35 protein-coding genes and 1 pseudogene are annotated in these 41,185 nt (G+C 70.4%); 12 read left to right on the top strand and 24 right to left on the bottom strand.

What is annotated here, in order from left to right; all coding sequences use genetic code 11:
- Both ACFUPX_RS36870 and ACFUPX_RS36865 read right to left on the bottom strand, forming a co-directional pair.
- A partial coding sequence (locus tag ACFUPX_RS36870) for a serine hydrolase domain-containing protein (protein ID WP_383332737.1) occupies positions 1–1,161 on the bottom strand: 1,161 nt, incomplete at its 3' end.
- 154 nt (positions 1,162–1,315) lie between these two features.
- Positions 1,316–3,916 carry a M14 family zinc carboxypeptidase gene (locus ACFUPX_RS36865; protein ID WP_383332735.1) on the bottom strand — a complete coding sequence of 867 codons (2,601 nt, stop codon included), beginning with the start codon at positions 3,914–3,916 and terminating at the stop codon, positions 1,316–1,318.
- Between the two features lie 171 nt (positions 3,917–4,087).
- Between ACFUPX_RS36865 and ACFUPX_RS36860 the strand changes: the two genes are divergently transcribed.
- Positions 4,088–4,879 carry an EI24 domain-containing protein gene (locus ACFUPX_RS36860; protein ID WP_383332733.1) on the top strand — a complete coding sequence of 264 codons (792 nt, stop codon included), beginning with the start codon at positions 4,088–4,090 and terminating at the stop codon, positions 4,877–4,879.
- A 9-nt stretch (positions 4,880–4,888) separates the two neighbouring features.
- On the opposite strand, the gene ACFUPX_RS36855 is transcribed toward ACFUPX_RS36860, so the two are convergent.
- The 3 genes from ACFUPX_RS36855 to ACFUPX_RS36845 all read right to left on the bottom strand — a co-directional run bounded on the left by ACFUPX_RS36855 (position 4,889) and on the right by ACFUPX_RS36845 (position 8,203).
- Positions 4,889–6,166 carry a pyroglutamyl peptidase gene (locus ACFUPX_RS36855; protein WP_383332731.1) on the bottom strand — a complete coding sequence of 426 codons (1,278 nt, stop codon included), beginning with the start codon at positions 6,164–6,166 and terminating at the stop codon, positions 4,889–4,891.
- 66 nt (positions 6,167–6,232) lie between these two features.
- The gene (locus ACFUPX_RS36850) at positions 6,233–7,120 is read right to left on the bottom strand and encodes an aminoglycoside phosphotransferase family protein (RefSeq protein ID WP_383332729.1); all 888 of its coding nucleotides are present in this window, start codon (positions 7,118–7,120) and stop codon (positions 6,233–6,235) included.
- Between the two features lie 81 nt (positions 7,121–7,201).
- Entirely contained in the window at positions 7,202–8,203 is a 1,002-nt protein-coding gene (locus ACFUPX_RS36845) for a LysR family transcriptional regulator (protein ID WP_383332727.1), read from the bottom strand.
- A gap of 58 nt (positions 8,204–8,261) precedes the next feature.
- Here ACFUPX_RS36845 and ACFUPX_RS36840 point away from each other — a divergent pair, with 58 nt between their 5' ends.
- A complete protein-coding gene (locus ACFUPX_RS36840) occupies positions 8,262–9,086 on the top strand; it encodes an NAD(P)-dependent oxidoreductase (RefSeq protein WP_383332725.1) in 825 nt (274 codons plus the stop codon).
- 170 nt (positions 9,087–9,256) lie between these two features.
- On the opposite strand, the gene ACFUPX_RS36835 is transcribed toward ACFUPX_RS36840, so the two are convergent.
- Positions 9,257–9,892, bottom strand: coding sequence for a TetR/AcrR family transcriptional regulator (locus tag ACFUPX_RS36835; RefSeq protein ID WP_383332723.1), 636 nt, complete (start codon positions 9,890–9,892; stop codon positions 9,257–9,259).
- A gap of 172 nt (positions 9,893–10,064) precedes the next feature.
- Between ACFUPX_RS36835 and ACFUPX_RS36830 the strand changes: the two genes are divergently transcribed.
- Positions 10,065–12,518: a glycoside hydrolase family 3 protein gene (locus ACFUPX_RS36830; RefSeq protein ID WP_383332721.1), complete on the top strand. Its 2,454-nt coding sequence runs from the start codon at positions 10,065–10,067 to the stop codon at positions 12,516–12,518.
- A gap of 13 nt (positions 12,519–12,531) precedes the next feature.
- Here ACFUPX_RS36830 and ACFUPX_RS36825 read toward each other — a convergent pair whose 3' ends face one another.
- Together ACFUPX_RS36825 and ACFUPX_RS36820 are read right to left on the bottom strand one after the other, a co-directional pair.
- Positions 12,532–13,518 (bottom strand): aldose epimerase family protein, encoded by a 987-nt coding sequence (locus ACFUPX_RS36825; protein WP_383332720.1) that lies wholly within the window; start codon positions 13,516–13,518, stop codon positions 12,532–12,534.
- A gap of 31 nt (positions 13,519–13,549) precedes the next feature.
- A complete protein-coding gene (locus ACFUPX_RS36820) occupies positions 13,550–14,461 on the bottom strand; it encodes an SGNH/GDSL hydrolase family protein (protein ID WP_383332718.1) in 912 nt (303 codons plus the stop codon).
- A gap of 293 nt (positions 14,462–14,754) precedes the next feature.
- Here ACFUPX_RS36820 and ACFUPX_RS36815 point away from each other — a divergent pair, with 293 nt between their 5' ends.
- A complete protein-coding gene (locus tag ACFUPX_RS36815) occupies positions 14,755–15,249 on the top strand; it encodes a DUF3145 domain-containing protein (RefSeq protein WP_344521149.1) in 495 nt (164 codons plus the stop codon).
- A 102-nt stretch (positions 15,250–15,351) separates the two neighbouring features.
- Here ACFUPX_RS36815 and fabF read toward each other — a convergent pair whose 3' ends face one another.
- The 5 genes from fabF to fasR all read right to left on the bottom strand — a co-directional run bounded on the left by fabF (position 15,352) and on the right by fasR (position 20,257).
- Positions 15,352–16,614 (bottom strand): beta-ketoacyl-ACP synthase II, encoded by a 1,263-nt coding sequence (gene fabF / locus ACFUPX_RS36810; RefSeq protein ID WP_383332715.1) that lies wholly within the window; start codon positions 16,612–16,614, stop codon positions 15,352–15,354.
- A 71-nt stretch (positions 16,615–16,685) separates the two neighbouring features.
- The gene (locus tag ACFUPX_RS36805; RefSeq protein WP_160504853.1) at positions 16,686–16,934 is read right to left on the bottom strand and encodes an acyl carrier protein; all 249 of its coding nucleotides are present in this window, start codon (positions 16,932–16,934) and stop codon (positions 16,686–16,688) included.
- A gap of 97 nt (positions 16,935–17,031) precedes the next feature.
- Complete coding sequence (locus ACFUPX_RS36800) at positions 17,032–18,063, bottom strand: ketoacyl-ACP synthase III (protein ID WP_383332713.1); 1,032 nt, start codon at positions 18,061–18,063, stop codon at positions 17,032–17,034.
- A gap of 17 nt (positions 18,064–18,080) precedes the next feature.
- Positions 18,081–19,028, bottom strand: a complete 948-nt coding sequence (locus ACFUPX_RS36795; RefSeq protein WP_383332711.1) for an ACP S-malonyltransferase — start codon at positions 19,026–19,028, stop codon at positions 18,081–18,083.
- Positions 19,029–19,117: 89 nt separating this feature from the next.
- Positions 19,118–20,257: a fatty acid biosynthesis transcriptional regulator FasR gene (gene fasR / locus ACFUPX_RS36790; RefSeq protein WP_249593052.1), complete on the bottom strand. Its 1,140-nt coding sequence runs from the start codon at positions 20,255–20,257 to the stop codon at positions 19,118–19,120.
- Between the two features lie 185 nt (positions 20,258–20,442).
- On the opposite strand from fasR, the gene ACFUPX_RS36785 reads away from it, so the two are divergent.
- Positions 20,443–21,108, top strand: a complete 666-nt coding sequence (locus ACFUPX_RS36785; RefSeq protein WP_383332709.1) for a pirin family protein — start codon at positions 20,443–20,445, stop codon at positions 21,106–21,108.
- Positions 21,109–21,305: 197 nt separating this feature from the next.
- Here ACFUPX_RS36785 and ACFUPX_RS36780 read toward each other — a convergent pair whose 3' ends face one another.
- Both ACFUPX_RS36780 and ACFUPX_RS36775 read right to left on the bottom strand, forming a co-directional pair.
- Positions 21,306–22,121 carry a serine hydrolase domain-containing protein gene (locus tag ACFUPX_RS36780; RefSeq protein WP_383332707.1) on the bottom strand — a complete coding sequence of 272 codons (816 nt, stop codon included), beginning with the start codon at positions 22,119–22,121 and terminating at the stop codon, positions 21,306–21,308.
- 19 nt (positions 22,122–22,140) lie between these two features.
- The gene (locus ACFUPX_RS36775) at positions 22,141–22,629 is read right to left on the bottom strand and encodes a GNAT family N-acetyltransferase (RefSeq protein WP_383332705.1); all 489 of its coding nucleotides are present in this window, start codon (positions 22,627–22,629) and stop codon (positions 22,141–22,143) included.
- A gap of 276 nt (positions 22,630–22,905) precedes the next feature.
- Here ACFUPX_RS36775 and ACFUPX_RS36770 point away from each other — a divergent pair.
- Both ACFUPX_RS36770 and ACFUPX_RS36765 read left to right on the top strand, forming a co-directional pair.
- Positions 22,906–23,337 (top strand): annotated as a pseudogene (locus tag ACFUPX_RS36770) (MerR family transcriptional regulator); the annotation flags it as partial.
- A gap of 227 nt (positions 23,338–23,564) precedes the next feature.
- A complete protein-coding gene (locus tag ACFUPX_RS36765) occupies positions 23,565–24,506 on the top strand; it encodes an aldo/keto reductase (RefSeq protein ID WP_383332745.1) in 942 nt (313 codons plus the stop codon).
- A gap of 205 nt (positions 24,507–24,711) precedes the next feature.
- On the opposite strand, the gene ACFUPX_RS36760 is transcribed toward ACFUPX_RS36765, so the two are convergent.
- The 7 genes from ACFUPX_RS36760 to ACFUPX_RS36730 form a co-directional block, all read right to left on the bottom strand.
- A complete protein-coding gene (locus tag ACFUPX_RS36760) occupies positions 24,712–25,941 on the bottom strand; it encodes an acyltransferase (RefSeq protein ID WP_383332703.1) in 1,230 nt (409 codons plus the stop codon).
- Positions 25,938–27,179, bottom strand: coding sequence for an alpha/beta hydrolase (locus ACFUPX_RS36755; RefSeq protein WP_383332701.1), 1,242 nt, complete (start codon positions 27,177–27,179; stop codon positions 25,938–25,940). Before ACFUPX_RS36755 ends, ACFUPX_RS36760 begins: the two co-directional genes overlap by 4 nt.
- A 150-nt stretch (positions 27,180–27,329) precedes the next feature.
- On the bottom strand, positions 27,330–28,001 hold the full coding sequence (locus tag ACFUPX_RS36750) for a response regulator (RefSeq protein ID WP_383332699.1): 672 nt from the start codon (positions 27,999–28,001) through the stop codon (positions 27,330–27,332).
- Positions 27,998–29,362, bottom strand: a complete 1,365-nt coding sequence (locus ACFUPX_RS36745; protein WP_383332697.1) for a sensor histidine kinase — start codon at positions 29,360–29,362, stop codon at positions 27,998–28,000. The genes ACFUPX_RS36750 and ACFUPX_RS36745 overlap by 4 nt, the downstream gene beginning before the upstream one ends.
- Positions 29,363–29,558: 196 nt before the next feature.
- Complete coding sequence (locus tag ACFUPX_RS36740) at positions 29,559–30,431, bottom strand: DUF4429 domain-containing protein (RefSeq protein ID WP_383332695.1); 873 nt, start codon at positions 30,429–30,431, stop codon at positions 29,559–29,561.
- Between the two features lie 75 nt (positions 30,432–30,506).
- A complete protein-coding gene (locus ACFUPX_RS36735; protein ID WP_383332693.1) occupies positions 30,507–31,718 on the bottom strand; it encodes an alpha/beta hydrolase in 1,212 nt (403 codons plus the stop codon).
- Positions 31,719–31,962: 244 nt separating this feature from the next.
- Positions 31,963–32,580: a TetR family transcriptional regulator gene (locus tag ACFUPX_RS36730; RefSeq protein ID WP_383332743.1), complete on the bottom strand. Its 618-nt coding sequence runs from the start codon at positions 32,578–32,580 to the stop codon at positions 31,963–31,965.
- Between the two features lie 203 nt (positions 32,581–32,783).
- Between ACFUPX_RS36730 and ACFUPX_RS36725 the strand changes: the two genes are divergently transcribed.
- Complete coding sequence (locus tag ACFUPX_RS36725; protein WP_383332691.1) at positions 32,784–34,394, top strand: MFS transporter; 1,611 nt, start codon at positions 32,784–32,786, stop codon at positions 34,392–34,394.
- A 171-nt stretch (positions 34,395–34,565) separates the two neighbouring features.
- Positions 34,566–34,994 carry a peptidase inhibitor family I36 protein gene (locus tag ACFUPX_RS36720; protein ID WP_383332741.1) on the top strand — a complete coding sequence of 143 codons (429 nt, stop codon included), beginning with the start codon at positions 34,566–34,568 and terminating at the stop codon, positions 34,992–34,994.
- Here ACFUPX_RS36720 and ACFUPX_RS36715 read toward each other — a convergent pair.
- The gene (locus tag ACFUPX_RS36715) at positions 34,975–35,868 is read right to left on the bottom strand and encodes a potassium channel family protein (protein WP_383332739.1); all 894 of its coding nucleotides are present in this window, start codon (positions 35,866–35,868) and stop codon (positions 34,975–34,977) included. The two genes, ACFUPX_RS36720 and ACFUPX_RS36715, sit on opposite strands and share 20 nt — an antisense overlap.
- A 194-nt stretch (positions 35,869–36,062) precedes the next feature.
- Positions 36,063–38,795 carry a pyruvate dehydrogenase (acetyl-transferring), homodimeric type gene (gene aceE, locus ACFUPX_RS36710; RefSeq protein WP_383332689.1) on the bottom strand — a complete coding sequence of 911 codons (2,733 nt, stop codon included), beginning with the start codon at positions 38,793–38,795 and terminating at the stop codon, positions 36,063–36,065.
- 413 nt (positions 38,796–39,208) lie between these two features.
- On the opposite strand from aceE, the gene ACFUPX_RS36705 reads away from it, so the two are divergent.
- The 3 genes from ACFUPX_RS36705 to ACFUPX_RS36695 all read left to right on the top strand — a co-directional run bounded on the left by ACFUPX_RS36705 (position 39,209) and on the right by ACFUPX_RS36695 (position 41,043).
- Positions 39,209–39,646, top strand: coding sequence for a DUF3052 domain-containing protein (locus ACFUPX_RS36705; protein WP_383271784.1), 438 nt, complete (start codon positions 39,209–39,211; stop codon positions 39,644–39,646).
- A 188-nt stretch (positions 39,647–39,834) separates the two neighbouring features.
- Positions 39,835–40,302, top strand: coding sequence for a peroxiredoxin (locus tag ACFUPX_RS36700; protein WP_383332687.1), 468 nt, complete (start codon positions 39,835–39,837; stop codon positions 40,300–40,302).
- A gap of 165 nt (positions 40,303–40,467) precedes the next feature.
- Positions 40,468–41,043: a TerD family protein gene (locus ACFUPX_RS36695; protein ID WP_383332685.1), complete on the top strand. Its 576-nt coding sequence runs from the start codon at positions 40,468–40,470 to the stop codon at positions 41,041–41,043.
- Positions 41,044–41,185: the final 142 nt, after the last annotated feature.

Here is a 41,185-nt window from a genome sequence, read left to right as displayed (position 1 = left end):
GCCGGCGGTCGCGACCGTGGAGGTGTGGATCGCCTGCACGAGACGCTCGTTCTCGGCGGCCGGACCGCCCGGGAAGGCGAACCGCCGCCGCGTGTACCCGTAGGTGAGCCCGCTGCAGGGGTCGGCGAACGCCTGCGAGCCGCCCGCGCCGCTGTGCCCGATGGTCCCGGCGCCGAGGAACGGGTACTTGAACTCGGCAGTGCTCTGGAACCCGAGCCCGAACGACCTGTGCGCGCGCACCACCAGGTCGTGTCCGGTGGAGTGGATCTGCCCGAACGCGGCCACGGTGTCCGCCTTCAGGAGGGGCTCCCGGCCGTCGATCCCGGTGACCGCCGCCGCGTACATCCCGGCGAGACCGCGCGCGGAGGCGACACCACCGGCCGACGCGTTCCCCTTGGCCCGCACCCGGCGTGAGTTGGGGAACGCCTCCAGGTCGGTGGGGTGGGCGCCGTTGCGGTTGAAGGCGATGGACGGCAGGCTGCCCGGCTGCGGCGGCAGCGCGTCGAGGAAGGCCTGCTCGGTCGGGGAGGGGGCCATCGGCAGGACGGACCGGAACCGGGGCTCAAGGGCCTCGGGGAGCCCGAGGTGGAAGTCGAGCCCGTGCGGGGCGCGGACACGCTCCTCGTACACCTCCTGCAGCGTCTGCCCGGTGGCCCGGAAGACGACCTCGCCGGAGAGCGCGCCGATGGAGAGCGCGTGATAGCCGAAGGCGGTTCCGGGGCGCCAGAAGGGGCGCTGGGTCGCGAGGCGCTCGGCGATGGCGCGGTCATCGGCGATCTCCTCCGGCGTGAACCCGCCGTCGGCCCCGACGACGCCCACTCGGTGGGCGAGCAGCTCCCGGAGGGTGACACCCCCCTTCCCCTCGGCGGCGAACTCCGGCCAGTAGTGGGCCACTTCACGATCGAGCTCCAGGACGCCGTCCTGGACGAGCAGCGCGACGACGAGGTGGGCGGCGCCCTTGGTGGACGAGAACACCCCGAAGAGCGTCTCGCCACCGGTGTCCGGCCCCACCCACAGATCGACGACCTGCTTCCCTCGTACGTAGGCGGAGAGCTGCGCGGCATGATCGGGCTTCTCGGCGGCGAGCACGGAGGCGAACTCGTCCCTTACGGCTTCGTATCCGGCTGCGGTGGTGCCTTGGACTTTGATCTCGCGGGTCATGGGTGTTCGTTGCCTCTATTCCAGCCCGTCCGGCGTTTGAGGACATCTTGAAGGGGGTCCAGGGGGCGGAGCCCCATGGTTTCGGGAAGGGGCGGGATTGGGGAAGGCCCCGCAGGGACCGCCCGGCCCTCAGCCCCCACCCTCAGCCCCGGCCTCAGCCCACGCTCAGCAACGCCCGACCCACCTGCGGGAACACCCCCTTGGGGTGGTCCCGGAACAGCGGCTCGGTGCCGAACAGGACCACACGGGCCCCCGCAGCAGCCCCACTCACGACAGAAGCCTGCCCCGCCGCATCAGAGGGCCCACCGGCCCCCTCCACCGCACGCCAGTGCCCGGAGAGCAGCGGATTCCCAGCCCCATAGGACTGCTCGACCCGCACCCCACTCCCCAGCCCGGTGAACCACATGGGCGCATAGACGAAGGAATGCTCAGGCGCACCCCCGGCAACAGCCCCACGGGAGTTGACGACCCGCACCACACCATTGGCGTCCCCGTTCCCGGCAACCGCCGTCACGGAAAGCAACTTCGCGTCGGAATTCAACGCGGCCCCCTCCGCCCCACGCCCGACGAGCCCGCCCCCACCGGCAAGGAACGAGTCGAGCCCGGCCCGAGCCCCCGCGTTCAACTCCCCGTACGAAAGCCCCGCCGAAACGAACAACGCGTCCGCACCCGACTTCTTCCAGTCGAACCCGCCGTTGAGGACAGCGGTCGAAACCGGCACCACATCGAAGTTCATCTCCCGCAGAGCGAACAGCTCACCAGGAGTGACGGCAGCGGCCACCCGAGTGGCGCGCACGACAGCGCCCCCCTTCGCCTTCGTCGCGTCGAAGGCGACGTCGTACTTCCTCGCCGCGGCGACCGCCGCACCCCGCGCCGATGACGGCAGAATCACGCTCCCGTCATCGGCCCGCCGCACGGAAGTGCCGCGCGAGAGCAGCCAGTTGAGAGCAGCGACCTCCCGCGCGTCGTCCAGCCGCAGCCGAAGATCCCCGCGCGCAGCGACACGGCCGACACGCGAGGCGGAGTCCACCGCACGCGACCGCACACCGGACAGCGAGCCACCCTTCACCGGGTCCACCGTCGCGCCCCACAACCGCCCCAGGCTCCACCCCGAGATGTCGTACATGGTGGACACCTTGTCGCTGATGTCGCGCCCGTCGGCCAGCATCACATTGGCGATCCCGCGCTTGGGCTGACGCATGTCGACGACGTACGAACCCTCGGCGTACGAGGTGCCACCCAGCTTGAAGTCCTTGGTCGCGCGCCGCACTCGCACGTCGTTGTCGAGCAGATGCTCCACCAGCCGCGAGGCCGCCGCCGCCGAACGCTGGCCGCGCCCGCCCTTCTGCTCGCCGCGCGGAATCACGTACGCACGCGGGAAGTCGGTCGTGTAGACGTCCTCCGGACCGATCCCCGGCACCCCGGGCACGGTCTGCGACGAGACCGGCACCTGCGCCGCACCCGTCGCGCCACGCCGGAACGTCTCGATCTGGTCGGCGATCACCGAAGTCCGGTGCTCCTGCGTGTACGTGAGCGTGGCCGACATCGCCGCTCCCGCGATGTCCACGTTGATCGCGGACCGCCGCCGCAGCTCGGGCACGGGCAGCTCGTCGTACTCGTCGTTGTTGACCGTCATCGGGAACTCGATGGTGTGCGCCGCGACCGCGCCGTGGAACGGCATGTACTGCGGGGTGAAGATCGGCGGCCAGTCGTCCCAGCCCTCCTCCTGGTCACGGAAGGGGATGATCGCCGGCTCGACGCCGTCCTTCTCGGGGGTGTAGCCGAGGCCGTTGACCGCGGCTTCCATGCCGAGCGCGTTGGCGTAGGAGTTCTTGAGGAAGAGGTCGTACTCGTAGTTCTCGCCGTGCGGGGGAGTCGTCGGCTCGATCAGGGTGCCGTTGACGTACCCGTGCAGGTCGATCATGACCGCGGGCTGCTTGTCGATGGCGATCTGCCGCATCGCGCGGACCTCGGGCTGCGACGCGGTGATGAAGTCGCGGTTGAGGTCGAAGCCGTTGGCGTTCTCGCGGGTGCCCGCGACGCGGCCGTCGGGGTTGGCCGTGACGTTGAAGTACAGCCGGTTGTGCGCGAGCAGGTCCTTCGACTTTCCGTCCTTGGCCTTCGCGAGCTTCTCGATGAGCTTCAGGGCCGCGTCCGTGCCCTCCCACTCGTTGCCGTGGATGTTGTTGTTGATGAAGACAGGCGTCTTGTACGAGGACTTGACCGCCGGATCCTTCGCGGCGCTGCCCGGCGCGTTCTCGATGAGCTCGCGCATCCGCTCCTGACGGGCCGCCTCCTTGGCGGACTCGGGCGCGGTGACCGTGACCAGATAGAGCTGGTGCCCGCCCGCCGAACGGCCCGCGATCTCCACGCTGACGCGATCGCCGATGCCCTGGATGCCGTTCAGCTTCGGGGCTATGGAGTGATAGGGGGAAAGGCCCAGTTTTATCGACTTGTCGTCCGGATTCGCGGGCGGTGGCGTCAGCTTCTGCTCGCGCGGATAACCGCGGTTCTTGCCCTGGTCAGGGGCGAGGCCGGGACTCCCCGCAGCCCCCAGGGCCCGGTCGGCGGCGCTCTGCGGAGCCTTGGCGGCCCGTTCCGTACTGCTCAGGGGCGAGCCCTCGCGGAGGATGTCGCGACCGCCCGGAGTCGGGTCGGCGGTCGCGCTGCCGGGAGCGAGGGTGGTGAAGAGAAGGGCGCCCGCCGAGGCGAGGGTGGCGAGCAGAACCGGTCTGGATGGCCGGGACAACCCCATACATACCTCCTGGAGAGAAGCTGAAGTGGACCTGGAGAGGAACCTGAAGGGAAACCTGGAGAGAAGTCAGTACGCGTGGTCTACCGGTTCAACCCCCGCGCAACAAGAGGGCCTTCGGCCCCACGCGTCCCGTGGACCGCGGGGCCGCGACCGGCGGATAGGCTGGGGAGCATGCGCGATCTGGGACGAGGCTTCGGCTATTTGATGAAGGGCCAGCGCTGGGTCGCCCAGCACGGCAAGCAGTACGGAGTCGGCCTGCTGCCCGGCCTGATCACGCTGCTCCTCTACGCGGCCGCGCTCGTGGCGCTCGCGACCTGGGGCACGGACCTCGTCGGCTGGGCGACGCCCTTCGCGGACGACTGGTCGTCGCCGTGGATCGGCCTCTTCCGCGGCTTCCTCACCGCCCTGCTCTTCGCGCTCGCACTCCTGCTTTCCGTGGTCACCTTCACTGCCGTGACGCTCCTGGTGGGCCAGCCCTTCTACGAGTCGCTGTCGGAGAAGGTCGACATCTCCGTCGCCGGATTCGCCCCCGAGTCGGGCCTGCCGCTCTGGCGCGAACTGTGGATCTCCGCACGCGACAGCCTCCGCATCGTCCTGCGGGCCGCGATCTGGGGCATCCTCCTCTTCGCCCTCGGCTTCATCCCGGTCGTCGGCCAGACCGTGGTCCCGGTGGTCGGCTTCTGCGTGACGGGCTTCTTCCTGGTCGAGGAGCTGACGGCGGTGGCACTCCAGCGCCGGGGCGTCGAAGCCCGCGAGCGGCTCGCGCTGCTGCGCGGCCGCAGGCAGCTCGCGTGGGGCTTCGGCACCCCGCTCGCCGTGGCGTTCATCGTCCCGTTCGTCGCGGTGTTCCTGATGCCGGGAGCGGTCGCGGGCGCGACGCTGATGGCGCGGGAGCTGCTCGGGGAGGAGAGCGGGGAAGGAGCGGACGACCCGGCGTCGGCCGCTGCGGGCGGGCGTTCCTAGCAGCGCTGCTCAGGACCTGGGGGCGTCCATGGCGGCCGTCAGGATCTTCTTCACCTGCGCGATGATGTCCAGGCGGTTGCGCACGAACTCGGGGTCGGTGACCTGGCCCGTGGCCGGGTCCGTGTTCCCCGCCCCGAACTGCAGGATCGGCGTGTGCACATGGCCGCCGGGCAGGCGGTCGTGCAGCCCGAGCCGGTCGCGGAGCAGCGTCGCCCGGTAGGCGATCTCGTTCGACAGGTAGTTGCCGCCGCCGCCCTCGCGGGCCGTCGAACCGGCGGTGGGCCCGTCCGGCCGGACCACCGGCGCGCTCTGGCCTGCGGGGATCTCGGTCACCGAGGTGTTGTCGTACACGGGGAAGCGGCCGGTCCGCGCGCCCACGATCTCCTTGTACGGGAGAGTCGTGGACGTCCACTGCGGCTGCGAGCCCGGATCGGTGACGGGGACGGTCTGCGTGCGTGAGAGGTTCTCGTTGTCGGGGAAGCCGCCCCGCCAGGCCCCGTTGGTCCGCTCGATGTCGAAGCGGCCCGCGCGGCCCTGGCTGATGGTGGTGAAGAGGTCGACGCGCGGCAGGTGCGCGCGCAGGGTGCGCTCGACCGTCCCCTGGGCGAAGTCGTCCCAGCGGACGGGGAAGACGGCGGTCTCCACCCGGGCGGGCCCGTCGGCGGTCTGGATGACGGTGCCGTCCAGGGCGAGCGCGGTGGCGCCCGACGGGTTGCTGATGCGGACGTCACGGTCGAGCGTGAACGGGTCGAAGCCGGTGACGAGGATGCGCTTGAGGCGGTGGCCCGCGCGGTCCTTGGCCGGGTAGCGGATGGAGTCATGGCCGCGCGAGGAGTCCTCCAACGCCCGTATGAGGCGCCCTCGCCGGGCCTCGTCCACCCCGAAGCGGGCCGGCTCCCACTGCCGGAGCTCACGCGTCATGCCGAGCCGGGCCCAGTACAGCGGCCGGTCGTCGTCCCGGCTCAGGTCCTCGCCCTTGCCCGCCGCGGGACCCCGCCCCTGCGCCCGGTCCACGGCACGCCGCCACAGCGCTTCGCCCTGCCGCTCGACGATGCGCTTGGCCTCGCCGTACGAGTGGGCGCGGCCAAGGGCCCGCGCGAACTCCGGTGCCACGGCGTCGAACCCGCTGCGCCGCAGGATCTCCTGCGGCGCCGCCCGGTCCAGGCGCTGCTCCTCGGTGGTGGCGGCCGGGGCGGTGGCCGCCGACGCGGGCAGGGCGGTGAGGGAGAGCAGCAGGGTGACACCGAGCGCGGCGAGCCGGGGGGAGACGTTGGGCGAGAGTGACACGGGAGTCCTTCCGTGGCCGGTGGGGGTGGTCGCAGTATCCCGGCAGGAAGGCGCCTCCGAAAGGGCCTAGTGATCCACGGCGGCGTGATCCGCCAGAACCTCACCGATCACGTGGCGCGCGATCCTCGTGATCGTGGGGTTCCGCGTCCGGTAGTACGGCAGCTCGATGAGCGCGATCGAAAGCGCCCAGCCGCGTCCTCGCGCCCAGGTCGCGTCATCGACGCCCAGGGCGGCGCGGAAGCTCTTGCGCGCGTCCGCCGCCAGCAGGCTCCACGCGGTGATCAGGTCGACGGCGGGTTCGCCGTGCCCCATGCACCCGAAGTCGATGACCGCGCTGAGGCGCCCGTCGGCGGTGAGCAGATTCCCCGGCTGCAGATCGGCGTGGACCCAGACGGGCGGCCCGTCCCACCGGGGCGCGCGCAGGGCGGCCTCCCAGGCGGCGGTGGCGGCACCGGTGTCGATGACGCCGTGAAGTTGCGCGATGGCCTCGCGGGTTTCGGGGTCACGGGACGCGAGGGGCCCGCTGCGGTACGCGGCAGGGGCGTCGGCGGTGTCGATGCGCTGCAAAGCCAGGACGAACTCCGCCAGGTCGGCGGCGAACAGGCCGGGTTCGTCCACGGCGCCGACAACCGGATTCGCCCCCTCCAGCCACCGGTAGACGTACCAGGGCCAGGGGAACCCCTCGCCGGGCTCGCCCTCCCCCAGCGGCGCCGGAACGGCCAGCGGCAGCGAGGGCGCGAGCCGCGGCAGAAGAAGCATCTCGCGCCGTACGTCCTCGACACCCCCCTCGATACGCGGCAGCCGGACGGCCATGTCGTCGCCGAGGCGGTAGATGGCGTTGACGGTGCCGTTCGACTCGACGGGCTCGACGGCGAGGTCCGCCCAGCCGGGGAACTGCGCGGCGAGCAGCCGGCGTACGAGGGGCGTGTCGATGTCGGCTTCGTCGGCGTGCATCTTGGCAGGGGACATGCGGGCCTTCCGGGGCGGCGGGGAAGCGGGGGCCGACGTTGATCGAAGCGGGCCGGGAGCGGCGGGTCAACTCAATCGGGGGCCGGCGCGCGTGCCCCGGAGCGCCTCCAGGAACGGCTCCACCGCCGGGGGAGCCGACCTGCCCCGCGCGGTCGCCGCGTACACGGCACGGCGTGGGGCGTCCTCGTCGCGCACCGGAACCAGGGTGAGGTCCGGGCGGACGGACTCGGCGGCCAGCGCGGGCACGAGGGCGACCCCGAGCCCGGCGGCCACATAGCCCTGCTTGGCGGTCCACTCGGCGACGACATGGGCGACCCGCGGACGGAAGCCGTGCCGGTGCGCCTCCTCCAGGAGGGTCCCCTCGGCGTGCGCGCTGCCGGATATCCAGTCCTCGTAGGCGAGTTGGGGCAGGCGCACGGAGGCGTGGCCCGCCAGCGGGTGGGCGGGATGGAGCGCCACGTACAGCCCCTCGTCCAGGAGGTGATGCAGGTCGTACGCGGCCATGTCGCCGCTCAGCGCCCCGCCCGTCGAGGAGACGATCGCGAGGTCGAGGGCTCCGTCCCCGAGGCGGGCGAGCAGCCCGGGTGTCAGACCCTCCTCGCGGGTGAGCGTCACGCCGGGGTGCCGGAGGCGGAACGCCGCGATGGCCCGTGGCACCAGGGCCGCGTCGGCCGTCGCGAACGCCCCGAAGCGCAGGGTCCCGCCCGTCACGCCGCGCAGGGCGGCCAACTCACCCTGCATGGCGCGGAGTCGGGTCATCGTCTCCTCGGCGTGCGGCAGGAGCGTACGGCCGTGTGCGGTCAGGCGGACGCCCCGTGGCAGCCGGTCGAAGAGCGGTGCGCCACCGAGGGCGGCCTCGAGCGAGTTGATCTGACGCGAGACGGCGGACTGCGTCCAGCCGAGCCCCCGTGCGGCCACGGTGAAGGAGCCGTGCCGCGCGACCTCCAGGAAGACGCGGAGCCAGACGGTGGAGAGGTCGGGCGGTGGGGCCTGGGTGCGGGCGTCCTGGATCCGCGTGGCCTGGATCCGCGTGTCCTGGGCCATCCGTGCGGTATGCGAGGTGGGCATGGCAGGCATGCTAGACATTCGCTTGTCGCATCGTGTGGCCGGGCCTAGCGTCTGACGCATGCAGAAGATCGCGTTTCTTGGACTGGGGCACATGGGCGAGCCGATGGCCCGCCAACTCCTGTCGGCAGGGCACCCGTTGACCGTCTGGAACCGGACCGCCGAGAAGGCCGAGCCACTGGTGGAGGCCGGGGCCCGGCTCGCCGCCGACCCCGCGGATGCCGTGCGGGACGCCGACGTCGTCATCACCATGCTGGCGGGGCCCGAAGCGGTGCGCGCCGTCGCCGACGCCATCGTGCCGCGGCTGCGGCCGGGCGCCCACTGGGTGGAGATGTCGACCGTCGGGCCCGATGTCGTACGGGAGTTGGGGGCGAGGGTGCCTAAGAGCGTGACCCTCGTCGACGCGCCCGTCATGGGGAGCACGGACAAGGCCGCGTCGGGGCGGCTCGGCATCCTCGCGGGCGGTGACGCGGACGGGGTCGCACAGGTCCTCGCCCGCTTCGGCCCGGTGACCCGTACGGGCCCGCTCGGCTCGGGGGCCGCGCTGAAGCTCGTCGTCAACACCGCCGTCATCGGGGGCGTGGCCCTCGTGGCCGAGGCGATGAAGCTGGCGGACGCGCTGGGCCTCGACGAGGAGACGGCCAAGGGCGCGCTCGCCGGAGGCCCGCTCGGAGGCGCGGTGGGCCGGGCCTTCGCCACGGGAGTGCACTTCGGCAGCGACCTCGCGGTGAAGGACGTGGCGCTCGCGACGGAGGTCACCCAACTGCCCGCCATGGAAGCGGTATTGGCCCACTACAAGGCAGCCGCCGCCGATCCGGAGGTCGCCCACGAGGACATCGCCCGCGCGGTCGCCCACATCCGTTCCCGCAACACCCGGACACCGTGACCGCGACACAGGAGGAGCAGTACTCGACGACGGAGGCGCCCTGTTGTACCTCTCGGGGCAGATCGCCGAGGGCGAGGGCATCGCAGCCCAGAGCCGCGGAATCTTCGAGACGCTGTCCGCCCGATGCGCTCATCGAGATCGACGTCGTGGCGGCGGTCCCGGCCGCCTGATCACTCGCCGCTGCCGCTGCCCCCGTTGGTGTCGGCGCCGCCGTCCCCGAGCAGCCCCAGGAAATCCCTGAACGCCCCCACCATGTCCACCGAATCGGGGTCCAGGAGCCACTGGTACTGGAGCCCGTCCATCACGGCGACGAGCAGCGGGGCCGCCGCCTCCGGGGTGAGGCCGCCGGGGAGGCGGTCCCCGTACTCCACGCGCAGGACCGCCGCGAACTTCTCCCGCACCGATCCGTACCGCTCGGTGAAGTACTCCCGCGCCGGGTGCCCGTCCGTGACGCTCTCGCCGAGCAGCGCGGAGAAGGTCTGGATGATGCCGGGGCGCATGGTGTTGTACTCGACGAGCGAGCCGAGCAGGTCGAGGCGGATCTCCTTCGTCGGTACGGCGTCCCACTGGTCGCGGGCCTCAAGGACGGCGACCAGGAGCGCGTCCTTCGTGGGGAAGTAGTGCAGCAGCCCCTGCTGGGTCAGGCCGACCCGCTCGGCGACGGCGCCCAGGCTCGCGCCGCGGTAGCCGCGCTCGGCGATCACTTCCAGGGCGGCCCGCAGGATCTCCGCACGCCGCTCCTCACTTCGTGCCCTGGTCGTGGTCTTCGTCGTGGCCTTGGCCGTGGTCCTGGCCTTGGGCGCCATCGTGTCTGCCCTTCACGTTCTCGGTTCTGCTCGCGGGACGACCGTACGTCATGCCGCCATAAATATAACGTCCAGGTTACGAAAACTACCGACCTACAGGTAAGCGAGGCAGGATGGAGGGACCGTACGGAACGGGAACGTACGGAACGGACTTCAACGAGGAGGTACCGCCATGGCGGGAACCCAGGGCCCCGGAGCCACGCAGGCCGACCAGGCGCGCGAGACGGCCGTGGAGGCCGCGCTCGCCGCGCTGGATCTGGACGCCAAGGCCCGGCTGCTCGGCGGGCGTGACATGTGGTCGCTGCACCCGCTGCCCGAGATCGGCCTCGCGCCCCTCGTGATGTCGGACGGCCCGATCGGCGTGCGCGGCACCCGCTGGACCGCCGACGACCCCTCCATCGCCCTGCCGTCCCCGACCGCCCTCGCCGCCACCTGGGACCAGGACCTCGCCCGCCGCGCGGGCGCCCTCCTCGCCCAGGAGGCCCGCCGCAAGGGCGTCCACGTCCTCCTCGCGCCCACCGTCAACCTGCACCGCTCACCGCTGGGCGGCCGGCACTTCGAGGCGTACAGCGAGGACCCGTATCTGACCGGCGTCATCGGCACCGGCTACGTCCAGGGCGTGCAGTCCGGCGGCGTCGGCACCACCGTCAAGCACTTCGTCGCCAACGACGCCGAGACGGACCGGTTCACCGTCGACAACAAGGTGGGCGCCCGCGCCCTGCGCGAGCTCTACCTCGCCCCGTTCGAAGCGATCGTCGCCAACGCCCACCCCTGGGGCATCATGACCGCGTACAACCGGGTCAACGGCTCGACGATGACCGAACACCGCTACCTGGTGAACGAGGTCCTGCGCGGCGAGTGGGGCTTCGACGGCTGCAACGTCTCCGACTGGATGGCCGCCCGCTCCACCACCGGCACCATCGAGGGCGGCCTCGACGTCGCCATGCCGGGACCGCGGACCGTGTACGGCAAGGCGCTCGCCGATGCCGTGCGCGAAGGCCAGGTCAAGGAGTCGGTGGTCGACGACGCCGTGCGGGGCGTCCTGCGTCTGGCCGCCCGCGTCGGCATCCTCGACGGCGCGCGGCCCGTGGTCACCGACGTGCCCGCCGAGATCGACGGCGAGGCGCTCGCCCGCGAGGTCGCCCGCCGCGCCTTCGTCCTCGTGCGCAACGAGAACGACACCCTGCCGCTGCGCCCGCCCGCCTCCGTCGCCCTCATCGGCGCCGCCGCGCGCGACGCCCGCGTCCTGGGCGGCGGCTCCGCCACCGTCTTCCCGGCGCGCGTGATCTCCCCGCTGGACGGTCTGACGGCCGCGCTCGACGAGAACGCCCTGACGTACGCCGTCGGCGCCGACCCCAGCGACGAACTCGCCCCCGCCGACAAGGGGTTCGAGCTGCGCGCCGTCTGCCGAGACGCCGACGGCGAAGTCCTGGGCGTGGGCAACCTCCCCTCCGGCCAGGTCCAGTGGATCGGCGACGACCTGCCGGACGGCGTCACGCACGAGACGATGGCCTCCATCGAGGTCGTCGGCACCTTCACGCCGCGCGAGAGCGGCGAGCACTCCTTCGGCACCCGCGGCCTTGGAGCCTTCACGCTCTCCGTCGGCGGCGACGTCGTCTTCGACGGGTCCGAGGTGATGGGCGCCGGCTCCGACCCCTTCGAGGCGTTCTTCGGCTCACCGGTCGAGCGCGCCAAGGTGAACCTGACGGCGGGCGAGAGCGTCGAGGTCTCCCTGCTGCACCCGCTCGACAAGGCGTACGAGGCCCCGCTGCCCGGCGTCGTGTTCTCCTTCGTGCATCTCGGCCCGCGGCGCGACCCCGACGAGCTGATCGCGGAGGCCGTCGTGGCGGCGCGGGGCGCGGACACGGCGGTCGTGGTCGTCGCCACCACCGAGCGCGTCGAGTCCGAGGGCTTCGACCGCCAGGACCTGCGGCTCCCGGGCCGCCAGGACGAGCTGGTGCGGGCCGTGGCCGCGGTCAACCCCCGCACGGTCGTGGTCGTCAACTCCGGCTCCCCGGTGGAGCTTCCGTGGCGCGAGGACGTCGCGGCGGTGCTGGTCGGCTGGTTCCCGGGCCAGGAGGGCGGCGCCGCGCTCGCCGACGTGCTGCTCGGCGCGCAGGAGCCGGGCGGACGCCTGCCGACGACCTGGGGCGCCTTCGCCGACGCGCCGGTCACCCGGGTCACCCCGACCGAGGGCGAACTGGCTTACACCGAGGGCGTTTTCATCGGCTACCGCGCCTGGGAGAAGGCAGGCGCCACCCCTGCCTACGCCTTCGGCCACGGCCTCGGCTACACCGACTGGACGTACGAATCCCTCGTCGTGGAGGGCACGACGGCCACGGTCCGCGTACGCAACTCCGGTCCGCGCGCGGGCCGCGAGGTCGTCCAGGTCTACCTCGCCCCTGCCGCGAACGACGGCGACCGCCCGGCCCGCTGGCTCGCGGGCTTCGCGGGCGTGCAGGCCGCCCCCGGCGAGCGCGCGGAGGTGCGGATCGAACTCCCGCGCCGGGCCTTCGAGATCTGGGACGAGAGCGCCAACGCCTGGGCGCACCAAGGTGGTTCGTACGAGATCCAGGTGGGCCGCTCCCTGGCCGACCGCAGGCTGAGCGAGACGATCGCCGTGTGACGCCGGCCGGCCGCTAACGCACCGAGAAGCCGTACACCGTCTGTGACGCGTACACCCCACCCGGCCGCAGTACCGTGCCAGGGAACCGCGGCTGGTTGGGGGAGTCGGGGAAGTGCTGCGTCTCCAGGGCGATCCCGTCCCCGGGGCCGAAGGGCAGCGGCTCCTCGAAGTGGTCCGCCGTGTACAGCTGGAGGCCGGGCTCCGTCGTGGCGACGCTCAGCACCCGCCCGGACGCGGGATCGCTCAGCTCCGCCACCTCGACGGGCCGCGCGGTGAGCCCCTTGTCCAGCACGTAGTTGTGGTCGATCCCGGCGCCGACCTTCCGCGCGTCCCGGAAGTCGAAGCGCGTCCCCTCGACGTCCTCGTACGCCCCGGTGGGAATCTGCGTCCCGTCCGTCGGAGTGAGGCGTGCCGCGTCGATCCGCAGCTCGTGCCCGCCCGCGCTGCCGCTCCCGGCCCCCGCGAGGTTCCAGTACGTGTGGTTGGTGAGGTTCACGACCGTCGGGGCGTCGGTCGTCGCCTCGTACGCGATCCGCAGCGCGCCCGCCTCGTCCAGCGTGTAGGTCACCGTCACCGTGAGCCGCCCGGGATAGCCCTCCTCGCCGTCCGGGCTCACCCGCGAGAGCCGCACCCCGTGCCCGACCTCCGCCGCCTCCCACACGCGCTTGTCGAAACCGGCCGCACCGCCGTGCAGCGCGTTCGGCTCGTTGTTCCGCGCCAGGCGGTACGCCGTGCCGTCGAGCGTGAACCCGCCGCCCGCGATCCGGTTCGCGTACCGGCCCACCAGCGCCCCGAAGTACGGCCCGGGATGATCGAGGTAGCCCTGAAGGTCGTCGAAGCCGAGGGCCACCGGCCCGCGCCGGCCCGAGCGGTCCGGAACTTCCGCCGACTGGATGATCCCGCCGTACGTCAGGACGCGTACCCGCACCCCGCCCCTTTCCAGGGTCCAGCGATGGACGGGCGTGCCGTCGGGAAGCGTCCCGAAGAGTTCACTGCGCATGATCGCGACCCTACGCCGGACGGCAAGGGCCTCAGGCCTTGGGATCCTTCGCCTTCACCTGCCGGTAGGCCAGCTCCGCGAGCCGTGACTGGCCGTTCTTGCTGGGGTGGAACCAGTCCCAGTGGCTCAACTGGTCGCCGTCGAAGCGGTAGTCGAAGACCGCCCCGCCGTCGTACCGGCAGCGCAGGTTCTTCGCGCACACGTCCTTCAGCACGTCGTTGTACGCGACCACGCGGTTCTGCACGGTGGCCCGCCGCTGCGTGGCCGCCGCGTCCCGCGCGTCGGGGTCCGCCAGCATCGAGGCGCAGATGCCCAGCTTCCAGATCTGCTTGCCGAGCGCGTTGGTGCGCCCCTGGGACCAGAGCCGCTTCAGATCCGGCACGGAGGTCACGTACACCTGCGTCTTGGGAAGCTCGCTTCGCAGCGTGCGCATCGCCTTCTCGAAGTCGGCGCGGAACTCGGCGACCGGGGTCATGGAATCCGCCGAGGGGCGGCAGGCGTCGTTCGCGCCCGCCATCACCGTGATCAGCTCGGGTCGTTCGGCGGCGGCCTGCTCGACCTGGCCGGGCAGATCCGTCATGCGGGCGCCGGTCTTCGCGTAGTTCCAGCTGTGCGTGGCGGCCCGCTCCTCGCCGAGCAGGCGCGTCGCCAGGCTGCGCACCTCGGAGTCGGTGCCGGTCGCCCAGGACGCCTCGGGGCAGTCGGCGAGCACCGAGCAGGCGTCGAAGCCGCGGGTGATGGAGTCGCCGACGGCCGCCAGGGAGTCCGGATCCGTATTCCAGGTCGGGGTGGGCTTGGGGGACGGCTTGTCGTGCGCCGACGGTCCCTTGGGCGCTGGGGAGTCGCCGCCGGAGGCGTCGCACGCGGTGAGCGCGGTGGCGCCGAGAAGAGCCGCCGTCGCGATGGCGACGGCGGCGCGCGGACGATGCCTTCGGTTCTGCATCCCCAGGTCCCCTCTGTTGCCGTGGCCCGCCGTAGGCCGACCGCGCCGTTTCGGCGCCCCTGCGAGTGAATGGTGGGCGATTCCTGGCCTTGGGACCGACGGTACGTCACACTCCTTGTTCCGCCGCACGGTAGCCTCGCCACCCAGTGGCACCCTGCGCTTTCGGTTCCGCTAAATTACATCACGTCACATCTGTCCCGTTTTCGGGAGTTTCCCGATTTCGGGGCCGCAACGCTCGGCACGGGCGCGAGGCCGCTGGGGAAGGCGAACCTCGACCCACACTGGAGGTCCCGGTGACGACACGTGGAGTTCTGTACGTGCACTCCGCACCGCGCGCGCTGTGTCCGCACGTCGAATGGGCAGTCGCGGGCGTACTCGGCGCGCGCGTCAACCTCGACTGGATCAGACAGCCCGCGGCGCCCGGCAGCTGGAGATCGGAGTTCTCCTGGCGCGGGTCGGTGGGCACCGCGTCCAAACTCGCCTCCGCCCTGCGCGGCTGGCAGCTGCTGCGCTTCGAGGTCACGTCGGAGCCGTGTCCCACGGCCGAGGGCGAGCGCTACAGCGCCACACCCGAGCTCGGTATCTTCCACGCGGTCACCGGCATCCACGGCGACATCCTGATCCCGGAGGACCGCCTGCGGGCCGCCCTGGCCCGCTCTCAGCGCGGCGAGAGCAACCTGGAGGCCGAGCTGGCCAAGCTGCTCGGCAAGCCCTGGGACGACGAGCTGGAGCCTTTCCGGTACGCGGGCGAGGGCGCGCCGGTGCGGTGGCTGCACCAGGTCGTCTGACACCTCGGTCGTCCGACGCTCGGGCCGGATACGGCGAAGGGCCCCCACCCTGCGGTGGGGGCCCTTCGTCATGTACAGCCGAGTGCTCGGACGGTCCTGAACTCAGATGGTCCTGAACGCGAGCACCACGTTGTGGCCGCCGAAGCCGAACGAGTCGTTCAGCGCCGCGATCCTGCCCTCGGGCAGGGCGCGGGGCTCGTCGCGGATGACGTCCGCGTCGACCTCGGGGTCGAGGTTCTCGATGTTGATCGTCGGCGGGGCGATGCGGTTCTTCAGCGCGAGGACCGTGGCCACGGTCTCCACGCCGCCCGCGCCACCGAGCAGGTGACCGGTCATCGACTTCGTGCTGGAGATCGCCATGTGGTCGACGTCGTGGCCGAAGGCCTTGCGCAGCGCCTTGATCTCGGCGACATCGCCCTGCGGCGTCGAGGTCGCGTGCGCGTTCACGTACACGATCTCGGCGGGCTTGAGGTCCGTGCCGTCGATGAGGTTCTGCAGCGCCGCCGCGATGCCGTTGCCGGACGGCTCGGGCTGCGTGATGTGGTGGGCGTCGGCCGAGATGCCCTGGCCGACGGCCTCCGCGTAGATCTCCGCGCCGCGGGCCCTGGCGTGCTCCTCGGACTCGAGGACGATCACGCCGGCGCCCTCGCCGAGCACGAAGCCGTTGCGGTCGGCGTCGTAGGGGCGCGAGGCGCCCGCCGGGTCGTCGTTGTTCTTGGACATCGCCATCATGTTGCCGAACGCGACGATCGGCAGCGGGTGGATCGCCGCCTCCGTGCCACCCGCGACGACGACGTCGGCGCGGCCGGTGCGGATCATCTCGATGGCGTAGCCGATGGCCTCGGCGCCCGATGCGCACGCCGAAACGGGGGTGTGCACACCCGCGTGGGCGCCCAGCTCGATGCCGACGTTGGCCGCCGGGGAGTTGGGCATCAGCATCGGCACGGTGTGCGGGGAGACGCGGCGTACGCCCTTCTCCTTGAGCACGTCGTACTGGTCGAGCAGGGTGGTCACGCCGCCGATGCCGGAGGCGATGACCGCGCCGAGGCGGTCGGGGTCCACGGACGTGTCCTCGCCCGCCTTCGCGGTGTACCCCGCGTCGGCCCAGGCTTCCTTGGCCGCGATCAGCGCGAACTGCGCCGAGCGGTCCAGCTTGCGGGCCTGCGGACGAGGAATGACCTCGCCCGGCTCGACCGCGATCTGGCCCGCGATGCGGACCGGCAGCTCGGCCGCCCAGTCCTGTTCGAGAAGACTGACGCCGGAACGGCCCGCGAGCAGACCTTCCCAGGTCGAGGCTGCGTCGCCACCCAGCGGTGTGGTTGCGCCGATACCGGTGACGACCACGGTGCGATTGGTCGGGTTCACAGGAAAATTCTCCACGGTGTTGAGGGGATCAGCGGCGCCACCGCCGGGTGGCGACAGCAGAGCAGCCTTGATCAGGCCTGGTGCTTGAGGATGTAGCTGGTCGCGTCGCCGACCGTCTTGAGGTTCTTGACGTCGTCGTCCGGGATCTTGACGTCGAAGCGCTCTTCGGCGGCGACGACGACTTCGACCATGGACAGCGAGTCGACGTCCAGGTCGTCGGTGAAGGACTTGTCCAGCTGGACGTCCTCGACCGGGATGCCGGCGATCTCGTTCACGATCTCGGCGAGACCGGCGACGATCTCTTCCTGAGTGGCGGCCATGTTGGCGCTCCTTCTATGTGTCCAGAGGGTGTGGCGCCCGCCGCGGCAGCGGCAGGTTGGTTACAGCCGTACGGATCGGATGACCCGGACGTGATGCCTAGGGGAGGGTAACGACCGTGGCGGCGTACACGAGACCCGCCCCGAAGCCGATGACGAGCGCGGTGTCGCCGCTCTTCGCCTCGCCGGTCGCCAGAAGCCGCTCCATCGCGAGCGGAATCGAGGCTGCCGACGTGTTGCCGGTGGTGCGCACGTCACGGGCGACCGTGACGTGTTCCGGCAGTTTCAGAGTCTTCACCATCGAGTCGATGATCCGCTCGTTGGCCTGATGCGGAATGAAGACATCCAGGTCGTCCGCGGTGATCCCGGCCGCGTCCAGCGCCTGCTGGGCGACCTTCGCCATCTCGAACACGGCCCAGCGGAAGACCGCCTGGCCCTCCTGCGTGATCGCAGGGAACTTGATGTTGCCCTCGCGGTCGAGGGGCAGCTTCGAGACGTCGCCGACGTGGAGGTCGTTCCACGCCACGGTCTGCTTGATCGTCTCGGACTTGTCGCCCTCGCTGCCCCAGACCGTGGGACCGATCTCCGGCTCCTGCGACGGGCCGACGATCACGGCGCCCGCGCCGTCACCGAACAGGAAGGCCGTCGCGCGGTCCTCCAGGTCGGTGAGATCGCTCAGCCGCTCGACGCCGATGACCAGCACGTACTCCGCGCTGCCCTCGACGATCATGCCCTTGGCGAGCGTCAGGCCGTAGCCGAAGCCCGCGCAGCCCGCGGAGATGTCGAACGCGGCGGGCTTGCCCGCGCCGATCTTGTCCGCGATCTCGGTCGCGATGGCAGGGGTCTGCTTGAAGTGCGAGACGGTCGAGACGACGACCGCGCCGATCTGCTCCGGGGTGATGCCCGCGTCGGCGATCGCCTTGCCGGACGCCTCGACGGACATCGCGGCCACGGTCTCCTCGTCGGAGGCCCAGTGGCGGGTCGCGATGCCGGAGCGGGAGCGGATCCACTCGTCGGACGAGTCGATCGTCTCGAGGATCACCTCGTTGGGCACGACACGGGTCGGGCGGTAGCCGCCGACACCCATGATGCGCGCGTACGGGGCGCCCTTACTGGGCTTGATCTTCGACATGCTCTCCTGGCTCCTTCTCAGGCACCCGCCGCGTCGGCGGCGGGTGCGGTGTCGGCGATGAGCGCAGATGCGGCGTCGAGGTCGTCGGGCGTCTTCAGGGCAACCGTCCGCACGCCGGGCAGAGCGCGCTTGGCGAGACCGGTCAGCGTGCCGCCGGGGCACAGCTCGACCAGCGCCGTGGCGCCCAGATCCTTGAACGTGTCCATGCACAGGTCCCAGCGCACCGGGTTGGCCACCTGGCCGACCAGGCGGGCCACGACGTCCGAGCCGCTCGTCACGGCCTGGCCGTCGCGGTTCGAGACGTACGTCAGCTTCGGGTCGGCCGGGTCGAGGGCCTTGGCGGCCTCTTCGAGCGTGGCGACCGCGGGGGCCATGTGGTGCGTGTGGAACGCGCCCGCCACCTTCAACGGTACGACGCGGCGGACGCCCTCGGGCTTGTCCTCGACGAGGGCCGCGATCTGCTCCGCGGTGCCCGCGGCGACGATCTGGCCCGCGCCGTTCACGTTCGCCGGCGTCAGGCCGAGCTTCTCCAGGTGCGGGAGGGTGACCTCGGGGTCGCCGCCCAGCAGCGCCGCCATGCCGGTCTCCGTGATCGCCGCGGCGTCGGCCATGGCCAGACCCCGCGTGCGCACGAGACGGAGCGCCGCGTCGTCGCTGAGCACACCGGCGTACGCGGCGGCGGTGATCTCGCCGACGCTGTGCCCCGCTACCGCGCCGGGCTTGTTCGCGGCCAGGGCGTCACCGAGTGCCGCGGCGGCGAGCAGACCCGCGGCCACCAGGAGCGGCTGGGCCACCGCGGTGTCGCGGATCGCGTCCGCGTCGGCCTGCGTGCCGTAGTGGGCAAGGTCGAGCCCGATGGCGTCCGACCACGCGCCGAGGCGGTCGGCCGCGCCGGGGAGATCGAGCCAGGGAGTCAGGAAGCCGGGCGTCTGAGCGCCTTGGCCGGGAGCGACGAGTACGAGCACTCTCACACTCTCTCTTGTGGACGGTACGTGCCGCCCGTGGGGACAGGGACGAAGAACCGCTGGGGGAATTGTAGGGGCCCGACAAAATCCTACGGTTGGAGATCACCGTCGGCCAGACGCCCCAGGATCAGCGCGATCCGCAGCGTGAATGCGGATCGTACGTCCGACGGCGACCAGCCGGTGACGTCAGTCACACGTCGCAGCCGGTAGCGCACGGTGTTGGGGTGCACGAAGAGCATCCGGGCGGCGCCTTCGAGACTGCTGGCCTGTTCCAGATAGACGCTGAGCGTCTCCAGGAGTGCGGAGCCCGCTTCCTCCAGTGGTCTGTAGATCTCCTCCACCAACTGGTCGCGCGCGGCGGGATCGCTCGCGATCGCGCGCTCCGGCAGGAGATCGTCCGCCAGGACGGGGCGCGGGGCGTCCTGCCAGGCGGCGCACGCCTTCAGCCCGGCGGCCGCGGCCTGCGCGGACCGGGTGGCGGCGAGCAGGTCGGGGACGATGGGCCCGGCGACGACGGGTCCGGCCGCGTACGGGCCGATCAGGCCCTTGGCGACCTGGAGCGGATTGTCGCTGCCGCCCGCGATGACGACCAGGCGGTCGCCGAGCACACCGGTCAGGACCTGCAGCTTGGCGTGCCGCGCGGCGCGGCGGATGGCTTCGACGGTGAGCTCGCTGTCGCCGTCGGGCGCGGTGCCGAGGACGACGCAGACGTGCTCGGGCGAGTTCCAGCCGAGCGCGGCGGCCCTGCTGACCGCGCCCTCGTCGGCCTCACCGGAGAGCACGGCGTTGACGACCAGCGATTCGAGGCGGGCGTCCCAGGCACCGCGTGCCTCGGCGGCCTGCGCGTAGACCTGCGCGGTGGCGAAGGCGATCTCACGGGCGTAGACGAGGAGCGCCTCGCGCAGGATGGACTCGTCTCCAGGGGCCGCGATCTCGTCGACCGCGGACTCCATCACCTCGATCGTCGTACGCACCATCTCGACGGTCTGGCGCAGGGTGATCGCCCTGGTCAGCTCGCGGGGGGCGGTGCCGAAGACGTCGGTGGAGATGGCCTGGGGGGCGTCGGGATGACGGAACCACTCGGTGAAGGCGGCGATGCCTGCCTGCGCCACCAGACCGATCCAGGAGCGGTTCTCCGGAGGCATCGCCCGGTACCAGGACAGGGTCTCGTCCATGCGCGCGATGGCTTGCGCCGCGAGGCTGCCGGCCGACTGCTCCAGGCGCTTCAGCGTGGCCGAGTGCGCGTGGGCCTTGCGGTGCGCGTCCTGACGGGCGGCCTCCTCGTGGCGCGCGGCTTCCTCGTGGGCCGCCTCATGGGCGTCCGGGCGGGCTTCGTTCGCAGAGGGTTCGGGCACGGGGACAAGACTGCCTTATCGGGACGGGGACGTGCGGTGCCGGGTCTAACGTGGGGTGTGTGATTGATGTACGGCGCTCCGGCGATCGGTACCGCGGCGGGGAGCCCGGTGCCGGTATCGAGACCTTCCACGCCTTCTCCTTCGGGTCGTACTACGACCCGGACAACCTCCGCTTCGGCGCGGTCCTGGCCTGCAACGAAGAGCGTCTCGCACCCGGCGCGGGCTTCGACGAACACCCGCACAGCCACACCGAGATCGTGACCTGGGTGGTGGAGGGCGAGCTGACCCACCGCGACTCGGCCGGGCACGCGTCGCTCGTGCGCCCCGGGGACGTCCAGCACCTGAGCGCGGCCGGCGGCGTCCGCCATGTGGAACGCAACGACGGCGAGGCCCCCTTGGTCTTCGTCCAGATGTGGCTCTCTCCGCTGGCCCCTGGCGGCGAACCCGCCTACGAGGTGGTCCACGGCATCGCGGACTCGACTCCGTACGCGGTCCCGGCGGCGGGCGCGCTCCTGCATGTGCGCAGACTCGCCGCCGGCGAACGCACCGCGATCCCGGACGCGCCCTTCGCGTACGTCCACGTGGTACGCGGTGAAGTGCGGCTGGGCGGCGAGGAGTTGAGCGGGGGAGACGCGGTCCGGATCACGGCCGCGGAGGGCTTGGAGGCGGTGGCTGGGGAGAGGGGTTCGGCGGAGCTGCTGGTGTGGGAGATGTCCGGGGGCTGAGGGCGCCCTTCGCCGTGGGCAGTCGTGCCGCTGGGGCGGCACGGGTGGGCACAGCGGCGGCACCCCGCCCCCGCCGGGCTGCGGAAACGCTTCTTGCGGCTACGGGGGGCTGGGTGCGGGGTGCGGGGTGCGGTGTACCGGGTGCTGGATGCGGGGTGCTGCTCAGAGCTCAGAGCTCAGAGCTCAGAGCTCAGATCTCAGAGCTCAGCAAGAACCGCATCGGTGAACGGGGGCCACGCCTCGACGGCCCATGGCCCGAACGCCCGATCCGCCAGAGCGACACACGCCGCCCCCGCGTCGGGATCGACCCAGAGGAACGTCCCGGCCTGCCCGAAGTGCCCGAACGTCCGGGGCGAAGACGAACTGCCCGTCCAATGCGGCGACTTGGAGTCCCGGATCTCGAACCCGAGCCCCCAGTCGTTGGGACTCTGATGCCCGTACCCGGGAAGCACACCCTTCAGCCCCGGCTGCACCACGGACATGGCCTCGGCCACCGTCCGCGGATCGAGCAACCGCGGCGCCTGCACCTCGGCGGCGAACTTCACCAGGTCATCAACGGTGGAGACCCCGTCCTTGGCGGGCGACGCACCCCCGTCGAGCAAGGTGGACCCCATCCCCAACGGCTCCAGGACCGCCTGCCGCAGATACTCCGCGAAGGGAATGTCCGTCGCCTTGGCCACATGATCCCCGAGCACCTCGAACCCCGCGTTCGAGTACAGCCGCCGCGTCCCGGCGGGCGACATCACCCGATGCTCGTCGAACGCGAGCCCGCTGGTGTGCGCCAGCAGATGCCGCACGGTCGACCCCTCGGGCCCGGCGGGCTCATCGAGCTCGACGGCCCCCTCTTCGTACGCCACGAGCACCGCGTACGCCGCCAGCGGCTTGGTGACCGAAGCGAGTGCGAATCGGTGCTCCGTGGGCCCGTGCGTCCCGACGACCGTGCCGTCCGCGCGGACGACGGCGGCGGCAGCGGTGGGGACCGGCCAGTTCTCGATCAACGCCAGGCTCTGCATGCGTACGAGCCTAAGCGCCCTAGAGGCTCAACCGCATCGAGGGGTCGGGCTTGCGCACGAAGCCGAGCGAGGCGTACAACGGCTCCGCCTCCGCCGACGCATTGAGATCCACGCTCCCCGCACCCCGCTCCCGGAACCAGTCGAGAAGCACCTCCATACAGGCCCGCGCATACCCGCGCCGCCGCTGATCCGTGTCGGTGGCGACGCTGAACACACAGCCGGTGACGCCCCGCGGATTGCCCGACCGCCCGATGCGGTACTCCAGGGTCCCCACCACCAGCGCCGCGAGCTTCCCGGGCTGCCCGGGCCGGTCGACGACGAAGGCGGCGAAATCACCCTCCGGATCGGCCAGTTTGCCCCGCAGGACAGGAAGGGACTCGGCATGCCAGCCGGTGTCGGACTCGGCGGCGGCCCCCGGGACGGTGGCGAACACCGAGTCGATCATCACCTGCCGCAGCCTGATCAGTTCCTCGACATCATCCGGCGTGGCGCGACGTACAACACTCATGATCGGCACCGTAGTCACCACACGAAGCGGCGTCCCCCGATTTTCCCAGGGGTTGCACCCGTCACATAATTCCTCCCGGTTCTGCTTGCTTAGAGCGCACTCCAAGGTTCTAGCGTGGTGGTCATGACGGTGATGGAGACCGAGACCACCCGCACACTGCGCCGCGCACAGGGCGTGACCGAACCGACCCCAGCCACCGCCGACGCCGTCGATGCCGTCGAGAGCACCGACGGCCCTGACGGCCCCGACAGCGCCGTCAGCGTCGTCAGCGTCGACACCAAGGCGGACGCCTGCGCCTCGGCCCCCACGGGGCACCCCCGCCCGAGCGGCCAGGACCACTACACGATCAGCGAGGTCGTCGCCTTCATCGGCCTGACGGCGCACACCCTGCGCTGGTACGAGCGGATCGGCCTGATGCCGCACATCGACCGCTCCCACACCGGCCAGCGGCGCTACCGCAACCGCGATCTGGACTGGCTCACCTTCGTCGGCAAGCTCCGTCTGACCGGTATGCCCGTGGCGGACATGGTCCGTTACGCAGAGTTGGTGCGCGAAGGCGAACACACCTTCACCGAGCGCCACGAACTCCTCGAACAGACCCGCCGCGACGTCCGCACCCGCATATCGGAGCTCCAGGACACGCTCGCCGTACTCGACTACAAGATCAACTTTTACGCTGACGCCCGCCCGGCGTCCGAGAGGCTCTGAAACAGATGACCGCACAGACGCCCAAGCCCCCCGAGACGGCCGCGACGACCGGCACCGCCGACACCACGGCCGGTACCGCCGACGCCGCCGGCACCACGGCCGGTACCACTGGCGCCGCCGGCACCACGGCCGGTACCACTGGCGCCGCCCGCGTGGCTTCCGGCCCGATCGCGAAGGTGCAGCTCGGGACGGGCGGCCCGGAGGTAGGTGTCCAGGGACTCGGCTGCATGGGCATGAGCTTCGCCTACGGCCCCACCGATGCCGGGGAGGCCCGCGCGACCCTGGAGCGAGCCCTCGAACTGGGCGTCACCTTCTACGACACCGCCGACGCCTACGCCGCCGGTGAGAACGAGAAGTTCCTCTCTCCCTTCCTCAAGGCACACCGTGACGAGGTCGTCCTGGCCACCAAGTTCGCCCTGGCCATCGACCCGAACGACTCGACCAAGCGGATCATCAACAACGACCCCGCGTACATCCGCTCCTGCGTCGACGCCAGCCTCCAACGCCTGGGCGTGGACGTCATCGACGTCTACTACATGCACCGCCGCGACCCCCGGGTGCCGATCGAGGAAACGGTCGGCGTGATGGCCGAACTGGTCGCCGCCGGCAAGGTCAAGCACCTCGGCCTCAGCGAGGTCACCGGCCCCGAACTCCGCGCCGCCCACGCCGTCCACCCCATCGCCGCCCTCCAGTCGGAGTGGTCGCTCTTCAGCCGTGACATCGAGCAGGGCGTGGTCCCCGTCGCCGCCGAACTCGGCGTCGGCCTCGTCCCGTACTCCCCGCTCGGCCGCGGCTTCCTCACCGGCTCGTTCGTCAGCGCCGACAAGGAGCTCGGCCAGGACGACTTCCGCCGCCAGCAGCCCCGCTTCACCGGCGACAACGCCTCCGCCAACGCGGCTCTCCTCGAACCCGTCCGCACCATCGCCGACGCCCACGGAGCGAGCCTCGGCCAGGTTGCCCTCGCCTGGGTCCAACAGCAGGCCCAGGCCCACGGCCTCGCCGTCGTCCCCATCCCCGGCACCCGCAAGCGCACCCGGGTCGAGGAGAACACCGCGGCCACCCGCCTCGAACTCACCTCCTCCGAACTCGCCCTGCTGAACCCCATCGCCGCCCAGGTCGCCGGCGACCGCTACGCCGACATGACCTTCACTTCGGCGGGCCGCGAGTAACTCCCGCAAGCGCCAGGCGGGGCCTGAGTAGCTCCCACTCCCGCAAGCGCCAGGCGGGGCCTGAGTAGCTCCCACTCCCGCAAGCTCCAGGCGAGCCGTGAGTAGCTCACGCAAGCCTCAGCCTCTAGGCGGGCGCGAGTAGCTCACGCAAGCCCCGGACTGGGCCCGAGTAGCTCACGGAAGCTCCAGGCGGGCCGCGAGCGGTTCACGCTAGGCCCAGAGCGAAGATCGCGAACCCGGCCGCCAGGAGCCCGGCTATCGCCCGGCGCGCGTGCGTGGCCCGCTTCCACGGCGTCTCGAAGCCGCGGGTGTGGCGGCCTATCAGCAGCAGGAGCGCCCCGAACACCGGAAGCCAGGCGGCTCGGGCGGCTATCCAGCCCCAGGTGTCCGGGCCCGCCGTCAGCCCTGGCACCGTGCCGCCGATGAACGACCCGGGCACGGCCGCCGCGAGCATCGCCGTCTGGTGCCAGCACAGGATGGTCATCGCCGACAGGTTGATCACGACGACCGGTGCCCACAGGGCGGGCCTGCGCAGCAACTTGCCGATCCGCTCGCGCAACAGGATCGCCGCACCGCTCTGCGCGGCGGCCAACGCCAGGACCAGCAGCGACGGGGGATGCGAATTCGTCCGGGCCTCACCCGGGACGCCGACCATCGACGCCGGATAGTGCAGGACGAGCAACAGTGCGGCGAAGAGCGCTGTCCCTCCGACGAGCAGCAGCCACGCACCGCGCCTGCCCAGCTTCTTCTCGCCCCAGCTGACCCCCAGTTGATAGGCGAACATCCACCCGGGCAGCAGATTCAGCAGGCTCAGCCAGGACGGCATGGCGTCTCCGAACGGGCCGTAGCGCAGGAAGTCGACTACCGCGACCGAGCCGAGCAGCGGCGCCGCGGCCCAGGCCCCGAGCCGCTCGGCAGCCCTGATGCACCAGGGGGTGAGTGCGGTGATCACCGCATAGATCCCGACGAACCACAGTGGCTGTATGACCAGCGTGGACGCCGTGCGCAGCGTCGTGCCCGGCACCCCCATCGCGTACAGCACGGGAATCAGCGCGGCCCAGACCGCCGTCACCCCGAGGACCGGGCGGCCGAGGCGCATCACCCGCCCGCGAAGCCACCGCCGCGTCGACTCGCCGCGTGCCGCCGCCCGGCGATACGAGAGGACCGAGGCATAGCCGCCGACCAGGAAGAAGATGCCGAGCATCTGCAGCACCCAGCTGAGCGGCGCGAAGAATCCGAACGCGGCCAGAGGGCTGGCATTGTGCAGCGCGCCGCCCGCGTCGAGAGTGAATCCGCCGAGCAGCCAGTGCCCGGTCGGCACGGCGAGCAGTGCGAGCGCACGCAACCCGTCTATCGCTCGGTCGCGATGTGCGGGTGTCTTGGCGTTGATCGCCGACGCGGTCTTGCGCAGGGTGGTCAGTGGGTTGAGGCTCATGGCCGCTCTCCGATGGGGCGGGTGTCGGCGGCAGCCGCGCTGGTGCCGGTGCGGATGCCGGTGCTCGTGCTGGTGCTGTTGTCCGGTGTGCCGGGGGCAGTGGTCCTCGCGATGGCGGCGAAGGCCCGGAGGGAATCCGTCCCCGGGGCGAAGTAGCCGGTGTGGCCCTCGGCTCGCTCCGCGGGAACCCGTCGGGCGCCGAACCCCGGGTCTGCCGGGTCCTTGCCATGGCCGAGGCCGAACAGCTCGACGTTCGGCACGTCACCGATCCAGTCGCTGTCGTCCTTGGCCGCCCAGACGCGGGCGGAGGTGTGCAGATCGGCCACGCTGTCCGCACGCATGCCGGGGGAGCCGAGCACCACCAGGTCGGACGCCGCCAGGCGTGGAGCGGCCAGGCCGCACACCACCGAGCCGTAGCTGTGGCAGAACGCCGCGGGGCGCGAGGCGCCGGAGGCCGTCAGGCCCCGCACGAACCGCGCGAGCCGGGGCGCGCCGGCCTCCGCGAGCCGTCCCGTGGCGGCATCGGGGCCGAGGCCTACCGGAGTGGTGTACCCGACCCAGGCCACCACCGCCGTGTCGTTGCCCGCCGAGGCGTGCAGGGAGCGTGCCATCCCGGCCGGAGTGCCGTACTCGTCGTTCGAGCGGTCGAAGGTGCTCAGGTCTATGTCGGAGCCCGGCACGACGACGGAAACGTGCTTGGCGCTCGCCAAGTCCCCGTACACCTCGGCCACCTGCCCTCGGCCGCGCGGGTCGAAGGCGAGTATCCGCCGACCGGGTCTGAGGAGCTCTTCGTAACGCGTGACGAGAGACCGGGCCCGCTCGTGGTCCTGCGGGGTGAGATCCGGATCGGTCTCGCGGGCCCGCTCGCGGGCGCGCTCGGCCTTCAGGGAGCGGGCGTTGGCCTCGAACCGCAGGGCGGTCGGGGCGCCGTCCAGATTGCCGACGACCGAGGGGTGCCGCGCGCCCAGCCTGTGCTGCTGCGCCTCGCTCAACGAGTCGAAGAACGCGGCGACTCGGGCGGGGGACGCGGCTGCCGGATCAGGCAGCCGCACCCCCCACGTATGGTCCGCGCGCCAGGCCTGTGTGCCCGGTGGTGGGCCGGTGACCGGCTGCTGTTCATTGCCCACGGTCCAACCGGCCGTACCCGCCACGATCGTTGTCGTGAGTGCCGCGGCGATCAGCGTCCGCTTGCTGCGGGTCTTCCAGCTCCCGCGGGCTTTCCAAGAACGAAGCCACATGGCCCGTCTCCCTCCCCATCTCGTCGCACGCTCTGGCGTGACGAGGGGAAAAGTAGGGAGACGGTGCCTGGCGGCGCCTCACACCGGAGTGCCAACTCGCAGGTGATACCGGGGTACGGGGAGCTCATACCGCGGTATGGGTTGAGGGCTCTACTGCTCTCCGGGCGTGATCAGACCTGACTCATAGGCGAAGATCACGGCCTGCGCGCGGTCCCGCAGGTTCAGCTTGGAGAGGACCTTGCCGATATGGGTCTTCACCGTCTGCTCGGCGAGGACAAGCTGCTCGGCGATCTCCTGGTTGGACAGGCCGCGCGCGATCAGCGCCAGTACCTCGGTCTCACGCTGCGTCAGGCCGTTCAGCCGAAGCGACTGGCCAGTGCGTGGCCGCTGCTTGGCGAAGTCCGTGATCAGCCGACGCGTCACCGACGGAGCGAGCAGGGCGTCGCCCGCCGCCACCACGCGCACCGCCGAGATCAGATCGGCGGGCGGGGCATCCTTGAGGAGAAAGCCCGAGGCTCCGGCGCGCAGCGCCTCGTACACATAGTCGTCCGCGTCGAAGGTGGTGAGCATCAGCACCTTCGGCACGTGCACCACGCCGGGCGGCGGGTCCAACAGGGCGCGTGCCGCACTGAGTCCGTCCAGCTCGGGCATCCGGACATCCATCAGGACGACATCGGGATGGGTGCTGCGGCTGACGTCGATACCGATTTTGCCGTTCGGAGCCTCGCCCACGACGTCGATGTCGCTCTGGGCGGAAAGGAGTGCGGCGAAGCCGGCCCGCACCATGTTCTGGTCATCGACGATGATCACGCGGATGGTCATGCGGTGCCGGAGTCCTTTTTCAGGAGAGGGAGTTGGGCCGCCACACGGAAGCCACCGTCGGGCAGCGGCCCGGCGTCGACCGTGCCGCCGACCAACCGTACGCGTTCGCGCATCCCGACAAGTCCGTGACCTGTTCCGCTGTGCTCCAACGAGTCGGGTTTCGCCGTGGGCGGGCCGTTCACCACGAGGATCAGCAGATTCTCCTCGTCCAGGGTCACGGTGATCGTGGTGCGCGCTCCCGGCGCGTGCCGCATCACGTTCGACAGGGCTTCCTGGACGATGCGGTACGCGGACAGGTCGACGGCCGGTGTGACGGCGGCCAGCTGCGTGAGCACCGTCAGTTCAGGGCGGGACAGGTCGATCGGAATACCGGCGCGCACCGTCGCCTCCACCAGATGCGGGAGTCTGCTGAGCCCGGGCTGCGGGGTCCGCTCGCCCGGTACGCCCTCACTGCGCAACACCGCGAGCAGCCGTCGCATCTCGGTGAGGGATTCACGGGCGCTGGCGGCGATGCTCCCGAACTCCTCACGCGCCGCGTCCGGAAGGCCGTCGAGGCGGTAGGGCGCGGAATCGGCCTGCACGGTGATCACCGACATGTGGTGGGCGACGACATCGTGCAACTCACGCGCGATGCGGGCCCGTTCCTCGAGGAGGGTGCGCTGGGCGCGCTCGGCCTCGCTGATGGTCTCCTGCTCGATGAGTCTGCGCTGTGCGTCGCCACGCTCACGGAGCAGGGCGCCGAGCAGCAGTGCGACACCGCTCAGCACGATCAGCAGCACGCTGGTGTCCTGGCTGCCGTCGTCACGGAACGCACCGACGACGAGGCTCACGACGACGGTGACCAGCCAGATGCCCAGGAGAGTGCGGCGGCTCTCGCGCAAGGAGAGCAGGAGGCACACGACCACGTAACTCACGATGATCATGGCGGTCCAGGGCGCAGGCCGGCCGTGGTCCATGGACTGCGTCACGATCGCCCCGATGACGTCCGCGACGAGCATGATGCACCAGGCGGGGAACGGGCGGCTGACCGCCAGCAGCAGAGGCGCCGACTGGGCGACGGCCAGGGCGCCCGCCAGGCCGCCGTCGACCCCGTAGTCGTTCGTCAGTACCTGGGTGGTGACGGGGATGAGTGTCACGACGAAGGCCAGCGCGGTGATCAGCGGCAGCAGCCGTACCCAGCGCTTGGGCGACCGGGCGAGGAGCGGCTCGGTCCGTCCCGAGGGCGTCGAGAGGAAGGCCCCCTTCCTGCCGAGTTCTCCGCGGATCCCCGCTGTCGCACGCTGAAGAACGCCCCCGCGCCTGCCGGGCTCGGTGGCCGGTGGGCGGGGGTCCTGGTCCGGTGGTGTCGATGCGCTGCTCATGGCCTGATCAGCGTAGACATGTAGCACGCCGTACGCCGTCGTACCGCGGAGCTGACCTGTACCCCATACCCAGGTAGGGGCTGGGACCGCCCGCGATACCTGGGTATGACCCGCGCCCCAGGACTCCCCGTGCCCCCAGGACCCACAGACTCACGGCTCCGTCGGACTCAGACTCAGACTCACGGCTCCGTCAGACTCACAGCTCCGCCAGGAGCTCGGCCTTCTTCGTGGTGAATTCCTCGTCCGTGAGCAGACCCGCCTGGTGCAGCTCGCCTAGGTGACGGATACGTTCCGCGATGTCCGCCGGGTCGCGGCGGGTCACCGGGGCGGTGCCGGGGACCGTGCCGGGCGTCAGAGCCGGGCCCGACGACCGCACCGCGGCGAGGACCGACGCCGCGAACGGCAGTGATTCGTGCACCGGGCCGTACCCCAGACCGAAGACGACGGCCGCGGGATCCTGGTCCGCCTGCGCGGGCTGGGCGATCGGTGTCTCACGGCGCAGCAGCCGCAGATGCCCCTCGAAGACCTCGGGAGAGCGCCACTCGACGCCACTCAGGTCCGTGACCAGGAAGCTCTGGTCGCCGGCTTTCCACTTCGCGGAAGAGGCTCCCGTCCAGAACCACCGGAAGGCCACCGACTTGCCGTCGAAGGACGCCTTCCCGTCGTACGCCTTGAACTGCAGCGGAGTCTCCGGTGGGGCGACCAGGTAGCGGTCAGGAGGCCCGCAGTCGTCCTGGGTGAGCTGGGCCCGCAGCTCGTCCGCGTAGTACTCGGCGAGTGTCTCCCGCTCGGCGGGCAGCACGAGCCGATACGGGTCGCAGCCGTCCTTGAGCTGGCCCGCGGCGGCCTCCATCAGCGGATCCGCGCCCGGTCTCGGCACGGCGTGCAGGACGACCGTCCCTCGCTTGCCAGGAGTAAGAGTCACCGCTGCGATCGCCTCGTGGGGGATGCGGCGTTCACCGAGCGCCTGAAGGAGCTTCGGCGTGCGGATCCCCCGTTCGAAGCGGATGAGCACGGAGTCGGACTCGAACTCCCAGGCGGCATGAAATCCGGCCAGTACGTCACCCATGCGGCTCATCGTAGGCGGCACGCGCGCCTCCGTCCCTCCTGCGGCGTGCCGCTGTTTTGTCGATTTCTACGCGCGTCAGGCCACTGTCGCGCCGGAAAATTCCTTCCGGCAGGCGTCATCCCCGCTCGCACACCGCACCGAGCGGTACGCCCCGGTGCCGATGTCGGCGAAGTTGCTGAGGCTCTCCGTGCCCGGCTCGAAATAGCCGGTGTGGCCGATCGCGCCCCGCGCGGAGAGCACCCGCGCGCCGAAGTCCCGGGAGACGGGATCGGCACCGTGGCCGAGCCCGCCGACCTCCATGTTTGGCACATCCTGGATCCAGTCGTCGCCGTCCCTGGTGGCCCAGATCCGGGCCCCTGTGCCCAGCTGCGCCGCTGTGTCGGAGCGCATGCCGGGGCTGCCCGCGACCGCGATGTCGGAGACGCGGGATGGCAGCTGTCGTGCCGCGACCCCGCACACCACGGAGCCGTAGCTGTGGCAGTACAGCGCGACAGGTGAGTGTCCCGGGAGTCCGCGCACCAACGAGTTGAGCCGGATCGCGCCGTCGTCCGCGCGCATGGACGTGGCCGCGTCCACACCGAGGCCGATGGGCGCGGTGTAGTCGGCCCAGGCGATCACGGCGGTACGCGCGCGTGGGCTCGCCGAGTGCTCCGCGCGGTACAGGGCCTTGGCCATGCCGACAGGCGCCGAGTACTTCCTGTTGGTCCGCTCGAAGGTCAGCACGTTCGTGTCCACACCGGGCACGACGACCGACACCCGGGAAGCCCGGTCGAGGTTCCCGAAGACCTCCGCTATACGACCCGACCCCATGGGATCGAAGGACAGGACCTGCCGATTCGGGCGCATCATCACGCCGAAGCGCTTCATCCTGCGCTCCGCCTCTTGTTGCCCGAGAGGGGAGAGTCGCTTGTCGTGCATGCGCTCTCGCTCGGTCTTGCGCGCGTCGTTCAGTGCGATGCGGTTCGCGCGATATCGCAGCTCTACGGGGGCACCGTTCATGTTGCCGACCGCAAGGGCGTAGCGGTCGGCGAGGCGGGTGCGCTGTTGTGCGTCGAGCGAGGCGAAGAAGTGAGCGAGCTTGCCGGCCGGGGCACCGGGGTCGGGCAGGGCCCGTCCGCCGATGTGCCCGTGCTCCCAGGCGGAGAGCGAGGCCGCGAGCGGCGATGCGGCGTCCTTGTGGTGGCGCACCGCGGTCCAGCCGGTGGTCGCCAGCATGACGAACACGACGGCGAGCGCAAGCAGTGCGCGCCAGGCGCTGAGTTGAGGGGAGGAGTCGAAGGAAGTCACTACGGAACACCCTAGGAGAATCGTGATGCCTACCGTGCACCGGGTGAGGCAGATCACGTTTCCTGTGGGGTAATTGAGGCATAGCGGACGCACTTAGAGCACTTTCGTCACGCTCTGTGAGTGACATATGTGCGCAGTGCACCCTGAGCGCGACATTACTGACGGCGAATCAAACAGTCACTCAGTGTGTTGATTTGTTCGAAAGTCGAGCGCTCCAGCGCTCCGACACACAGTGTGCGCACCGCTACTCTGTGCGCCAATTCTCCGCCAACGCGGGCCCCAGTTGGTCGAGATATGACTCGGTGATCGCGCGGATCGAGTCCACGCTCGAGTCCTCGCCCGCACCCCACAGCCGCCCGGTCACCCGCATCACTCCGCTGAACGCGGCCACCACCACACGAGGTCGCGGGTCCGTCTCCAGGTCGAGCCCCTCACGCTCGGCGATCACGCGCGCGATCTCCTCCTCCATCTCGATGGAGCGGCGCAGGTGGGCGGCGAGCAAGGAGGGGGTGGACTCGATCATCTGATAGGTCCGCATGTGGAGTTCGACGGGGACCACCTCTTCGATGGACCGGCCCATCGCGTCCCAGGCGCCGATGACGGCCCCGCGCAGGGCGACGAACGGCGCCTCGTCGGCAGGGCGTTCGCGCAGCGTCCCCACGAACCGCTGTTCCACCATCTCCTGCACGGCGAAGGCGGTTTCCTGCTTATTGGTGAAGTACCGGAAGAACGTGCGCTGGGAGACGTCGACGGCTTCGGCGATCTCGTCGACCGTCGTCTCCTCGAACCCCTTGGTCGTGAAGAGCTCGAGCGCCGCGCGCAGGAGCGCGTCACGGGTGCGCTGCTTCTTGCGCTCGCGCAGTCCGGGTCGAGAGGTCTCGCCGGAGATGCCTCCGGAGGCCTCGGCCTGCGGTTTCGCAGGGTCCGCCGCTCGCTGCTCGGTCTTCACGCCATGGCCCTCTTTCCGCCGCTTTGACCAGCTCACCTTACCTGTGAGCTACGTGACAGTTACCGACTTGTGAAATGGTTTGTCAACTGTCAGCGACTGACACTAGCCTCGAACGTATGACTAGTCAGATCACCGTCGACAAGGCGGACAAGGCGCCGGAGCCGTCGTCCGCTCCGGCCCCGGCCAAGGGGCTCCGCGGCCACCCTTGGCTGACGCTCTTCTCCGTCGCGATCGGCGTGATGATGGTCGCCCTGGACGGCACCATCGTGGCGATCGCCAACCCGGCCATCGCCAAGGACCTCGGCACCACGATGGCCGGTGTCCAGTGGATCACCAACGGCTACCTTCTCGCCCTCGCCGTCGCGCTGATCACCGCCGGCAAGCTCGGTGACCGCTTCGGCCACCGGCAGACCTTCCTGATCGGCGTGGCGGGCTTCGCCGTGGCCTCCGGCGCGATCGGGTTCTCCAGCAGCGTCGGCCTGGTCGTCGCCTTCCGTGTGCTCCAGGGCCTCTTCGGGGCTCTCCTGATGCCGGCCGCGCTCGGCCTGCTGCGCGCCACCTTCCCCGCCGAGAAGCTGAACATGGCGATCGGCATCTGGGGCATGGTCATCGGCGCCTCGACCGCGGGCGGCCCCATCGTCGGCGGCCTGCTCGTCGAGCACGTCAGCTGGCAGTCGGTGTTCTTCATCAACGTGCCTGTCGGCGTCATCGCCCTCGTCCTCGGCCTGGTGATCCTCAAGGACCACCGCGCGGAGAACGCGCCGAAGTCCTTCGACATCCCCGGCATCGTCCTGTTGTCGGGCGGCATGTTCGCGCTGATCCTGGCCCTCATCAAGGGCTCGGAATGGGGCTGGGGCGGGTCCAGGACGCTGCTCTTCCTCGCGGGCGCCGTGGTGCTCTTCGCGCTCTTCGCCTTCTGGGAGACGAAGGTCAAGGAGCCGCTCATCCCGCTGGGCATGTTCAGGTCCGTCCCCCTATCCGCCGGTACGGTCCTGATGGTGCTCATGGCCTTCGCCTTCATGGGCGGGCTGTTCTTCGTCACGTTCTATCTGCAGAACGTGCATGGCATGAGCCCGGTCGACAGCGGCCTCCACCTCCTGCCGCTGACGGCCATGATGATCGTGGCGTCGCCGATCGCCGGTGCGCTCATCACCAAGTTCGGCCCGCGCGTCCCGCTCGTCGGCGGGATGGTGGCCACCGCCATCGCGATGTTCGGCATGTCCACGATGACGACGGACACCGCGACGCTGCCGATGTCGCTCTGGCTGGGCATGATGGGCCTTGGCCTGGCGCCCGTGATGGTGGGAGCCACCGAGGTCATCGTCGGCAACGCCCCGTTGGAGCTCTCCGGCGTGGCGGGTGGTCTCCAGCAGGCCGGCATGCAGGTCGGTGGCGCTCTCGGCACGGCGGTCCTCGGCGCCGTGATGGCCGCCCGGGTCGACAAGGACCTCCCCGCGAACTGGGCGGACGCCAAGCTTCCGCCCATGACGCCGGAGCAGCTCGACCAGGCCTCCGCCGCGGTGCAGATGGGCGGGGCGCCGGTCCCGCCGAAGACGCCGGAGCCGGTCGCCGAAGCGATCACCAAGGCCGCGCACGACACGTTCGTCTCCGGCATGGGCCTGGCCTTCACCGTCGCCGGTGTCGTCGCGGTCGTCGCCGCCCTGGTCGCCACGCTGACCAAGCGGGGCACCAATGCCGAGGCGGGCGCCGGAGTCGGACACATCTAGCCGCACCCACCGGCATCGAGCACCGCGCTCACGCATCAGGGAAAGCCCCTCAGGGTTCAACTGGGGGGCTTTCGCCTATCTGGGTGACGCACATCCGTACCCCTTCCGACGGAGCTAGCGAGTGGGTCACAGTTCTGCCAAGTGATCTACACGACACGGGAGTTGAAGCAGATGCGTACGACGATGCCCACGACCTTCGCCGCGGCCGCCCTCGCCACGGTGATCCTGACCCCCATGCAGGCCGGTGCCACGGCACCGTCCACACAGGCCGATCTCGCGACACCCGCGAAGTACGCCGGGGCCGCCGCGCCACCCAGGCTCGCCGCTTGCGGGCCGGGGGAGCTCTGCCTATGGGGAAAGGCGCAGTTCAAAGGCGCCCGACGGACGTACGAGCTGTCCGAGATCGACATCGAGAGCTGTGTAGCGCTGCCGGAGGGGGGCAGCGCTCAAGCACTCGCCAACCGCACGGGCCGGCCGGTCACCACGTATCAATCCGCGGAGTGCGCGGAGACCGGCGAGTTCGACACCTATCCAGGCGGTGGCACCTGGCTCCCCGAATCGCCCTATCGCGTACGGGCGTTCAAGGTCTGGGAGAACTGACCGGAGGCACCTGAGGGCCATCCGCGGCCGGCGCCGGCCGCGGCACCTCGACCGCCCCCGCACCACCCGCCCCCACATCGCCCGACCCCGCACCAGCCGACCCCGCACCACCCGACCCCGCAGCGCGCGGCTCTGCAGCACCCGGCCCCGCCCCGCCGGACAGCGCCGTCACCTGAGCCCGCAGCGCCCGAACCTCCGTCGTCAGCGCCTCGATCGCCGCGGTCTGGCGCCGCTCCTCGACTTCGTCGCGGTCGAAGCGCGAGATGAACCACGCCGCGATATTGGCGGTGACCACACCGAGAAGCGCGATGCCCGAGAGCATCAGGCCGACCGCGAGGATGCGGCCGAGCCCGGTCGTCGGCGCGTGATCGCCGTAGCCGACGGTGGTCATCGTGGTGAAGGACCACCACACCGCGTCGCCAAGGGTCTTGATGTTGCCGTTCGGCGACTCCCGCTCCACCGAAAGGACTGCCAGTGAACCGAACATGAGGAGGCCCACGACGGCCCCGGCGACATAGGTCGTCAGCTGAATCTGGGACGCCATCCGGGCCCGGCGGCCGACCAGCATCAGAGTCGAGACGAGCCGCAGCAACCGCAGGGGCTGCAACATCGGGAGGAGGACGGCGCAGAGGTCGAGCCAGTGCGAGCGGACGAACTGCTTGCGGTGGTCGGTGAGGTAGAGGCGTACGAGGTAGTCGGTGGCGAACGAGGCCCAGACGATCCACTCCACCACCGTGCAGGTGGTCGTGACGCTCTTGCTCGCGTCGGGCGCCACGATGGGCACGGCGTACGCGACGGCGAAAGCCACCGCGAGCACGAGGAGCGGACGTTGGGTGCCTCGCTCCCAGCGGAGCTGTGCCGGTGGGTGCTTCATGGGCGCTTCCATGCGCGCATCGTAGGAAACGCCGGAGGGCGGCGGGAGCCTCCGCCCCACCGCCCTCCGAACGAACTGCTACGTGCTACAGGTGCCGCACGCTCGACACCTCACGCTCGACACCTCACGCTCGACACCTCACGCTCGACACCGGGCGCCCAGTACCGCGCGCCCGGCACCGCGCACCATGCGCCCTAGGCGTCGCCCCCAGCGGCGCCCGGGTCGGCCGCCATGACGTCGAGCAGCTGGTAGCGGTCGATGGCCTGCTTCAGTACGGAGCGGTCGAGCTTGCCCTCGCGGGCCAGCTCGGTCAGCACGCCGACCACGATCGACTGGGCGTCGATGTGGAAGAAGCGGCGGGCCGCACCGCGGGTGTCCGCGAAGCCGAAGCCGTCGGCGCCCAGCGACTGGTACGTGCCGGGGACCCAGCGGGAGATCTGGTCGGGGACGCTCCGCATCCAGTCGGAGACGGCCACGAACGGGCCCTCCGCGCCGGACAGCTTCTGCGTCACGTACGGGGTGCGCTGCTCCTCCTCGGGGTGCAGGAGGTTGTGGCGCTCCACGTCGACCGCCTCGCGGCGCAGTTCGTTCCAGGAGGTCGCCGACCAGACGTCCGCCTTGACGTTCCACTCCGAAGCGAGGATCTGCTGGGCCTCGACCGCCCACGGGACCGCGACACCGGAGGCGAGGATCTGCGCCGGGATGGCGCCCTGCTCGCCCGCCTTGAAGCGGTGGATGCCCTTGAGGATGCCTTCGACGTCCACGTCGGCGGGCTCGGCCGGGTGCTGGATCGGCTCGTTGTAGACGGTGAGGTAGTAGAAGACGTCCTCACTGTCGGGGCCGTACATCCGGCGCAGGCCGTCCTTGACGATGTGCGCGATCTCGTACCCGAACGCGGGGTCGTAGGAGACACAGCCCGGGTTGGTCGAGGCGAGCAGCTGCGAGTGGCCGTCCGCGTGCTGGAGGCCCTCGCCGGTCAGCGTCGTGCGGCCGGCGGTGGCGCCGAGGACGAAGCCGCGGGCCAGCTGGTCGGCCATCTGCCAGAACTGGTCGCCGGTGCGCTGGAAACCGAACATCGAGTAGAAGACGTACACGGGGATCAGCGGTTCGCCGTGGGTGGCGTAGGCCGAGCCCGCGGCGATCAGCGAGGCCGTGCAGCCGGCCTCGGAGATGCCGTCGTGCAGCATCTGACCGGTCGGCGACTCCTTGTAGGCGAGGAGCAGATCGCGGTCGACGGCTTCGTACTGCTGGCCGAGCGGGTTGTAGATCTTCGCGCTCGGGAAGAAGGCGTCCATGCCGAAGGTGCGGTACTCGTCGGGGGCGATCAGCACGAAGCGCTTGCCGATCTCCTTGTCCCGCATGAGGTCCTTCAGGATGCGGACGAACGCCATGGTGGTGGCGATCGACTGCTGGCCCGAACCCTTCTTCGCGGTCGCGTACGTCTTGTCCTCGGGAAGCTGGAGGGGCTTCGAGCGGACCACTCGGGTCGGTACGTAGCCACCGAGGCCCTGGCGGCGGTCGTGCATGTACTGGATCTCTTCCGAGTCACGGCCCGGGTGGTAGTACGGCGGGGCGCCGCCCTCCAGCTCCTTGTCCGTGATCGGGATGTGCAGGCGGTCGCGGAAGCCCTTGAGGTCTTCGGCCGTCAGCTTCTTCATCTGGTGCGTGGCGTTGCGGCCCTCGAAGTTCGGGCCGAGCGTCCAGCCCTTGACCGTCTGCGCCAGGATGACGGTCGGCTGGCCCTTGTGGGCCTTGGCGGCCGCGTACGCCGCGTAGACCTTCTTGTGGTCGTGACCGCCGCGGCCCAGGTGCAGGATCTGCTCGTCGGTCATGTTCTCGACCATGGAGCGCAGGCGGTGGTCGTCGCCGAAGAAGTGGTCGCGGATGTACGAGCCGGTCTCGGTCGCGTACGTCTGGAACTGGCCGTCGGGCGTCGTGTTGAGCCGGTTGACCAGGACGCCGTCGCGGTCCTGCGCGAGCAGCGGGTCCCAGCTGCGGTCCCAGACCAGCTTGATGACGTTCCAGCCGGCGCCGCGGAACTGCGACTCCAGCTCCTGGATGATCTTGCCGTTGCCGCGCACCGGGCCGTCGAGGCGCTGGAGGTTGCAGTTGACGACGAAGGTCAGGTTGTCCAGGCCCTCGCGGGCGGCGATGGAGAGCTGGCCGAGCGACTCGGGCTCGTCCATCTCGCCGTCGCCGAGGTAGGCCCAGACGTGCGACTTGGAGGTGTCGGCGATGCCGCGCGCCTCCATGTAGCGGTTCATCCGCGCCTGGAAGATCGCGCCGAGCGGGCCGAGGCCCATCGAGACGGTCGGGAACTCCCAGAAGTCCGGCATCAGACGCGGGTGCGGGTAGGACGAGAGCCCGTTCGGAGCCTTCGACTTCTCCTGGCGGAACGCGTCGAGCTGCTGCTCGGAGAGCCGGTCGAGGAGGAACGCGCGGGCGTAGATACCGGGGGACGCGTGCCCCTGGAAGAAGATCTGGTCGCCGCCGTCGCCCTCGTCCTTGCCGCGGAAGAAGTGGTTGAAGCCCACGTCGTAGAGCGACGCCGATGAGGCGAAGGTGGCGATGTGACCGCCGACCCCGATGCCGGGGCGCTGGGCGCGCGAGACCATCACCGCGGCGTTCCAGCGGGTCGCGTTCAGGACCTTGCGCTCGATCTCCTCGTTGCCGGGGAAGAACGGCTCGTCCTTGGTGGCGATCGTGTTGATGTAGTCCGTGCTGCGCATCTCGGGCACGGCGACGCGCTTCTCGCGCGCGCGTTCGATGAGCCGGAGCATCAGGTAGCGGGCCCGCTCGCGGCCGCGTTCGTCGACCGCGGCATCGAGGGAGTCGAGCCACTCCTGGGTCTCTTCGGGATCGAAGTCCGGGACCTGACTCGGCAGGCCGCCAATGATGATCGGGTTGCGATCGGATCCGGAAGCCACGCTGTTCCTTCGCTGTTGGGGCTTTCGCCTGGGTTCTGCCTGGCTGTGAGACGTTCCCCATCGTGTACCGCGTGGGCGGAATCGTCATCTCTACTGAGAGGTAACCGAGGCCTCCGCCCGGCGGCCCTGGGGTAGGCTCGACCAAATCGCAACGATACGCCCATCCTGCCTAGCCGGTTCGTAAGGCCGTTCGGACCTCAGTTCCGTCCGGCGTCGTACGAGTGAAGTGCGAGCGGAGAAGGATCTGGCAGGTGGGCCTTCTGTTGCGGCGACACGGCCGGGAACGTCACCGTTTCAGCGGTCTTGACGGCCGGGTACTTGCGCGATCCGGTCCGCCCGTGTGGACTACCGCCAATGTCCCGCGCACGCGCGTGGATGAAGGCATTCCCGAAAACATGATCAGGAGGCAAGCCGTGAGCGCGACCGCGGACCACGCGGAGGAGCGGACCAACCCTGCCGCGAGGCTGGGATTCCAGCCCGAGCAGGTGGTCCAGGAGATCGGCTACGACGACGATGTCGATCAGGAGCTCCGCGAGGCCATTGAAGGGGTGATCGGCAGCGAGCTCGTCGATGAGGACTACGACGACACTGCTGACGCCGTGGTGCTGTGGTTCCGCGAGGACGACGGCGACCTGACGGATGCGCTGGTGGACGCCACCCAGCTGATCGAAGAGGGCGGCGACCTCTGGCTGATGACGCCCAAGACCGGCCGCGACGGTTACGTCGAGCCGAGCGACATCAACGAGGCAGCTCAGACCGCAGGCCTTGCGCAGACCCGGACCATCAACGCGGGCAAGGACTGGACGGGCAGCCGTCTGGTCACGCCGAAGGCGGCAGCCAAGAAGCGGTGAAGCTGCCGCTCAGGCGGCAGGAAGTCGACTGAGCCAATCGCAGTGAGCCCCCACCGACGTATGCCGGTGGGGGCTCATGCGTGTGCGCGGGCCGCGGTGAGGTGCCCGCCCTGCGGTGTGATCGGACGAAACGCCCGTTGCGTAGGGTGGTCGTCACCCGAACAGCCCCATCGAAGGGATGCGAACTCATGGCGGTCGCTGCAATCGCGACGGGCACCAAGGCCCCGGACTTCGAGCTGAAGGACAACCACGGTCGCACCGTGAAGCTGTCGGACTTCCGCGGCGAGAAGAACGTGGTGCTGCTGTTCTATCCGTTCGCGTTCACCGGCGTGTGCACGGGCGAGCTGTGTGCGCTGCGGGACGAACTGCCGACGTTCGTCAACGACGACACCCAGCTGCTCGCGGTCTCCAACGACTCCATCCACACCCTGCGCGTCTTCGCCGAGCAGGAGGGCCTCGAGTACCCGCTGCTCTCCGATTTCTGGCCGCACGGTGAGGCGTCACGCGCCTATGGGGTCTTCGATGAGGAGAAGGGCTGCGCCGTGCGCGGCACCTTCATCATCGACAAGGAGGGCGTGGTGCGCTGGACTGTCGTCAACGGCCTGCCGGACGCCCGTGACCTCAACGAGTACGTCAAGGCGCTCGACACCCTGTGATGAACCCTGTGATTCCTCAGGGGTGACACCCTGTGATTCTTCAGGTGCAGAGCCTGTGGCGGCCGGGAACCGGTCACTAGGATCCACTCGTTGATCCGATGGCAAGCACGACTGGCAAAGCATGACTGGGGCTCCCCGCCCCTGGACATCAATTTGGGAGGATTTGTGGGAGTCAGCCTCAGCAAGGGCGGCAACGTATCGCTGAGCAAGGAGGCCCCCGGCCTGACCGCGGTTCTGGTCGGCCTGGGCTGGGATGTCCGTACCACCACCGGTACGGACTTCGACCTCGACGCCAGCGCCATCCTGACCAACGCCGAGGGCAAGGTCAGCAGCGACGGCAACTTCGTGTTCTTCAACAACCTGAAGAGCCCGGACGGATCCGTCGAGCACACCGGCGACAACACCACCGGTGAGGGCGAGGGCGACGACGAGGCGATCAAGGTCGACCTCGCGACCGTTCCGGCCGACGTGGACAAGATCGTTTTCCCGGTCTCGATCTACGACGCCGAGAACCGCCAGCAGTCGTTCGGCCAGGTCCGCAACGCGTTCATCCGCGTCGTGAACCAGGCGGGCGGCGCGGAGATCGCGCGGTACGACCTCTCCGAGGACGCCTCGACGGAGACGGCGATGGTCTTCGGCGAGCTGTACCGCAACGGAGCGGAGTGGAAGTTCCGCGCCGTCGGCCAGGGCTACGCCTCGGGTCTGCGCGGCATCGCGCAGGACTTCGGCGTCAACGTCTGAGCCGAGCAGCACCCTCCGCCTCGTCGTCCGGCGCCGCACACCACGAGTGCGGGGCCGGACGCGCGCACCACGCGTTGGTCCCGGACACCACACCCGCACTACGGGCGCCCGGGAATCCTTGGTCGCGAACCACCGGGGGGTC

It is taken from the genome of Streptomyces sp. NPDC057302, assembly GCF_042667685.1.
In the GTDB taxonomy this organism is placed as follows: domain Bacteria; phylum Actinomycetota; class Actinomycetes; order Streptomycetales; family Streptomycetaceae; genus Streptomyces.
This window is presented reverse-complemented; position numbering and strand designations above follow the sequence as displayed.

What these genes read in the sequence shown, in the direction of transcription:
- ACFUPX_RS36740 (WP_383332695.1), bottom strand. Translation starts at nt 30,431, where the DNA reads ATGGGTGACGTACTGGCCGGATTTCATGCCGCCTGGGAGTTCGAGTCC.
- ACFUPX_RS36830 (WP_383332721.1), top strand. Translation starts at nt 10,065, where the DNA reads ATGGCGGGAACCCAGGGCCCCGGAGCCACGCAGGCCGACCAGGCGCGC.
- ACFUPX_RS36845 (WP_383332727.1), bottom strand. Translation starts at nt 8,203, where the DNA reads ATGCCCACCTCGCATACCGCACGGATGGCCCAGGACACGCGGATCCAG.
- ACFUPX_RS36800 (WP_383332713.1), bottom strand. Translation starts at nt 18,063, where the DNA reads ATGTCGAAGATCAAGCCCAGTAAGGGCGCCCCGTACGCGCGCATCATG.
- ACFUPX_RS36850 (WP_383332729.1), bottom strand. Translation starts at nt 7,120, where the DNA reads ATGCACGCCGACGAAGCCGACATCGACACGCCCCTCGTACGCCGGCTG.
- ACFUPX_RS36860 (WP_383332733.1), top strand. Translation starts at nt 4,088, where the DNA reads ATGCGCGATCTGGGACGAGGCTTCGGCTATTTGATGAAGGGCCAGCGC.
- ACFUPX_RS36865 (WP_383332735.1), bottom strand. Translation starts at nt 3,916, where the DNA reads ATGGGGTTGTCCCGGCCATCCAGACCGGTTCTGCTCGCCACCCTCGCC.
- ACFUPX_RS36720 (WP_383332741.1), top strand. Translation starts at nt 34,566, where the DNA reads ATGCGTACGACGATGCCCACGACCTTCGCCGCGGCCGCCCTCGCCACG.
- ACFUPX_RS36820 (WP_383332718.1), bottom strand. Translation starts at nt 14,461, where the DNA reads ATGCAGAACCGAAGGCATCGTCCGCGCGCCGCCGTCGCCATCGCGACG.
- ACFUPX_RS36760 (WP_383332703.1), bottom strand. Translation starts at nt 25,941, where the DNA reads ATGAGCCTCAACCCACTGACCACCCTGCGCAAGACCGCGTCGGCGATC.
- ACFUPX_RS36805 (WP_160504853.1), bottom strand. Translation starts at nt 16,934, where the DNA reads ATGGCCGCCACTCAGGAAGAGATCGTCGCCGGTCTCGCCGAGATCGTG.
- ACFUPX_RS36835 (WP_383332723.1), bottom strand. Translation starts at nt 9,892, where the DNA reads ATGGCGCCCAAGGCCAGGACCACGGCCAAGGCCACGACGAAGACCACG.
- ACFUPX_RS36725 (WP_383332691.1), top strand. Translation starts at nt 32,784, where the DNA reads ATGACTAGTCAGATCACCGTCGACAAGGCGGACAAGGCGCCGGAGCCG.
- ACFUPX_RS36750 (WP_383332699.1), bottom strand. Translation starts at nt 28,001, where the DNA reads ATGACCATCCGCGTGATCATCGTCGATGACCAGAACATGGTGCGGGCC.
- ACFUPX_RS36840 (WP_383332725.1), top strand. Translation starts at nt 8,262, where the DNA reads ATGCAGAAGATCGCGTTTCTTGGACTGGGGCACATGGGCGAGCCGATG.
- ACFUPX_RS36745 (WP_383332697.1), bottom strand. Translation starts at nt 29,362, where the DNA reads ATGAGCAGCGCATCGACACCACCGGACCAGGACCCCCGCCCACCGGCC.
- ACFUPX_RS36700 (WP_383332687.1), top strand. Translation starts at nt 39,835, where the DNA reads ATGGCGGTCGCTGCAATCGCGACGGGCACCAAGGCCCCGGACTTCGAG.
- ACFUPX_RS36780 (WP_383332707.1), bottom strand. Translation starts at nt 22,121, where the DNA reads ATGCAGAGCCTGGCGTTGATCGAGAACTGGCCGGTCCCCACCGCTGCC.
- ACFUPX_RS36825 (WP_383332720.1), bottom strand. Translation starts at nt 13,518, where the DNA reads ATGCGCAGTGAACTCTTCGGGACGCTTCCCGACGGCACGCCCGTCCAT.
- ACFUPX_RS36715 (WP_383332739.1), bottom strand. Translation starts at nt 35,868, where the DNA reads ATGAAGCACCCACCGGCACAGCTCCGCTGGGAGCGAGGCACCCAACGT.
- ACFUPX_RS36755 (WP_383332701.1), bottom strand. Translation starts at nt 27,179, where the DNA reads ATGTGGCTTCGTTCTTGGAAAGCCCGCGGGAGCTGGAAGACCCGCAGC.
- ACFUPX_RS36765 (WP_383332745.1), top strand. Translation starts at nt 23,565, where the DNA reads ATGGGCATGAGCTTCGCCTACGGCCCCACCGATGCCGGGGAGGCCCGC.
- ACFUPX_RS36775 (WP_383332705.1), bottom strand. Translation starts at nt 22,629, where the DNA reads ATGAGTGTTGTACGTCGCGCCACGCCGGATGATGTCGAGGAACTGATC.